66 protein-coding genes and 3 tRNA genes (2 of these 69 only partly in view) are annotated in these 56,908 nt (G+C 29.4%); 41 read left to right on the top strand and 28 right to left on the bottom strand.

Going from position 1 to position 56,908, the window contains the following annotated elements; translation table 11 throughout:
- The 4 genes in view from dapB to KMP69_RS00660 are tightly spaced (at most 9 nt apart) and all read right to left on the bottom strand, a layout consistent with a single transcriptional unit that may run on beyond the window.
- On the bottom strand, positions 1-145 hold the start of the coding sequence (dapB, locus tag KMP69_RS00675) for a 4-hydroxy-tetrahydrodipicolinate reductase (protein ID WP_214400066.1). The gene continues 680 nt to the left of window position 1, outside the view; the window shows 145 of its 825 coding nt (coding positions 1-145); the start codon lies at positions 143-145; the stop codon falls past the left edge of the window.
- A gap of 9 nt (positions 146-154) precedes the next feature.
- Positions 155-691: a hypothetical protein gene (locus KMP69_RS00670; protein ID WP_214400065.1), complete on the bottom strand. Its 537-nt coding sequence runs from the start codon at positions 689-691 to the stop codon at positions 155-157.
- 2 nt (positions 692-693) lie between these two features.
- Positions 694-1,164, bottom strand: coding sequence for a hypothetical protein (locus tag KMP69_RS00665; RefSeq protein ID WP_214400064.1), 471 nt, complete (start codon positions 1,162-1,164; stop codon positions 694-696).
- Complete coding sequence (locus tag KMP69_RS00660; protein ID WP_214400063.1) at positions 1,157-2,446, bottom strand: nucleotide sugar dehydrogenase; 1,290 nt, start codon at positions 2,444-2,446, stop codon at positions 1,157-1,159. The genes KMP69_RS00665 and KMP69_RS00660 overlap by 8 nt, the downstream gene beginning before the upstream one ends.
- A gap of 347 nt (positions 2,447-2,793) precedes the next feature.
- Here KMP69_RS00660 and rpoE point away from each other — a divergent pair, with 347 nt between their 5' ends.
- The 5 genes from rpoE (at position 2,794) to KMP69_RS00635 (ending at position 4,603) form a co-directional block, all read left to right on the top strand.
- Positions 2,794-3,363: a DNA-directed RNA polymerase gene (gene rpoE / locus KMP69_RS00655; RefSeq protein ID WP_214400062.1), complete on the top strand. Its 570-nt coding sequence runs from the start codon at positions 2,794-2,796 to the stop codon at positions 3,361-3,363.
- Positions 3,364-3,379: 16 nt separating this feature from the next.
- On the top strand, positions 3,380-3,559 hold the full coding sequence (gene spt4, locus KMP69_RS00650) for a transcription elongation factor subunit Spt4 (RefSeq protein WP_214400061.1): 180 nt from the start codon (positions 3,380-3,382) through the stop codon (positions 3,557-3,559).
- Positions 3,560-3,566: 7 nt separating this feature from the next.
- Positions 3,567-4,043: a GTP-dependent dephospho-CoA kinase family protein gene (locus KMP69_RS00645; protein WP_214400060.1), complete on the top strand. Its 477-nt coding sequence runs from the start codon at positions 3,567-3,569 to the stop codon at positions 4,041-4,043.
- 65 nt (positions 4,044-4,108) lie between these two features.
- The gene (locus tag KMP69_RS00640; protein ID WP_214400059.1) at positions 4,109-4,420 is read left to right on the top strand and encodes a 30S ribosomal protein S24e; all 312 of its coding nucleotides are present in this window, start codon (positions 4,109-4,111) and stop codon (positions 4,418-4,420) included.
- Positions 4,421-4,603 carry a 30S ribosomal protein S27ae gene (locus KMP69_RS00635; RefSeq protein ID WP_214400058.1) on the top strand — a complete coding sequence of 61 codons (183 nt, stop codon included), beginning with the start codon at positions 4,421-4,423 and terminating at the stop codon, positions 4,601-4,603. It begins immediately after the preceding gene.
- An 8-nt stretch (positions 4,604-4,611) separates the two neighbouring features.
- Here KMP69_RS00635 and KMP69_RS00630 read toward each other — a convergent pair whose 3' ends face one another.
- Complete coding sequence (locus tag KMP69_RS00630; protein ID WP_214400057.1) at positions 4,612-5,634, bottom strand: site-2 protease family protein; 1,023 nt, start codon at positions 5,632-5,634, stop codon at positions 4,612-4,614.
- 95 nt (positions 5,635-5,729) lie between these two features.
- Between KMP69_RS00630 and cbiT the strand changes: the two genes are divergently transcribed.
- Both cbiT and KMP69_RS00620 read left to right on the top strand, forming a co-directional pair.
- The gene (cbiT, locus tag KMP69_RS00625) at positions 5,730-6,272 is read left to right on the top strand and encodes a precorrin-6Y C5,15-methyltransferase (decarboxylating) subunit CbiT (protein WP_214400056.1); all 543 of its coding nucleotides are present in this window, start codon (positions 5,730-5,732) and stop codon (positions 6,270-6,272) included.
- 7 nt (positions 6,273-6,279) lie between these two features.
- Entirely contained in the window at positions 6,280-6,669 is a 390-nt protein-coding gene (locus KMP69_RS00620) for a hypothetical protein (protein WP_214400055.1), read from the top strand.
- Between the two features lies 1 nt (position 6,670).
- Here KMP69_RS00620 and KMP69_RS00615 read toward each other — a convergent pair whose 3' ends face one another.
- Positions 6,671-7,591 carry a tyrosine--tRNA ligase gene (locus KMP69_RS00615; RefSeq protein ID WP_214400054.1) on the bottom strand — a complete coding sequence of 307 codons (921 nt, stop codon included), beginning with the start codon at positions 7,589-7,591 and terminating at the stop codon, positions 6,671-6,673.
- Between the two features lie 106 nt (positions 7,592-7,697).
- Here KMP69_RS00615 and KMP69_RS00610 point away from each other — a divergent pair, with 106 nt between their 5' ends.
- The 7 genes from KMP69_RS00610 to hisH all read left to right on the top strand — a co-directional run bounded on the left by KMP69_RS00610 (position 7,698) and on the right by hisH (position 12,333).
- Positions 7,698-8,324: a DUF2067 family protein gene (locus tag KMP69_RS00610; RefSeq protein ID WP_214400053.1), complete on the top strand. Its 627-nt coding sequence runs from the start codon at positions 7,698-7,700 to the stop codon at positions 8,322-8,324.
- Positions 8,293-8,601: a DNA-directed RNA polymerase subunit L gene (locus KMP69_RS00605; RefSeq protein WP_214400052.1), complete on the top strand. Its 309-nt coding sequence runs from the start codon at positions 8,293-8,295 to the stop codon at positions 8,599-8,601. Before KMP69_RS00610 ends, KMP69_RS00605 begins: the two co-directional genes overlap by 32 nt.
- Positions 8,602-8,868: 267 nt before the next feature.
- Positions 8,869-9,528 carry a 50S ribosomal protein L1 gene (locus KMP69_RS00600; protein WP_214400051.1) on the top strand — a complete coding sequence of 220 codons (660 nt, stop codon included), beginning with the start codon at positions 8,869-8,871 and terminating at the stop codon, positions 9,526-9,528.
- A gap of 33 nt (positions 9,529-9,561) precedes the next feature.
- Positions 9,562-10,578 carry a 50S ribosomal protein L10 gene (locus KMP69_RS00595; protein ID WP_214400050.1) on the top strand — a complete coding sequence of 339 codons (1,017 nt, stop codon included), beginning with the start codon at positions 9,562-9,564 and terminating at the stop codon, positions 10,576-10,578.
- A gap of 145 nt (positions 10,579-10,723) precedes the next feature.
- Positions 10,724-11,032 carry a 50S ribosomal protein P1 gene (rpl12p, locus tag KMP69_RS00590; protein ID WP_214400049.1) on the top strand — a complete coding sequence of 103 codons (309 nt, stop codon included), beginning with the start codon at positions 10,724-10,726 and terminating at the stop codon, positions 11,030-11,032.
- A 149-nt stretch (positions 11,033-11,181) separates the two neighbouring features.
- A complete protein-coding gene (locus tag KMP69_RS00585; protein ID WP_214400048.1) occupies positions 11,182-11,724 on the top strand; it encodes a TATA-box-binding protein in 543 nt (180 codons plus the stop codon).
- Positions 11,725-11,739: 15 nt separating this feature from the next.
- The gene (gene hisH / locus KMP69_RS00580; protein WP_214400047.1) at positions 11,740-12,333 is read left to right on the top strand and encodes an imidazole glycerol phosphate synthase subunit HisH; all 594 of its coding nucleotides are present in this window, start codon (positions 11,740-11,742) and stop codon (positions 12,331-12,333) included.
- Between the two features lie 10 nt (positions 12,334-12,343).
- Here hisH and KMP69_RS00575 read toward each other — a convergent pair whose 3' ends face one another.
- From KMP69_RS00575 to aroA, 4 genes are read right to left on the bottom strand one after another with little or no spacing between them, the layout of a single operon-like run.
- Positions 12,344-13,087: a DUF2334 domain-containing protein gene (locus tag KMP69_RS00575; protein ID WP_214400046.1), complete on the bottom strand. Its 744-nt coding sequence runs from the start codon at positions 13,085-13,087 to the stop codon at positions 12,344-12,346.
- A 32-nt stretch (positions 13,088-13,119) separates the two neighbouring features.
- Complete coding sequence (locus KMP69_RS00570) at positions 13,120-13,698, bottom strand: pyruvate kinase alpha/beta domain-containing protein (RefSeq protein WP_214400045.1); 579 nt, start codon at positions 13,696-13,698, stop codon at positions 13,120-13,122.
- 1 nt (position 13,699) lies between these two features.
- Positions 13,700-14,896, bottom strand: a complete 1,197-nt coding sequence (locus tag KMP69_RS00565; protein ID WP_214400044.1) for a homocitrate synthase family protein — start codon at positions 14,894-14,896, stop codon at positions 13,700-13,702.
- Positions 14,897-14,922: 26 nt separating this feature from the next.
- On the bottom strand, positions 14,923-16,206 hold the full coding sequence (gene aroA, locus KMP69_RS00560; protein WP_214400043.1) for a 3-phosphoshikimate 1-carboxyvinyltransferase: 1,284 nt from the start codon (positions 16,204-16,206) through the stop codon (positions 14,923-14,925).
- A 261-nt stretch (positions 16,207-16,467) separates the two neighbouring features.
- On the opposite strand from aroA, the gene fbp reads away from it, so the two are divergent.
- Complete coding sequence (gene fbp, locus KMP69_RS00555) at positions 16,468-17,628, top strand: fructose-1,6-bisphosphate aldolase/phosphatase (RefSeq protein WP_214400042.1); 1,161 nt, start codon at positions 16,468-16,470, stop codon at positions 17,626-17,628.
- 2 nt (positions 17,629-17,630) lie between these two features.
- On the opposite strand, the gene KMP69_RS00550 is transcribed toward fbp, so the two are convergent.
- On the bottom strand, positions 17,631-18,188 hold the full coding sequence (locus KMP69_RS00550; RefSeq protein WP_214400041.1) for an MBL fold metallo-hydrolase: 558 nt from the start codon (positions 18,186-18,188) through the stop codon (positions 17,631-17,633).
- 147 nt (positions 18,189-18,335) lie between these two features.
- Entirely contained in the window at positions 18,336-19,307 is a 972-nt protein-coding gene (gene mch, locus KMP69_RS00545; protein ID WP_214400040.1) for a methenyltetrahydromethanopterin cyclohydrolase, read from the bottom strand.
- Between the two features lie 152 nt (positions 19,308-19,459).
- Here mch and KMP69_RS00540 point away from each other — a divergent pair, with 152 nt between their 5' ends.
- From KMP69_RS00540 to hemC, 15 genes are all read left to right on the top strand, one after another.
- Positions 19,460-20,176, top strand: a complete 717-nt coding sequence (locus KMP69_RS00540) for a 6-hydroxymethylpterin diphosphokinase MptE-like protein (RefSeq protein WP_214400039.1) — start codon at positions 19,460-19,462, stop codon at positions 20,174-20,176.
- Between the two features lie 205 nt (positions 20,177-20,381).
- On the top strand, positions 20,382-21,809 hold the full coding sequence (locus KMP69_RS00535; RefSeq protein ID WP_214400038.1) for a DHH family phosphoesterase: 1,428 nt from the start codon (positions 20,382-20,384) through the stop codon (positions 21,807-21,809).
- A 20-nt stretch (positions 21,810-21,829) separates the two neighbouring features.
- Positions 21,830-23,134, top strand: a complete 1,305-nt coding sequence (aspS, locus tag KMP69_RS00530; protein WP_214400037.1) for an aspartate--tRNA(Asn) ligase — start codon at positions 21,830-21,832, stop codon at positions 23,132-23,134.
- Between the two features lie 64 nt (positions 23,135-23,198).
- Positions 23,199-23,270, top strand: a tRNA-Arg gene (locus KMP69_RS00525).
- A 421-nt stretch (positions 23,271-23,691) separates the two neighbouring features.
- Positions 23,692-24,924 carry a DNA double-strand break repair nuclease NurA gene (locus KMP69_RS00520; protein ID WP_214400036.1) on the top strand — a complete coding sequence of 411 codons (1,233 nt, stop codon included), beginning with the start codon at positions 23,692-23,694 and terminating at the stop codon, positions 24,922-24,924.
- A 2-nt stretch (positions 24,925-24,926) separates the two neighbouring features.
- Positions 24,927-26,681, top strand: a complete 1,755-nt coding sequence (locus KMP69_RS00515) for an ATP-binding protein (protein ID WP_214400035.1) — start codon at positions 24,927-24,929, stop codon at positions 26,679-26,681.
- 22 nt (positions 26,682-26,703) lie between these two features.
- Positions 26,704-27,957, top strand: a complete 1,254-nt coding sequence (locus KMP69_RS00510) for a Druantia anti-phage system protein DruA (RefSeq protein ID WP_214400034.1) — start codon at positions 26,704-26,706, stop codon at positions 27,955-27,957.
- Positions 27,958-27,978: 21 nt separating this feature from the next.
- Positions 27,979-29,286 carry a diaminopimelate decarboxylase gene (lysA, locus tag KMP69_RS00505; protein ID WP_214400033.1) on the top strand — a complete coding sequence of 436 codons (1,308 nt, stop codon included), beginning with the start codon at positions 27,979-27,981 and terminating at the stop codon, positions 29,284-29,286.
- A gap of 187 nt (positions 29,287-29,473) precedes the next feature.
- Positions 29,474-29,761, top strand: coding sequence for a hypothetical protein (locus KMP69_RS00500; protein ID WP_214400032.1), 288 nt, complete (start codon positions 29,474-29,476; stop codon positions 29,759-29,761).
- 35 nt (positions 29,762-29,796) lie between these two features.
- Entirely contained in the window at positions 29,797-30,816 is a 1,020-nt protein-coding gene (locus tag KMP69_RS00495) for a cell wall-binding repeat-containing protein (protein ID WP_250543603.1), read from the top strand.
- A gap of 247 nt (positions 30,817-31,063) precedes the next feature.
- Positions 31,064-31,312, top strand: coding sequence for a hypothetical protein (locus KMP69_RS00490; protein ID WP_214400031.1), 249 nt, complete (start codon positions 31,064-31,066; stop codon positions 31,310-31,312).
- 4 nt (positions 31,313-31,316) lie between these two features.
- Positions 31,317-31,601 (top strand): ArsR/SmtB family transcription factor, encoded by a 285-nt coding sequence (locus KMP69_RS00485; RefSeq protein ID WP_214400030.1) that lies wholly within the window; start codon positions 31,317-31,319, stop codon positions 31,599-31,601.
- A 14-nt stretch (positions 31,602-31,615) separates the two neighbouring features.
- Positions 31,616-32,641, top strand: coding sequence for an N-acetyl-gamma-glutamyl-phosphate reductase (gene argC, locus KMP69_RS00480; protein WP_214400029.1), 1,026 nt, complete (start codon positions 31,616-31,618; stop codon positions 32,639-32,641).
- Between the two features lie 54 nt (positions 32,642-32,695).
- Positions 32,696-33,367 carry a diphthine--ammonia ligase gene (locus tag KMP69_RS00475; RefSeq protein ID WP_214400028.1) on the top strand — a complete coding sequence of 224 codons (672 nt, stop codon included), beginning with the start codon at positions 32,696-32,698 and terminating at the stop codon, positions 33,365-33,367.
- 23 nt (positions 33,368-33,390) lie between these two features.
- Positions 33,391-34,269: a hydroxymethylbilane synthase gene (hemC, locus tag KMP69_RS00470; RefSeq protein ID WP_214400027.1), complete on the top strand. Its 879-nt coding sequence runs from the start codon at positions 33,391-33,393 to the stop codon at positions 34,267-34,269.
- Positions 34,270-34,276: 7 nt separating this feature from the next.
- On the opposite strand, the gene KMP69_RS00465 is transcribed toward hemC, so the two are convergent.
- Positions 34,277-34,657: a metal-dependent transcriptional regulator gene (locus KMP69_RS00465; RefSeq protein ID WP_214400026.1), complete on the bottom strand. Its 381-nt coding sequence runs from the start codon at positions 34,655-34,657 to the stop codon at positions 34,277-34,279.
- A gap of 111 nt (positions 34,658-34,768) precedes the next feature.
- Here KMP69_RS00465 and KMP69_RS00460 point away from each other — a divergent pair, with 111 nt between their 5' ends.
- Genes KMP69_RS00460 through KMP69_RS00450 form a run of 3 tightly spaced genes read left to right on the top strand, consistent with a single transcriptional unit; the run spans position 34,769 to position 37,510 of the window.
- On the top strand, positions 34,769-34,990 hold the full coding sequence (locus KMP69_RS00460; protein ID WP_214400025.1) for a FeoA family protein: 222 nt from the start codon (positions 34,769-34,771) through the stop codon (positions 34,988-34,990).
- Positions 34,991-35,011: 21 nt separating this feature from the next.
- Positions 35,012-37,048: a ferrous iron transport protein B gene (gene feoB, locus KMP69_RS00455; RefSeq protein ID WP_214400024.1), complete on the top strand. Its 2,037-nt coding sequence runs from the start codon at positions 35,012-35,014 to the stop codon at positions 37,046-37,048.
- 21 nt (positions 37,049-37,069) lie between these two features.
- Complete coding sequence (locus KMP69_RS00450; protein ID WP_214400023.1) at positions 37,070-37,510, top strand: hypothetical protein; 441 nt, start codon at positions 37,070-37,072, stop codon at positions 37,508-37,510.
- A 7-nt stretch (positions 37,511-37,517) separates the two neighbouring features.
- Here KMP69_RS00450 and KMP69_RS00445 read toward each other — a convergent pair whose 3' ends face one another.
- Entirely contained in the window at positions 37,518-38,486 is a 969-nt protein-coding gene (locus tag KMP69_RS00445) for a respiratory chain complex I subunit 1 family protein (RefSeq protein WP_214400022.1), read from the bottom strand.
- A gap of 25 nt (positions 38,487-38,511) precedes the next feature.
- The gene (locus KMP69_RS00440) at positions 38,512-38,955 is read right to left on the bottom strand and encodes an NADH-quinone oxidoreductase subunit B family protein (protein ID WP_214400021.1); all 444 of its coding nucleotides are present in this window, start codon (positions 38,953-38,955) and stop codon (positions 38,512-38,514) included.
- Between the two features lie 688 nt (positions 38,956-39,643).
- Here KMP69_RS00440 and KMP69_RS00435 point away from each other — a divergent pair.
- On the top strand, positions 39,644-40,093 hold the full coding sequence (locus tag KMP69_RS00435; protein ID WP_214400020.1) for an acylphosphatase: 450 nt from the start codon (positions 39,644-39,646) through the stop codon (positions 40,091-40,093).
- Between the two features lie 20 nt (positions 40,094-40,113).
- Here the strand turns inward: KMP69_RS00435 and KMP69_RS00430 are convergent, their stop codons facing one another.
- Positions 40,114-41,220, bottom strand: coding sequence for a GTPase (locus KMP69_RS00430; RefSeq protein WP_214400019.1), 1,107 nt, complete (start codon positions 41,218-41,220; stop codon positions 40,114-40,116).
- Between the two features lie 188 nt (positions 41,221-41,408).
- Between KMP69_RS00430 and KMP69_RS00425 the strand changes: the two genes are divergently transcribed.
- A complete protein-coding gene (locus KMP69_RS00425; protein ID WP_214400018.1) occupies positions 41,409-42,110 on the top strand; it encodes a TIGR00703 family protein in 702 nt (233 codons plus the stop codon).
- A 33-nt stretch (positions 42,111-42,143) separates the two neighbouring features.
- Positions 42,144-42,392 carry a hypothetical protein gene (locus KMP69_RS00420; RefSeq protein WP_214400017.1) on the top strand — a complete coding sequence of 83 codons (249 nt, stop codon included), beginning with the start codon at positions 42,144-42,146 and terminating at the stop codon, positions 42,390-42,392.
- Positions 42,393-42,461: 69 nt separating this feature from the next.
- Here the strand turns inward: KMP69_RS00420 and glgP are convergent, their stop codons facing one another.
- The 3 genes from glgP to KMP69_RS00405 form a co-directional block, all read right to left on the bottom strand.
- Positions 42,462-44,021 carry an alpha-glucan family phosphorylase gene (gene glgP / locus KMP69_RS00415; RefSeq protein WP_214400016.1) on the bottom strand — a complete coding sequence of 520 codons (1,560 nt, stop codon included), beginning with the start codon at positions 44,019-44,021 and terminating at the stop codon, positions 42,462-42,464.
- A gap of 62 nt (positions 44,022-44,083) precedes the next feature.
- Positions 44,084-45,115 carry a FecCD family ABC transporter permease gene (locus KMP69_RS00410; RefSeq protein ID WP_214400015.1) on the bottom strand — a complete coding sequence of 344 codons (1,032 nt, stop codon included), beginning with the start codon at positions 45,113-45,115 and terminating at the stop codon, positions 44,084-44,086.
- Positions 45,116-46,141 (bottom strand): FecCD family ABC transporter permease, encoded by a 1,026-nt coding sequence (locus tag KMP69_RS00405; RefSeq protein WP_250543602.1) that lies wholly within the window; start codon positions 46,139-46,141, stop codon positions 45,116-45,118. It lies immediately after the preceding gene.
- 201 nt (positions 46,142-46,342) lie between these two features.
- Here KMP69_RS00405 and KMP69_RS00400 point away from each other — a divergent pair, with 201 nt between their 5' ends.
- Entirely contained in the window at positions 46,343-48,625 is a 2,283-nt protein-coding gene (locus KMP69_RS00400) for a DHH family phosphoesterase (protein WP_214400014.1), read from the top strand.
- A gap of 54 nt (positions 48,626-48,679) precedes the next feature.
- Here KMP69_RS00400 and KMP69_RS00395 read toward each other — a convergent pair whose 3' ends face one another.
- The 8 genes from KMP69_RS00395 to dnaG all read right to left on the bottom strand — a co-directional run bounded on the left by KMP69_RS00395 (position 48,680) and on the right by dnaG (position 53,926).
- A complete protein-coding gene (locus tag KMP69_RS00395) occupies positions 48,680-49,111 on the bottom strand; it encodes a RecB-family nuclease (RefSeq protein WP_214400013.1) in 432 nt (143 codons plus the stop codon).
- An 88-nt stretch (positions 49,112-49,199) separates the two neighbouring features.
- Complete coding sequence (locus KMP69_RS00390) at positions 49,200-50,285, bottom strand: DNA cytosine methyltransferase (protein WP_214400012.1); 1,086 nt, start codon at positions 50,283-50,285, stop codon at positions 49,200-49,202.
- Between the two features lie 162 nt (positions 50,286-50,447).
- Positions 50,448-50,663, bottom strand: coding sequence for a 50S ribosomal protein L24e (locus KMP69_RS00385; RefSeq protein ID WP_214400011.1), 216 nt, complete (start codon positions 50,661-50,663; stop codon positions 50,448-50,450).
- A gap of 33 nt (positions 50,664-50,696) precedes the next feature.
- Positions 50,697-50,924 (bottom strand): 30S ribosomal protein S28e, encoded by a 228-nt coding sequence (locus KMP69_RS00380; protein ID WP_214400010.1) that lies wholly within the window; start codon positions 50,922-50,924, stop codon positions 50,697-50,699.
- Positions 50,925-51,055: 131 nt separating this feature from the next.
- On the bottom strand, positions 51,056-51,409 hold the full coding sequence (gene rpl7ae / locus KMP69_RS00375; protein WP_214400701.1) for a 50S ribosomal protein L7Ae: 354 nt from the start codon (positions 51,407-51,409) through the stop codon (positions 51,056-51,058).
- Positions 51,410-51,499: 90 nt separating this feature from the next.
- Positions 51,500-52,366 carry an ATP phosphoribosyltransferase gene (hisG, locus tag KMP69_RS00370; protein ID WP_214400009.1) on the bottom strand — a complete coding sequence of 289 codons (867 nt, stop codon included), beginning with the start codon at positions 52,364-52,366 and terminating at the stop codon, positions 51,500-51,502.
- An 11-nt stretch (positions 52,367-52,377) separates the two neighbouring features.
- Positions 52,378-52,692: a UPF0058 family protein gene (locus KMP69_RS00365; RefSeq protein ID WP_214400008.1), complete on the bottom strand. Its 315-nt coding sequence runs from the start codon at positions 52,690-52,692 to the stop codon at positions 52,378-52,380.
- Entirely contained in the window at positions 52,685-53,926 is a 1,242-nt protein-coding gene (gene dnaG, locus KMP69_RS00360) for a DNA primase DnaG (protein WP_394357600.1), read from the bottom strand. Before dnaG ends, KMP69_RS00365 begins: the two co-directional genes overlap by 8 nt.
- 304 nt (positions 53,927-54,230) lie before the next feature.
- On the opposite strand from dnaG, the gene KMP69_RS00355 reads away from it, so the two are divergent.
- From KMP69_RS00355 to KMP69_RS00340, 4 genes are all read left to right on the top strand, one after another.
- Positions 54,231-54,306, top strand: a tRNA-Gly gene (locus KMP69_RS00355).
- Between the two features lie 25 nt (positions 54,307-54,331).
- A tRNA-Gly gene (locus KMP69_RS00350) sits at positions 54,332-54,407 on the top strand.
- 71 nt (positions 54,408-54,478) lie between these two features.
- Positions 54,479-55,174 (top strand): KEOPS complex subunit Pcc1, encoded by a 696-nt coding sequence (locus KMP69_RS00345; protein ID WP_214400006.1) that lies wholly within the window; start codon positions 54,479-54,481, stop codon positions 55,172-55,174.
- A gap of 83 nt (positions 55,175-55,257) precedes the next feature.
- Entirely contained in the window at positions 55,258-56,478 is a 1,221-nt protein-coding gene (locus tag KMP69_RS00340) for a methionine adenosyltransferase (protein WP_214400005.1), read from the top strand.
- Between the two features lie 39 nt (positions 56,479-56,517).
- Here the strand turns inward: KMP69_RS00340 and KMP69_RS00335 are convergent, their stop codons facing one another.
- Positions 56,518-56,908: the 3' portion of a proteasome assembly chaperone family protein gene (locus tag KMP69_RS00335; RefSeq protein ID WP_214400004.1), read on the bottom strand. The gene runs 377 nt beyond the window's last position; 391 of the gene's 768 nt are visible here — the last part of the coding sequence; its start codon lies off the right edge, out of view; its stop codon occupies positions 56,518-56,520.

The following is a 56,908-nucleotide window of genomic DNA, read 5'->3' as shown; positions in this document are numbered from 1 at the left end:
TTAATTCACCTACATCTTCTCCCTTTTTTGGATGATTTGGAATTTCAAATGCCGCAACTACTTTCATATCTTCTTGTTGAGTTATTGTTTTAATTATATTACTTCCCATTCTACCCAATGCTCCTGTAACAGCCACTTTAATCATTTTTATCACCTAATTTTCCATTAAACACCTTTTATGTTCTACACTTTCAAATTTTATTTTATAATATTTATAAATTTCAGATGCAAGATTTTCAGCAAATTTCTTTGCCTCTTCCCTACTCTTAAAACCTAAAACCCAAAGACCCCACGGAGTTTCCCAACTTGATGATAATTTACAACTTTCTGTTATAGGATTTTTGCCATTAAATTTATGAATTATTATTTTTTTATTTTTCCAGTCAATATATAAAGCATAATTTATTCCATCTATTTCAATGTTTTCAATGAAATTTCCATAAGTTTTATTTTTAAGATTCCTCTCTAAATATATTTTTATAAATCTGCTTAAAGGTAATTTTGAAATCTTAATTCTAACATTATCCATCTTTTTTTCTAAGATTTCTTCTATTTCCTCCAATTCTATCCAATCTAATGCATCTGGAATTAAAATAGTTATATATTTATCTCCTTCAACCTCTATATCTAATATTTTTAAATATTCACTAAAAATTCCAAATTCTTTTAATATTTTTATTATATCGTCCATAATTATTCCTCTAACATAATGTAGAGTTTTAATAACTTCTCAATAATGTCCAGTTTTTCAACGATAATGCATATAAGTTGATTATGCCTATAATTATACAGTTCCTGCTTCAATATGTGCAAATAGTGAAAAAATTTTAATTTTAAATAACTTTCTCTAAATTCTTCCCAATGTTCCTCATAAGATTTACCGTGCTCCAATCTTTTAGATAAGATATAATCTGATGCATGCCTATATAACTTTAAATCTATTAAAAAGTTCCTAATTTTTTTACTAAAATTAATATATCTCTCTTTATTGTGCCAGTCCTCTATATCTTCCCTAATATAAAATTCAAATGCATTTAATAAATATAGCATACCATAATAAAATCTTGATATAAATGTTCTTAAATCAAAATCTTTTAAAGCATTTATACAACTGTCAAAAAAATGAATACACTCCTTTAAGTATATCTCATTTAATTTATGCATTCTTCCCATCACCTAATATATATACTTTAAAACCTTCTTTTTTCCATAAATCTTTGTTTATTACATTTTTAGTGTCAAAGATTAATTTATTTTTTACTTTTGAGGATATATTTTTTATAGTTCCTTCTTCAAAGTTTTTATATTCATCGTGGTCAGCCAAAATAACTATTATATCTGCTCCATCAACAGTTTCCTCTAAACTATACAATGGAACTATAAAGTTTCTTGCATACTTATCGTAGCATTTTACTTCAAAGCCATCTTCTATTAACTTTCTAACAACTTTCTCTGCTGGACTTTCCCTTGTGTCATCAACATTTCCTTTATATGTTACTCCAAATATTGCTATTTTTCCACTATCCTTATTTAATATTTTTTTAATTCTTTCAACTACAAAAAAAGGCATAGAATCATTTAAAATTCTTGCAGTTTTTATAAGAACTGCATTTTTTGATTTCTCAACAATAAACCAAGGGTCTATGCTAATACAATGCCCACCCACTCCTGGGCCGGGTTTTAAAATATTAACTCTCGGATGTTTGTTAGCCAACTCTATAGCCTCCCATACATCTATTCCTAACTCTTCACAAATCTTCGCAAACTCATTAGCCAATGCAATATTAACATCCCTATAAGTGTTTTCCATTAATTTTATCATCTCTGCTGTTTTAGTATCTGTTAAATATATTTTTCCATCTACAAATGTCTCATAAATCTTTTTAGCCATTTCTTTTGATTTATCGTCTATTCCACCAATTATTCTATCATTTTTAACTAACTCCGCTAAAATATTCCCTGGCAGAACTCTCTCTGGACAATGGGCTAAATATATCTTCTTCTCCTTAGACAATTTTTTATAAATCTGTTCAGAAGTTCCTGGGGGAACTGTACTCTCAATAATAATTAAATTCCCATCTTCTATGTATGGTTTTATGTCTTCAATGGCCTTATTTAAGTAACTTAAATCACATTTTTTTTCTCCATCAATCTCAATACATGGTGTAGGCACGCAGATAATAAAAACATCAGCCTTTTCTGGCTTTGTTTGAACTTTTAAATTTCCTGAATTTATGGCTCCTCGGACTAAAGTCATTAAGTCCTTTTCTGTAGTTTTAAAATTTAATTTTTTAATCTCCTCTACTCTTTTTTTGTCTATATCTACTCCTATAACTTCATATCCATATATTGCTAACATTGATGCTGTTGGTAGTCCAATATATCCTAAACCAACTACACATATCTTTTTTTTATCGTTGTTATCGTTATTTGATGTTTCTGTCATCGCTATCCCCAAAATTTTTTGTTATTGAAAGACAAACTTTGTGTCCAAATAATATAAAAACTTTGTTTATACTATTTAAAATTAATAAATTCTTTTAGGTTAGTTTTAAATATTCATTTTAAAATAGTTTCGTTAAGAATATAAACATAATAAACATAAATACAACCCATTATGAATAGCTATGGTTAATTATAAATACAACTTCGTAATAAAAGTATTATCAATATTATTTTTTCTAAGTCTTATTTTTGAGATAATTTGCTTTTTATTTTTAATATCTTCTAATTATATTTTTATTTACTTCTATATTTAACAAAATAAACTCAAAATAAGAGGTGAATTTAATTATGTATAAAATATTAGAAATTGCTGATGTTGTTAGAGTTCCCCCAGAAGAGTTTGGAAATGATTTAAAAGAAACCATAAAGAAAATTCTTATAGAAAAATATGAAGGAAGATTAGATAAAGATGTAGGTTTTATTTTGTCAATAGTTGATGTAAAAGAGATAGGAGATGGAAAAGTAGTTCATGGTGATGGTTCAGCCTATCACCCAGTTGTATTTGAAACTCTTGTTTATGTTCCAGAAATGTATGAACTTATTGAAGGAGAAATAGTAGATGTCGTAGAATTTGGAAGCTTTGTAAGGTTAGGGCCTTTGGATGGATTAATACACATCTCGCAAATTATGGATGATTATGTATCATATGACCCTAAGAGAGAGGCGATTATTGGAAAAGAGACTGGAAAAGTTTTAGAAATTGGTGATTATGTTAGAGCAAGAATTGTCGCTATTAGTTTAAAAGCTGAAAGAAAGAGAGGAAGTAAAATAGCTTTAACGATGAGACAGCCATATCTTGGAAAATTAGAGTGGATTGAAGAAGAAAAAAAGAAAAATAAAAAAGAGGAAGAAGAATAACTAAAAAGGTGAGGTTATGAGAGCCTGCTTAAAATGTAAATATTTAACTAACGACGAAATATGCCCTATATGTCACTCTCCAACAAGCGAAAATTGGATTGGGTTATTGATTGTTTTAAATCCAGAAAAATCAGAAATTGCTAAGAAGGCAAATATTAAAATTAAAGGTAAATATGCATTAAGTGTAAAGGAGTAGATTAAGCATGTTAATACTCCCAGAAAATTTAAGAGAAAAATTAAAAAAACCCTTTGGAAAAGTATATAAAACATTACCAAATATAGATGGTGATATAGTAACTGTTGGAGATATAGTAACTAAAACAGTAATTGAAAACAACATAATTCCTAAATTATCCATTTTTGATTTAAAAACTCAAAGAACAATCCCTATAAAAATAAATCACAATTTTAAAAAAATTATTAAGATAAAAAATCCTCCTGGTTGTATATCTGATGAGGCAATAGAAAGTATTAAATACCTCTCTACCATAAATGATAAAGACATCGCTCTATTGGTAGATGGAGAAGAAGATTTGCTCGCTCTAATTGTTATCAAATACTTCCCAATTGGTACTTATGTTTTATATGGATTGCCAAATAAAGGAATGGTTGTTATAAAAATAAATGAAAAAATAAAAAAAGAAATTGAAAATTTATTAAAACAATTTATAAAAATATAAAAATTTAATATTAACAAAAACAAAAAGCTAATAAAAATTTAAAAAATTATAAAGAGGGATAAAGTATGGAGATAAAGATATTGTCAGAAAGGTATAACCCATTATTAAAGAGAAAAGAATACAGATTTATTGTAGATTATGAAGGAGCAACACCTACATTCAAAGATGTTAAATTAAAACTTGCGGCAATCTTAAACGCAAATAAGGATTTATTAATCGTTGAAAAAATTGTTGGAGAATCTGGAATGCAGAGAGTTAGAGGTTATGCTAAATTATATGACAATGAGGAAATGTTAAAGTTAATTGAAAGAGAACACATTTTAAGAAAGAATAAAATTGATGAAGAAGAGGAAACAACTGCTGAGGGGGGAGAATAAATGACAAAAGGTAAAAAAACAGCAAAATACAAATATTACAAAATTGAAGGAGATAAAGTTGTTAGATTAAAGAAGTTTTGCCCAAGATGTGGGCCGGGAGTTTTTATGGCTGAGCACTTAAACAGATACTCCTGTGGAAGATGTGGATATATGGAATGGAAACAGCCTCAAAAGAAAGAATAAAATTTAATTTAATGTTCTAATTCCTCTTTTAATTCCAATATATTCATAGCTCTCAATATGTCTGTTTTTGATATTATCCCTTTTAATTTGTTATTTTCATCTACAACAAAAACCCTATCAGCATAAACCATCTTTTTTAAAATGTCAGTTATATCAGTATTTTCATCAACTATTACTGGTTTTTCCATATAATCTCTTACAGTCCCTTCTTTACTGTGTATATTACTTATCCCTATACAACCAATTAATTTTCCATTTTCAACTACTGGATATCCAAAATATTTGTGTTTGAGCATAAAATTTAAAAATTCTTCAATGCTCATATTTGGATCTACGCATACTGGATTTGGGGTCATAATGTCTTTTGCCCTAATATTTTTAAAGATTGTTTCAACTTCCACCATTCTACTCTCTTGTTCAGCACCAAAATACACAAACAAACTCACTAAAATTAATATAATATTCATTGATAGTAGCCCAAAAATTAACATAGCCAAAGCTAAACTTTTTCCAATATTTGCCGCTATTTTTGTAGATTTTAAATAGCCATATTTTTTTGATAATATAGCCCTTAAAACTCTACCTCCATCCATAGGAAAGGCAGGAATTAAGTTAAAACTACCAAGCATTAAATTTAATAATCCAACTGTATATATTAAAGGATAACCACCTATATTTATATCAAAAAATTGAGATATAATTAACAAAGAGATTCCAATGATAAAGCTAACTATTGGTCCAGCCAATCCTATCTTTAGCTCTCCTTCTCTTGGAATTTTGTCCATCATCGCTACTCCGCCAATTGGTAGAAGTAAAATTTTCTCAATTTTAACCCCATACTTTTTAGCCACATAACTATGCCCTAATTCATGTAAAACGACAGAGACAAACAATAAAATGAATAAAATAGCCCAAAATATATTTTTATTAATCACAGATAGCCCAATTATAATTATCAAAAACAAGATAAATGTTATATGCAATTCTATTGGAATTCCCATAACTTTAAATAGTCTAATTGAATAGTTCATAACTTCCCCCTATTGCAATTTTTTAATTATTAAATCTTCAAATTCAATTATGTTATTACCTACTTAATATACTTACTAAAATTGGTGACATTATTATGATTCCAGACAGTGAATTTATAAGAAAAGATAAAGTTCCAATAACAAAAGAAGAAATTAGGGCTGTAAGCATTGGGAAATTAAATTTAAATAAAGATGATGTTGTTGTTGATATTGGCTGTGGAAGTGGAGGAATGACAGTTGAGATGGCTAAAAGATGTAAGTTTGTATATGCAATAGATTATGTAGATGATGCTATTGAATTAACTAAACAAAATTTAGCCAAATTTAATATTAAAAACTGTGAAGTTATAAAAGGTAGGGCAGAGGAAGTTTTGGAAAAATTAGAGTTTAACAAAGCTTTTATAGGAGGAACTAAAAATATTGAAAAGATAATTGAAATTTTAGATAAAAAAAATATTAATCATATTGTCGCCAATACAATTGTTTTAGAGAATGCAGTTAAAATAATGAACGAATTAGAAAATAAGGGCTATAATGTTGAAGCTGTTAATGTTTTCATTTCTTATAGCAAAAAAATTCCATCTGGACACATGTTTTTAGCAAAAAATCCAATAATCATAATAAAAGCTGTCAGGTAGATAAAGTATGGAGGAGAAAATAACTCTCTCAATACAAAATCCAGAAAGCGTTTTAATTTCCTATGTTGATATTTATTTAGGGGATAAAAATGTTTCATTGGAAGTTTTATCTAAAGATACTGCTAAAATAAATCTACCATTTGATAAAGATGAAGGAGAAGGAGAGATTATTGTTAAAATTAGATATAAAACTCTCCCTCATCCAAAAAATAATAAGGATAAAAAGGATATCAAAAAACAAAATTATAATATGATGCAAAATCTTAATAAAATTACTAAAAAAACTAATGATAGAAAAAATGATAACATCATAATAGCAGATTCTAAACCAATTTCATTAGAGGATCATAAAAAAGAAGAGAATAAGAGAAAATTAAGTGATATAATAATTGTCTAACCTATAGCTTTTTTCTAATTGACTCTAAAATCTTTATAAGTTCCTCAGCTACAGCATTTTTTAAATCCATTGGATGTAATTTTTTACTTATAAATAACTCTTCTAATTCTTCATAACTATTTACAGTTATATCTCCTCCAAATTTTTCTGGTCTCTTTATAGTTAAAGGATATTCAAGGAAATATTTGGCTATCTCCATTATTGGATTTTTTTCAACAACTCCAGCAGGACAGTATGCTTTTCTAATTTTTTCTCTAATCTCTTCTGGAGAATCATCAACAGCAATAAAGTTTCCTTTTGAAGAACTCATCTTACCTTCTCCATCTAATCCAGTTAAAACAGGATTATGAATACAAACTACTTTTTTAGGCAACAATTCTCTTGCTAACATATGGATTTTTCTCTGCTCCATTCCTCCTACTGCAACATCTACATCCAAGTAATAAATATCATTAACTTGCATTATTGGATAAATAACTTCAGCAACCTTTGGATTTTCATCTTCCCTCGCTATAAGTTCCATACTTCTTCTTGCTCTTTTTAAAGTTGTTTTTAGGGCTAATTTATATACATTTAGTGTATAATCTTTCTCTAATTGAAACTCACTACCATAAATATATTTAGCCTTTAAACCCATAGCCTCAAAAACTTTCTTGTTGTATTCTCCTATTTCTCTAATCTCATCTAACTCTCCTTTTTGATTTAGATAGGCATGCAAATCAGCCAATAATATTATAATATCAAATCCAGCATTTTGTAAGTCAATCATCTTTTTAATTTGTAAGTAATGTCCTAAATGTATTTTACCACTTGGTTCAAATCCAATGTATGCCTTCTTATATGTTTTATTTAAAACTTCTTTAAGTTCTTCTTCACTAACTATTTCAGAAGTGTTTTTCTTTATCATCTCGAATGTATCCATCATTACCACCAGAAAATATTCTAATGCAAAACTTTATTATATAGGCAGTTATATTTTATAAACACTTTATACTAATTAAATGTTATTCCATCGTTGGTGACAATATATGAGAAAAATAATTTCATTTAAGGTTAGTAGTGACCAAGAACTTTTAGATCTTTGTGAAAGATTATCAAGGCTAAAGGTTGATTGCACAATAGAATCAAAAGGAAATCATGTAAAGATCTTTGTATTCGGATTTGATAAAGATTCCTTAAATGAAAATTATAGGACTATAGTGAATTTAATAGAAAAAGTAAAGAGAATGTATAGAAAAGACAAAGAAGGCTTATATAAATATGTTTTATCAGAACTTAAATATCCAGTTAATAAAGATTTGATAATAGATACTCTTAAGACTTTAGGATATAGAGTTATATACTTAGAAGATGAAAATGCAATAAAAACAGACATTGACATTAATAAATTTAATGATATTCTAAAAAATCTCTTTGAACTTTATCAAGAGTTGAGATTTTCAAATCTTGGATCAAAACCTGTAAAAAATTTAGTAGTTTTAGTATCTTTTATAAAAAACAAACCTATTGAAGAGGTAATTAAAGAGGCCTTAGAAAAAGAATTCCTTAGAGAAGAGGAAGATGGTAGAATAGTATTAAACAAAGATATAAACTTAGCTAAAAAAGTTCTATTGGAGGGAGAATATGGAGATAAAGATATTGGAAAGGAAGAATAATTTAGTTGAAATTGAGTTAATAAATGAAGATCACTCTCTACCAAATTTATTGAAAGATATTCTATTAACAAAAGAAGGCGTAAAGATGGCTTCATACTCTATAGACCATCCATTGTTACATCCAGAAACTGGAAGATATATATCAAATCCAAAGATAACTGTAATAACTGAAGATGGTGTAGATCCAATAGAAGTTTTAAAAGAATGTTTGAGAGATATTATAAATATGTGCGATACTTTACTCAATGAATTAAAAGAAAAAATGAATAAACAATAATCTATTAAAATTTTCAATGTTTTCTTTTCAAATCCAGTATACCGAAAATTTTATATACTGTGTATAGTATTTTCTATATACAAATTTTTAATTTTTGTCTTAGAAATTTAGTGAATCTCTCTCTTTTAACTTAAATGTAAAGTAATTTCAACTGTAAAATATTTATATAAGATGTCATATAATATTGGTGATTTTCATCAAATTTAAATAATTAAACAAGAATTAAACAAGCTTAAACATCAATAAAGTTATAAGGAGGAGTGAAATATGGACAGAGAAGCGCTGTTGCAAGCGGTGAAGGAGGCTCGCGAACTCGCGAAGCCGAGAAACTTCACACAGTCCTTTGAATTTATAGGAATATTAAAAGAAATTGACATGAGGAAGCCAGAGAACAGAATAAAGGCTGAAGTGGTGCTTCCTCATGGAAGAGGTAAAGAGGCAAAGATAGCAGTTATAGGAACTGGTGATTTAATTAAACAGGCTGAAGAGTTAGGATTAACTGCTATTAGAAAAGAAGAAATTGAAGAGTTAGGTAAAGACAAAAGGAAGTTAAGAAAAATTGCTAAGGCACACGACTTCTTTATTGCTCAAGCCGATTTAATGCCTTTGATTGGTAGATATATGGGTATGATATTAGGTCCAAGAGGTAAAATGCCAAAACCAGTTCCTGCTAACGCAAACATAGCCCCATTAGTTGAAAGATTGAAAAAAACAGTTGTCATAAACACAAGAGATAAACCTTACTTCCAAGTATTAGTCGGTAATGAAAAAATGACTGATGAACAAATAGTTGATAATATAGAGGCAGTTCTAAACGTTATAGCTAAGAAATATGAAAAAGGTTTATATCACTTAAAAGATGCTTATGTTAAATTAACCATGGGTCCAGCTGTAAAAGTTAAAAAAGAGAAAGCTAAGAAAAGATAAAAACTCTAAATAATAAAAGTGAAGGGGATAAAAATGGAAACAAAAGTGAAAGCACACGTAGCCCCGTGGAAAATAGAGGAAGTTAAAACACTAAAGGGGCTAATTAAAAGTAAGCCAGTAGTTGCTATAGTAGATATGATGGATGTCCCTGCCCCTCAATTACAAGAAATTAGAGACAAAATTAGAGATAAAGTCAAATTGAGAATGTCAAGAAACACCTTAATCATAAGAGCCTTAAAAGAAGCATCTGAAGAATTGAATAATCCAAAGTTAGCTGAATTGGCAAACTATGTAGAGAGAGGGGCGGCAATATTAGTTACAGATATGAATCCATTTAAACTTTATAAGATGTTGGAAGAGAACAAAAGTCCTGCTCCTGTAAAAGGAGGGCAAATTGCCCCATGTGACATTAAAGTTGAGAAAGGTTCTACTGGAATGCCTCCAGGACCATTCTTAGGAGAACTCAAAAGTGTAGGTATTCCAGCGGCTATTGAAAAAGGTAAAATTGTAATTAAAGAGGACAAAGTAGTTGTTAAAAAGGGAGAAGTAGTTTCACCAAAATTAGCAGCAGTATTGGACAGATTAGGAATAAAACCAATAAAAGTTGGTTTAAACATTTTGGCAGTTTATGAAGATGGAATTATATATACTCCAGATGTATTAAAAGTAGATGAAGAAAAATTATTGGCAGATATTCAAACTGCCTACCAAAATGCATTTAACTTAGCATTTAATATAGCATATCCTACAAAAGAAGTGTTACCATACTTGATACAGAAAGCATTTATTAATGCTAAGGCATTGGCAATTGAAACAGCATTTATAACAAAAGAAACTGCTGGAGATATATTGGCAAAGGCTCAAGCACAAGCATTGGCATTGGCATCCAAACTACCTGAAGATGCTTTAGATGAAGACATTAAAGCTAAACTGTCATCAGTAGAAGTTTCAGCTGCTCCAGTAGCTGAAGAGGAAAAAGAAGAGGAGAAAAAAGAGGAAGAGAAGAAAGAAGAGGATACAGGAGCCGCAGGATTGGCTTTATTATTCTAACCGAAAAATATAAATAATTAATAATAAATAGTGAATTGCAAATTAATTATAATATTTGTAGTAGAGATAAAACACAATACTAATTAAACAAATATAAAAACAAAATCTAATATAAACAAATTGAATGAAAATGGAGGTGTAAAATATGGAATATATTTATGCGGCATTACTATTGCACAGTGCAGGAAAAGAGATAACAGAAGACGCTATTAAGGCAGTTTTAACTGCTGCAGGCGTAGAAGTTGATGAAGCAAGAGTTAAGGCATTAGTTGCTGGATTAGAAGGAGTTGATATTGAAGAGGCTATAGCAAACGCTGCTATGCCAGTTGCAGCTGCTCCTGCACCTGCAACAACTGCAGCTGCTGAGGAGAAAAAAGAAGAAGAGAAAAAAGAAGAAAAGAAAGAAGAAGACACTGGAGCAGCTGTTGCTGGATTAGCCGCTTTATTCGGATAAATTCCTTAAACTATCTTTATTTTTTATTTTTTTAACAATATATTTATTAATTTAAATATATAAATATTATGTTTGTATTTTTAAATAATCTATATATATGTGGATATTTACTATAATATTTAAGCTATCTACTAAAAAGGTGAAAAAATATGGAGCCTGATATAAAGATAGTAAATGTTGTAGTTTCAACAAAAATTGGAGATAATATTGATTTAGAAGAAGTAGCAATGATTTTAGATAATGCTGAATATGAGCCAGAACAATTTCCTGGGTTGGTTTGTAGATTGTCAGTTCCAAAGGTAGCGTTGTTAATATTCAGAAGTGGAAAAATAAACTGTACAGGGGCTAAGAGCAAAGAAGAGGCAGAGATTGCAATTAAAAAAATTATAAAGGAATTAAAAGATGCTGGATTCGATGTCATTGAAAATCCTGAAATCAAAGTTCAAAATATGGTTGCTACTGCAGACTTGGGAATTGAGCCAAACTTAGATGAAATCGCCTTAATGGTCGAAGGTACTGAGTATGAGCCTGAACAGTTTCCTGGATTAGTTTATAGGTTAGACGACCCAAAAGTTGTTGTCTTAATTTTTGGTAGCGGTAAGGTTGTTATTACTGGATTAAAGAGTGAGGAAGATGCTAAAAGAGCTCTAAATAAAATCTTAGAGACAATAAAAGAAGTTCAAGAACTTTAAATTTTAGTGATGAAAATGATTGGGATAATTGACTACAATGCAGGGAACTTGAGAAGTATTCAGAAGGCAGTTGAACTTTATGACAAGGCTATAATAACAAAAGATAGTGAAGAGTTATTAGCGTGTGATAAAGTAATCTTACCAGGAGTTGGGAATTTTGGCAGTGCTATGAAAAATCTATCAAAGATAAAAGAAACATTATATAAAATATTTGATGATAATATTCCTTTCTTAGGAATATGTTTGGGTATGCAGGTGTTATTTGAGGAAAGTGAAGAGAAGAAAGGAGTTAATGGCTTAGGAGTAATAAAAGGTAATGTAATTAAATTTAGAAATGTTGAAAAACTACCTCACATGGGTTGGAATAATGTAAAAATAGTTAAAGACAATCCATTATTTGAAGGTATAAAGGATAATAGTTACTTTTATTTTGTTCATTCCTACTATGTAAATCCTTTAAATAAAGAGTATATTATAGGCAAAACTGAATATGGAATAGAATTTCCAAGTGCTATAAACAAAGACAATATTTATGCAACACAGTTCCATCCAGAAAAAAGTGGTAAGGTTGGATTAAAAATTATAGAGAACTTTGTTGAACTATTATAAAACTCTTTTATTAATTTCTTAAAGTTTCGTTTAAAAAATCGTTTAAGAATAATAATCCACCACCATAATTTACTGCCTTGGGATGAATTGATAAAAAATAAGGCTTGTTTTCAATTTTACTTAATTTGTAATCAATTAATGCAATTATTTCAGCATCTTTTACAAATATTTTTGGAAGATACCAAGTATATTCTCTATTTATAATGCTAATTACATAAATTTTTCCATTATTCTTTGTAATAATTTTGTTATTTAGAATTATTGATATATTCCTCTCTAAGAATAATTTTTCTGCATCTTTTGATATTCTATATCTTGGCGGAATAAAATACTTAATTTTTTTAGGGTTAAAGCCACATTCTTTTAATATTTTAAAGGATTTATTTAGTTTTTCCTCTGCAACTGTTTTATTACAGTTAAATTCATCTCCTATATGATTGTAGGCATGATATTCAATGTGATAGCCCTCTTTTTCTAATTGATGCAGATATTTAACAAATTCAGGATAGTTTTTTAAATTATGCTCATTTGCATGATTGACAATCAAAAAAAGATAAGTTCTATTTTGATAGTGATATTTATTTATTATTTTTACAATTTTTTTTAAATCTTTAAAATAAACTGGACTAACATCGTGAATTAATATTATTGGCTTATTTTGTTTACTTAGAGTATAATTATAATTTGTATTAGTTGGAAAAGATGGCAATAAAACTATAAACAGGATTATAATTAATTGAAATAAAATTCTCATATTTTCCCAATTTTATTAAAAATAAAAATTTTTTATTCTTTTTTCTTTTTAAATCTTGGCATACATAAAATTTCTCTCGCCTCAATATTAAAGAATGTGTTCATATTTGCAGGTTTTATAACCATTGCGGTATCTGCTCCTCTACCAGTCCCTCCTATAGCGATAACCTCTTCTTTAGCTTTTATTAATCCAGCATCACAAGCCATAATAGTAATTTCATAACAAACTTTAACACCTTGTCCAAAAGTTCTTAATGTCTCGGCAATAACTTGAACAGGACCATAGCCACCTAATTTATTTGATATTCCTCTCTCAACTCCACTCAATGCATGAGTTCCTCTAAATACCTTAGCTCCTCTCTTTTTTAATTCCTCCTCAACTTCTTCACTCATTGAAATTATATCTTCCCCATAAAATCCTTGGTGATATGTTACAACAACCACATTTAAATTTAAATTTTCTTTCTTTAGCAAATCAAGTAATTTTTTAGCAGTTTCTCCAGTAGATGATGCTATTACAATACTTTTTATATCTCCTTTTTTAGCTCTTTCAACTGCTATTTTTAAAGTTTCATCTGTATTCTCTTTTCCAGGATATTCAAAAAGTCTCATATTATCTACCTTTTCTCTTTTTTAAAACTTCATCAACAATTTCTTTAAATACCTCATCACTTATAAATATTCCCTCTTCTCTCTTTTCTTTAACTTTTTTAACTATTTCACATAGCATATCTTTATCATATTCTATACCCATAAGTTTCAATTTATATGCCACTGCCCTACAACCAGAATGCTTACCTAATACAATATTTCTCTTAATTCCAATTTTTTCTGGAAGAAATGGCTCGTAAGTTAATGGATTCTCTATGACGGCATCTACGTGAATCCCACTTTCGTGAGAAAATACAAGTTCTCCAACTATTGGCTTATTCTTTGGTAACTTTATTCCAGAGTATTCTTCAACCATCTTACATAATTCTGGCAGAACTTCCAAATTCAACCTTAAATCAACATCATATAATACAGTTAAAGCCATTACTAACTCTTCTAATGCGGCATTTCCTGCCCTCTCTCCAATCCCATTAACTGTTGTTGAAACTGCCTTAGCTCCTCCAATTAAACCATATATAGAATTTATAACTGCAAATCCAAAGTCATTATGGCAATGAACTCCAATATGAGCCTTTTTTAAATTTTCTTTTAACTTTTTACATATGAACTCCATACTTTGGGGAGTAGCACACCCTGCAGTGTCTGCAATATGAACTCTATCCGCCCCAGATTCTTCAGCAGCTCTATGAACTTTAATTAAATCTTCTATAGGAGTTCTTGTAGCATCTTCTGCTGAAAAAGCAACAAATAATCCATGTTCTTTTGCATACTCAACTGCTTCAACTCCCATCTTTAAAATGTCGTCTAAACTTTTACCATTGAATTTATATTTTAAGTGCAATGGAGAAGTGGCTATAAAGGTTATTATTCCATCAACATCACAGTCAATTGCCTTATCTATATCTTTTTTTAATGTTCTACATAATGCTAAAATATCTGCATTCAATCCTTCATTTGCAATTGCTTTAACAATTTCCGCCTCTCTTTCAGAGACAATTGGAAATCCTGCTTCAATTTGGTTTATTCCAAGTTCATCTAATTTTCTGGCTATATTCAGTTTCTGCTCCTTAGTAAAACAAACCCCAGGGGTTTGCTCTCCATCCCTAAGAGTTGTGTCATATATGTAAATATCCTTCAAATCTAACTTTGGATTGTAAGGACAAACAGCCTTCCAATTATTTTCAAATAAAAAGTCCATATATCCCACCATACTATTAAGTTTTTCTATTTCACTTCTATATTTGCTCCTATACTTTTCATCACCTCAACGAAGTTTGGGAATGATATTTTTACAGATTCCTCATTGTCAATTATTGTCACTCCCTCTGCCTTTAAACCAGCAACTGTAAATGCCATAACCAACCTATGGTCATTGTATGTATTTAATTTACATCCTTTTAATTTTTTTACTCCTCTTATTATTAATCCATCTGGTTTTTCTTTAATATCTGCTCCCATCTTTCTCAATTCTACGGCACATGCTCTTAATCTATCACATTCTTTCAATCTTACATGTTCTCCATTGAATATTTCTGTTTTCCCTTCTGCAAAGCATCCAAGAACTGCTATGGTAGGAACTAAATCAGGAATGTCTTTAACATCTATATCAATACCTTCTAAGTTATACTTTCCATTAATAATAACCTTATCTTTTTTGACTTTAATATCTGCCCCCATTTCTTTGACAATTTTAACTATTGCCTTATCTCCCTGTTTTGAATCAGAAAATAAATTTTCTATTGTTAAATCTGAATTTATTAAGACACCTGCGGCAATTAAATAAGAGGCAGAGGAATAATCTCCCTCAACTATGTAATTTATAGGTTTATATTTTTGATTTCCATAAACTAAAAAGCCATTTTCTGTTTTATCAATTTTTATTCCAAATTTATTTAATATGTCTATTGTTACATCAATATAGGGCTTTGATTTTAATGGAGAAGTTAAAATTATTTCAGTGTCTTCATTATTAAATGGAAGTAGCATCATTAATGAAGTTATAAACTGAGAACTTACATCACCTCTAATCTTTACAACATTTCCTGAAATTTTAGAACTTTTAACTATTACAGGGGCAGTTCCGTCCATTTTTGATGAAAATGCCTCTATATTGAGTTGTTTTAATGCATCTAACAATGGTTGCATTGGTCTTCTCCTAATTGAATCATCTCCAGTCAAAATTGCATATCCTTTTGGTATTTGTGAAGATATAGAGGTTAAAATCCTTAATGTAGTTCCACTATTTCCAACATCTATTACATTATCTGGTGTCTTTAACTTTCCGCCTTCAACAATCCACTCATCTTTTTCTTTATCTAATATTATATTGGCTCCAAGCATTTTACAACCGTGAACTGATGATAAGCAATCTTCCCCCCAGAGAGGATTTTTTATTATACTTTTACCCTCTGCTAAAGAAGCTCCAATAACTGCTCTATGTGTATATGACTTTGAGGGAGGAGATTTAATAGTTCCTTCCAATCTCTCAGTTTTTTTTACTATTAACAAAATATCACCATATAACGATTTATTAATTAGTTTTTTTATAATTAATATTAACTTTAACTATTTAATATTTAATTTAATATTTAATTTGGTTTTTCAAAGCTTTACAGAAATAACTTAAATAATTAAAAAATGATTAGATAAAAATAGAAAGTTAAATGTCTTAACAACTATATTGGCAATAAGTTAAATTTATATACTATTTGTGAATAAATATCTAAAAATATCTAATTAATAATACAAAATACAGCAAAAGGTGATTTTATGGAGAACAATAAAGTAACTGTAAGTGTTATAAAGGCAGATGTTGGAGGGTTGTGTGGACATACTTTAGCACCAGATGAGTTATTAGAAACTTGTGAAGGTGTTTTAGAAGAGGCTGTTGATGAGATAATCTTAGATTATTATGTTACAAGATGTGGAGATGACATTGATTTAATTATGACTCACAGATTAGGTTGTGACAATGAAAAAGTTCATGGATTGGCTTGGAAGGCATTTGAAGAAGCTACAAAAGTTGCTAAGGAGTTAAAACTTTATGGTGCTGGACAAGATTTATTATCTGACAGTTTTTCAGGGAATGTTAGAGGTATGGGTCCAGGATGTGCTGAAATGGAATTTGTTGAAAGAAAGAGCGAGCCAATAGTAGTTTTCTGTTGTGATAAAACAGATCCAACAGCATTTAACTATCCATTATTTAAAATGTTTGCTGATCCATTCAATACCGCTGGTTTAGTTTTCGATCCTTCAATGATCTCTGGATTCAGATTTGAGGTTCATGATGTTGTAGGACATAAAAAAGTGTTCTTAGAAACCCCAGAAGAAATGTATATGCTCTTAGCTTTAATTGGGGACTATGAAAAATATGCTATTAAGAGAATTTATAGAAGAAAAGATAATGAAATTGCAGCAGTTGTTAGTACTGAAAAGTTAAATTATATAGCAGGAGAGTATGTTGGTAAAGACGATCCAGTAGCAATTGTTAGAGCTCAAAGTGGATTTCCAGCAGTAGGGGAGGTTTTAGAACCATTTGCCAATCCACACTTTGTTCCAGGATGGATGAGAGGTAGCCATTGGGGTCCATTAATGCCAGTTGGAGAAGAAGATGCCACTCCAACAAGATTTGACGGACCTGCAAGAATTATTGCATTAGGGTTCCAAATATGCGATGGAATGTTAATTGGACCAAATGATTTATTCGCAGATAAAGGATTTGATAAGGCAAGAGAAAAAGCCTTAGAAATGGCAGATATAATAAGAAGAATGGGTCCATTCCAACCACATAGATTACCAGCAACTATGATGGAATACACAACAGTTCCAAAAGTTTTAGAGGCATTAAAAGATAGATTTGTACCATTAGAAGGTTTAGAGTTAATTGAAGAAGGAGGAGTTAAAAGAGAAGATAGAAGAGATGTAGAATAAATTTAAATTATCTCTTCCTTATATACAATTCCTTCATGTCCAGTAATTACATTCTTTTTTAAACTTCTAATATATTTTAAAGTTTTTAGGGCTAATTTTTCATCTACATTTAACCTTGGTGGAATTAATTTTATCACATTATTTTTTAAAGGAGAGGCATCTCCAACAACGATATAATCTTTATAAATAACTGAAATACTACCATAAGTGTGCCCTGGAGTTTCAACTATCTCAATCTCTTTATCTTTAAATTTTTTAAAATCTTCAAAATATTCATTAAATCCAAATTCTTTTGGAGAGGCATAAAATGTGGCATTTTTAAATATTGAATTGTTCTCAATGTGGTCGTAATGTAAATGAGTATTTATAGTAATCTCAATATCTTTTGGAGATAAATTTAATTTTTCCAATTCTTTAATAATTAGTTCTCTCTTATCCTTTGTTGAAGTATCTACAATTATATTGTGGTTTTTTGTTTGGATTAAAGTTACTGATGAAGATGCTTTTTTTATTATTCCATTTTCTCTTATAAGTTCTCCATCATATAGGAGTTTTATCATGTTCTTTCCCCATTTTATGAATTTAAAAGAAAAATTTATTATAAAAAATAAAATTTAACCTTTATACTTAAAATAATACTTAAAAATATTAGTAGATGACATAGAAAGAAGATAAAAAAGTAAATCTTTATTATTATATTTAATATTTTACAATTCTGTCCAGCCTAATGATTTTTTAAGTACTTCAACATTAATTTTTCCAGATTTGTATACCTTACCGTTTGTTATATCATTAATTATTACAACTGCTGGAGCAAACATACCTTTATCTATTTTATAAAAGTCATAATCAGCTGATTTAAAAACTTCCATAAATGGTTTTCCATAATCTTTTGATGTGCATGAAGGTAATGCCTTACAAAGAGATTCAATATCATCATTTTCATCACTTTTAATGTAATAATAGGTTATTCCTCCATATAACACCATATCGTTTGTAGCACCCATCATAGCAAAATCATCTCCAATTATTGGGGCAATTGGAGCTAAACCAGCGGCATATTTAACCTTTGTAACATCAAACTCTAAACACTCTAACATTTTATATGTTCCATTCTCTACAACTCTACCACTGATTTGTATAGAACCTACCAATGAAGATGTAGGAGCCACTAATAAATAAACATTTTCTGGCTCAACATTACATTCTTTTGCTACATAGTCAGCAACTTCTTCATTAGGTAATTTTGATGCCTCTAAACATAAAACAGCAACATCTGCATCATCTTCATATCCAATTTCTTCGTAAGTTTTCTTAGGTTTTTTAGCCAATGCTCTTGCTGGTCCTGAACCCATTGCAAAGTATTTGCCAACTTTTACTGCCCAACCTGCCTTTTGAGAACCTAATGTAGCAATGGCTGGATGAGATGTTTTTACTTTAACAAATGGAAGGTTTATATCTTCAAAACCTGATGGAGATAAGGATATACCAACATGAGCTAAACCTCCTAAGCAAACCTTTGTAAATAACTTTCCTGCTTCCCAACTTCCAGGAACATTAACTCCACAATCTAAAACAGTTGCTCCATTTTCTAATTTTATAACTTCTATATTTAACTCCTCTTTTTTTGAAATCATATTATTTACGATTTCCAAGGCTTTTTTATTTACACTTAACATATATACCACCAACAAAACCTATAACTTTTTATATAGAATAGAATTTATTAAGGAGACATAATCTATTATTAAAGTCAATATTGTTTTTATAATTTATGATTTAGTTTTGAATAGGACTTTAATATAAATAATAATTACTCAAATGTGATAATATGGATATGAAAGAATGGGAAAAATTTTATAATAAAATTATTGAAGATTTTGGATTTGATAAAAATAAAGATATCAAAAGTGCAATAATATTAAACAATATCTTAGAGAATGCTGATAAAATTCCTATAAAAAACCTTAAAAATATCATTGAAGGGAAAGAAGTTTTTATATTTGGTGCAGGTCCTTCATTAAAAAAACATATAAAAATTATAAAAAATTTAAATAAAGATATTCCAATAATTGTTGCTGATGGGGCATCAAAGGCTTTTTTAGAAGAGGGAATTATTCCAGATATTATCGTTTCAGATTTAGACGGGGATTTAAATGCTATATTTGAATGTAATAAAAGAGGATCTATAATAGTGGTTCATGCACATGGAGATAATATTGATAAAATTAAAAAGTATGTTCCAAAGTTAAAAAATGTTGTAGGTAGTTGCCAAATTCCAAATTATATGGAGTTAAATCTAAAAAATTTAGTTAATTTTGGAGGATTTACAGATGGAGATAGATGTTGCTTTTTAGCATATCACTTTAAAGCTAAGAAGTTAATATTAGGAGGAATGGATTTTGGAATTTATATAACAAAGTATTCAAGACCCAATATAAAGAGTGAGATAGAAATTGGTGATGAAATAAAAATAAAAAAATTAAAATATGCTGAAAAATTAATAAATTACTTAAAAAATAGGATAGACATTGAATTTTTAAAATGAATAAACATATTTAAATTTATAGGTGAATATAGTTATATATTGCAAAATTTCTATTTCGATAAATTATATATAGCCCCATAGTAAAAGTAAGTAAAATTAATTATAGAGTCTATTCTAAGGATTGTAAGAAATTTTATATTATCTAAATTTCTTTTTCCTAATAATAATATAGGATAAAATTAAAATTTAAATTTTTGTGATAACTATGATAACCGTAATAGGATATGGAACTTTTGGTAAAAAAGTTGTAAATTTAATAAAAAATAAAGAACCTATAACCATAATCGACATAAAAATTGATGATATAGATGATTTATTAAAAGAAGGTATAAAGGCAATTGTTGGAGATGCTACTGATGAAAATGTATTAAAAAAAGCAGAAATAGATAAAGCAGATATTGTATTAATATTAACAAACAATCCAGATATTAATAGAAAAATAGCAGAAAAAGTTTGTGAATTAAGTCCTAAATCTTATAAAATTGCTCGTGCTATACCTGGCTATCATGAACTTTATATGGGTTTAAATATAGATAAGGTTATAAACATCTTAGAAAGTGGTGCTAAAGACATTGCAAAAGAGGTTGAGGGTGCAAAATTAAAAAGAAAATTAATGAGGTTGAAATATTTACTATTAGAAGGTAAGAAAAAATGTATTAATGAAAAAGAAAATGAAGAAGAAAGTAAAAGACCATTATTAATATTAACCCATACAAATCCAGATCCAGATGCAATTGCCAGTGCAATGGCTTTAAAAACAATATCTGAAAAATGGGGAGTTGAGGCAGAAATAGCATATGGAGGAAGTATTGGATATGATGAAAATAAGGCAATGATAAATTTGTTAGGTATTAATCTTTTAAATATTGAGAATGTTAATTTAAACGATTACTGCATAATTGCTGTTGTAGACACATCTACATCAAAACAGTTACCAATATTGCCTCCTAAAATAGATATAATTATAGATCATCATAATAATTCTGATTTAACTGCTGAATATGTTGATATAAGGCCAAAGGTAGGTGCGACATCTACTATTTTAACTCAATATCTTATGGAGTTAAATATTGAACCTTCAAGAAACTTAGCAACCGCTTTATTTTATGGAATACAGTCAGATACTGACTATTTTAAAAGAGAGACATCAAAATTAGATTTTGAAGCTGCTGCTTATTTACAAGGTTATATAGATGCTACATTACTAAATATGATTGAAAATCCAGAAATATCAACTGAAGTTATGGAAGTATTAGCCAGAGCTATAATGAACAGAAAAGTAGTTAAAGGTAACATAGCCTTAGCCTATGTAGGAGAGATTAGTAATAGAGATGCCCTACCAAAAGCCGCTGATTTCTTACTAAAAATGGAAGGAATATCTACAACATTCGTCTTTGGTATAGTTGGTGATGAAATACACATATCTGCAAGAACTAAGGATTTGAGGTTAAACTTAGGAGAAATATTAAATAAGGCATTTGGTGGGGGAGGGCATCAAACAGCTGCAGCAGCTAAAATTCCTTTAGGTATATTTAAAGCAGTATCTGACAAAGAGGCTCTAAGAAAGTTAGTTGAAGAAGCTATTAGAACTAAGATATTAGAGGTTATTGGAATTAAAGAAGAGGAAAAATAAAATTAATAAATGGTGAGATTATGAAATGGAAAAGAACACACTATTCAGCAGATATTAAGCCAGAAATGGATGGAGAAGAAGTAATTGTAATGGGCTGGGTGCATTCAATTAGAGCGTTAGGTAAAATTATATTTGTTATTTTGAGAGATAGAGAAGGATTTTTACAAATAGTAGCACCAAAACAAAAGATTGGAGAGGAGTTATTTAAAAGAATAAAAAAACTTGGAGCTGAGGATGTTATTGCAATTAAAGGAAAGGTTATTGCAAATGAAAAAGCACCAAATGGATTTGAAATATTACCATTAGATTTAGAAGTTTTAAATACCGCTCAAAGACCTCTTCCTTTAGATCCTTCTGAAAAAGTTCCAGCAGAGTTAGATACAAGGTTAGAAAACAGATTTTTAGATTTGAGAAGACCTAAAATCCAAGCAATATTTAAAATAAGAAATGAAATGTTAAAATCCGTTAGAAAAACGCTATATAATGAAGGATTTATTGAAGTAAATACTCCAAAGTTAGTTGCATCATGCACTGAGGGAGGAACTGAACTATTCCCAATATCTTACTTTGAGAGAGAGGCTTTTTTAGGGCAGAGTCCTCAACTCTATAAACAGATGTTAATGGCTACAGGTTTGGATAGAGTGTTTGAAATAGCCCCTATATTTAGAGCTGAGGAACATAACACAAGAAGGCATTTAAATGAAGCTACATCTATAGATATTGAAATGGCATTTGCTGATGATAATGATGCTATGGAAATGTTAGAGAAGGTTGTATATAATGCATTTGTAGATGTTTATGAAAATAGAAGCAAGGAGATTGAGACATTAGGAATTAAATTTGAAATACCTCCAAAAAAATTTGATAGAATTACATATGATGAAGCTATTGATATTGCGAACTCTAAGGGCGTTGAAATTGTTTGGGGGCAAGATTTAAGTAGAGAGGCAGAGAAAGCTATTGGAGAGGAGATGGGAGGATTATACTTTATAACTGACTGGCCATCTGAGACAAGACCATTCTATACTATGCCAAAAGAAGATAATCCAGAAGTTTGTAAGGCATTTGATTTAATGTATAAAGATTTAGAAATCTCTTCTGGAGCTCAAAGAATTCATCAATATGATTTATTAGTAGAAAATATTAAGAAAAAAGGACTAAATCCAGATGGATTTACTTATTACTTAGAGGCATTTAAGTATGGAATGCCTCCACACGCTGGATGGGGTTTAGGAGCAGATAGATTCACTATGGTTTTAACACAGCAAGAAAACATTAGAGAGTGTGTCCTATTCCCAAGAGATAGACAGAGATTAACTCCATAATTTTATTTAGTAATTTTATTTAGGTTATGATATTTATTTTAACAATTCATTTTATTATTTTTTAGCCCCGGTGGGGTAGCGGATATCCTTTGACACTGCGGATGTCAAGACCCGGGTTCGAATCCCGGCCGGGGCGTATTTTTTATTCCATAGGGGGAAACCCCCTATTGATATACACCGCATAGAGGGAGACCCTCTATTGCTATACTCCCTAACACCTCTGCCAAAGGCAGAGGTGTAAATTTTGGGTATCCCAATAGGGCGAAGCCCTATGGTTCGGGATACCCCACATCCATTAAGTTGCCCCTTTCAGGGGCAATTAATGTCATTATGAGGCATTGCTTCCTTTAGGAAGCAATGCATCCGTTTTGATGAAACTTTTTCTAAATGGTCCGTTTGATTCCCGGCTGGGGCGTATTTTTTTATTCTTTATTATTAATTATAAAAGTAAAATTCTTAATTTAGTAAATTAATTTATATATTGAAATCAAAAAGTTTTTATAATATTTATTTTTTTATTTTGTTATTGACGTATGTAGAAATATTAGGTGGGGAATATGCAAATTAATGACGATAAAGAATTATATGTTCCTGAAAGTTTAATTGATAAGTTAATAGAAAAAGACCTCCCAAAAATGAAAGATAAAATGATCTCTGAATTTAATGAACTTTTAAAAATAAAGGATAAAATAAGAGATTGTTTAGAATCAAAGAATAAAATTAAACCTGTTTTTCCAGATACTACATCGATTCCTACATCTTGTGGAGTAGATGGAGCATATACATTGAGGCAATTGTTAGGTTGGGATTTAGTTCAAGTATCTTCAATTATTGTTGAGGGAGTTACCCCACCAAAAGAAGAGAATAAATGGAAAGAACCAAAATTTTTTTACTATTCTTCTTTTGTAGATAGAAAAGAAAGGAATAGTAGTGTTTTGAGAGGAATTATGGTAAAATTAGAGTTACATCTAATAAATAACGCTCCACACATGTTAAAATTTATTGATGGCTCTATCAAAACTCCATATATTCATCTTCACCAAGCATATAAGAGCAAACAATCTGGAGTTAGTGAAGAATTATGGGATGTTTTTATTAATAAAAAAAATGAGGTTATTGAAGGTTATAGTGAAAATGATGATGTCTTAGAATTTCCAACATTAAATGATGCATTAAATGATTATTTAGAAATATTAAGTAATAAGAGATCAGATATGTACTATGTAGCAGTCCCAAAAGCAATAACTACATCATATGTTAAAGAAGAAATTGAAGATGAAATGGAATTAGAATTAAAAATTGATGATAGGGGCTTATTAAATTTGATATTAAAACCTGGAGAGTTGTTAGGACCTTTTAATATATTACTTGAAGAAGAGTTTCATTTTAAAATCAACGAAGAAGATAAGGAATTAATAAACGAAGAAATTATTGATGATATAACTGATGAATTAAAAAATTGGCAAGTATTTTATTATGCACTTCCTGATGAAAGTGGATGTAAGAATAGAGGAGTAATAAGGTTTGAAATTAATAGTTATATATCCAAAAATGATAAGATATTAAAAAACGTGATTACAGGAATTATTCATAATACAAAGTTTTATCCCAACATTATGGAGCCCTATCCGTTGTATATTGCAGATAAAATGGTAAAAAGCACTACATACACGCTAAATATCTCTCAAGAAAATTTATCATACGAAGCAATAAAAAATTTCATTGATAAAGGTATCGATCCCTATCACATCTTAATGTTATTTAACAGTTATAGAACTGCGGAGGGGTAAATATGAAATTAATTAAAATGATAGATAATAATGAATTAGAAGAAATTGGGGTTGTAAGTTCTCCATCTAACCTCACTGAGTTAAAAGTTGATATTAAAGAAGAAGTTATTGGAAAAAACTTACTTGGGAATCTCTGTGTAATTAAAAGTAGTCAGGATGGGAAAGACCTCTTAATATTTGGTCAAATCACTGATATTGAGCTTAAAAATGTTTGGCTTGAGCAATCACAAATAAGAGGCATTATTAAACAAAAAGGACCCATTTCACCAATAAGTGGAGATCATGATTTGCATATTGGAAGATTATCTATAATTTCGGTATTTTCAGTAGATGGCAACGAAATTAAGGTGGAAAGGTTAGGAACAGTTCCATCTACCAATTCAAAAGTATATTTAGTTAATAAAAAGTTTATGGATGAGTTTAATAAAATTTTTTCAAAGGATAGAAAGCTATCGTTTATTGGTAAATATTATGGAACAGATGTCTTAATACCTTTCGAATTTAGGGATTTTAGTAAAGGAGAAGGAGGCTTTGGAGAAGCGATACACTTAGGAATCTTTGGTAAAACAGGTTCTGGGAAAAGTTGGTTAGCAAAGATGATAATTACTTGTTATGCAAAGAATGCTGGGATGAGTATATTTATTTTTGATCCACAAGGGGAGTTTAGTAATGACGTTAAGGATAAAAAAGATGATAAAAAAATAAAATGGGGGGATTTACTAAAATCTTGTGGAAAAGATGTGGAAGTAGTTAGTATTGGTGATATAAGGCTTATTTTTGATGATAAGGATAAAACATTAGATGTTTTAGAGAGATTGTTAAATAATATCGGAATTGAAGATTTTTGGAAATATTTTGGTGTTTTTAGCGATAAGAAGAGATTACTCATTAGAGTAATTATTCAATCAATAAAGTATCTCACGTCAAAAAAATGTGTAGTCCCATATAACCTTGAAGATTTATTATCTAAAGATTTTAGAGAAGTGTTAAAAGAAGTAAAAAATAGAAGTAATGAAGTATATAAAGATGATAAATATCAGAAAGAATTAAAAAGAAGCATTGAACAAAATAAAAATATAATTCTAAAAAAATGGGATGAAATTTCAAAATGGTTTTTAAAAACGGAGAATTGTAAAACTATTGCTGAAATTGTAGAAGAAATGAAAGGAAAAGATAAAATAATTATTATTAATTTAGCAGATGAAGAAGCGAGAAAATCAGGAATGTTTTGGAATATATCTATTAAATACTTTATATTAGCAGAATTAGTTAATTATATTAAAAAAGCTGGGGAAGAAGAATATCTCAAAGATAGAATACTAAACACGTTAGTTGTTATAGATGAAGCTCATAGATTTGCACCTAAAGAAAAACCTGATGATGAGGAGTTAGATAGATTAAAATCATTATTAATAGATGCTGTTAGAACTACAAGAAAATATGGAATTGGATGGATGTTTATTAGCCAAACATTTTCAAGTATTGACAAGGGAATTTTAGACCAGTTAAGGGTTTTCTTTGTAGGTTATGGATTAAATTATGGAAGTGAATGGAGACGTTTGGATGAAATTATGGGTGGGGAAGAGGCTTTGAATATATATAAAACATTTGGAGATCCTTTAGTAAGTTGTGGAGAGAGAAAGCCATCTTTCATAGTAAAAGGACCAATAATACCATTTATTCCTACAAGTAAAGCTATAGCAATAGATGCTTTAAACTTTCCAGAAGAATTTAAAAAATGCAATAATCTTGATTAAATTTTAATTTTTGGGGTTAGACATGAGAAAACAAAAGACGAGAAAAACACATAGCAAAAGTATAAAAAAAATAGAAATTTTAGAAACTTTAGAAAAACAATTAAGAGAAGAAATTATATTTACACTTACAAAACAGGGATTTAAAATTACAAAAAATTATGAGATAGTTCCAAATGGATTTTCTAAAGAAGACCTTAAAAAAGTTCATTATATAAGAAAATTAGAATTGTTAAAGAAAAATAAACAATTTTTAGAGAAAAATATTGACATTATTGAAAAATATGCTATAAGTGGTTCTGAATTGGATGTGGAAAATATCGATATAGAGTTAAGAGTAGTAAAAACAAAAAAAGAGACTATATTATTTCGATGGTGGAATTTGTCTTGGTGGTCTCTTCCTTATGAAAGACCTATTGGGAGACAGATTAGATATTTATTATGGGATAGATATCATAACACAGTTTTTGGATTAGTTCAATTACAAAGTCCTGTTTTACATTCGTCAATTAGAGATGAATACTTAGAATTAAAAAAAGAAGATAAAGATTATTGGTTAAATCAGTCAATGTATGCTCAGAGAGTTGGGGCTATTCCACCATATAACTATTTATTAGGAGGAAAATTAGTTGCAATGTCTTTAGCAAGTAAGGATATAAGAGAAATTTATGAAAATAAATACAAAGATAGAGTAACATTCATCAGGAACAGAAAACTTCCTGCAAGATTATTATTTATAACTACTACTTCTGCTTATGGAAAAGGAACTATATATGAGAGGTTAAAATATAATGGAAAAAACTTGAGTATTTTTATTGGATATACAAAAGGTTCAGGGACTTTTCATATACCTGATGAACTATATGAAAAATTACTAAAATATCTTAGACTTCTTGGTATTAATACTAAAAGAGGTTATGGTACAGGACCTTCACGAAAGTTAAGGCTTATTTCACGAGCTTTCTATGAATTAGGATTTAAAAGTAATAATGGAAAGACATTTATTTACCACAATATAAAAAGAGGATGTTACTTATTCCCCCATGCTAAAAATCTCAAAGAAGTCATTAAAAATAATGTTGAACCAGAATATTACAATTACACATTTAGAGAGTTCTATGAATATTGGTATAAACGATGGTTAATTCCAAGATCTGAAAGAAATTTAGAGTGGAAGAAGTTTAATCTTAACGATTATATAAATGATGTGTTAAATCAAATAAATGATGCCAAGAAAGAGATTTATACATCTTTAGATAAAGTATCTGAACTAACTTAGAATATGTATTAAGGTGAAAAGATGTTTTTAGGTAATGATACAGTAGAGATAAAAGAAGGGAAATTTTTTATAGATGGCTATGATGCTATAGAATTGGCTGAGAAGTTTGGGACTCCTTTGTATGTTATGTCAGAGGAGCAAATTAAAATAAATGTAAATAGATATTTTGAAGCATTTAAAAGATGGGAAGAAGAGACTGGAAAAGATTTTATTCTTGCCTACGCATACAAAGCAAATGCTAACTTGGCTATTACAAGATTATTAACTAAATTAGGATGTGGGGCTGATGTAGTCAGTGGAGGAGAACTATATATAGCAAAGTTATCAAATGTTCCTTCAAAAAAAATTGTTTTTAATGGAAACTGTAAAACAAAAGAAGAAATTATAATGGGAATTGAGGCAAAGATTAGAGCTTTTAATGTAGATAGCATAAGTGAATTAATTTTAATAAATGAAACTGCAAAAGAGTTGGGAGAAGTAGCAAATGTAGCTTTTAGAATAAATCCAAATGTAGATCCAAAAACACATCCAAAGATTTCAACAGGGTTAAAGAAGAATAAGTTTGGTTTAGATGTTGAAAGTGGTTTGGCTTTGAAGGCTATAAAAATGGCTATGGAAATGGAAAATGTTAATGTGGTTGGAGTTCATTGTCATATTGGCTCCCAATTGACAGATATTAGTCCATTTATTGAAGAAACAAGAAAAGTTATGGATTTTGTCGTAGAATTAAAAAATGAGGGTATAGAAATAGAAGATGTTAATTTGGGAGGAGGTTTAGGAATTCCTTATGAAAAAGATAAAAAAATACCCACTCCAAAAGATTTGGCAGACGCAATAATAGATACAATGTTGGAATATAGTGATAAAGTAGAGATTCCAAACCTAATATTAGAGCCAGGAAGAAGCATAGTTTCCACTGCTGGCTATCTATTAGGAAAAGTTCATCATATAAAAGAAACTCCATTAACAAAGTGGGTTATGATTGATGCTGGAATGAATGATATGATGAGACCAGCTATGTATGATGCCTATCATCACATAATAAACTGTAAAGTTAAAGATGAAAAAGAAATTGTTAGTATAGCAGGAGGGCTTTGTGAAAGTAGTGATGTTTTTGGTAGAGATAGAGAGTTGGACAAAGTTGATATAGGGGATGTATTGGCTATATTTGATGTTGGTGCTTATGGAATAAGTATGGCTAACAACTACAATGCAAGAGGAAGACCAAGAATGATTTTAACAAGTAAAAAGGGAGTATTTATAATTAGAGAAAGAGAAACTTATGCAGATTTGATTTATAAAGATATTGTTCCCCCTCATTTATTGTAATTTTCCATTTCTATTTTTAATTTGATTTAATTTGTTTTAAATTTACCTTAATTTTTTATTTTTACAGTTGTGATTAATATTTGAACAACTCCGTAATATATAAATATATGTTGCATAACATAATAATGTGTAGTAAAAATACTACATATTGTTAAATAATAAAACAGATATTAATAGGGGGAATAAAATGACACTTTTTAAAAGTAAAATGCTAAAAGGTATCGTTGCTTTGGGGGTTCTTTGTTTGATAGGCGTTGTATTTGCATGGGTTCCTTATGGATATTGGGGCTATCATGCCTATCCTCCAAATTATTACTATCCTTCTCATTATTACCCTTACCCAAATGATAATTCAATTAATGATAACATTAGCGACTACTACCATTCACCTTTTGATAATTACCATCCTCCATATGGTTATTGTCCTTGCTGTGGTTATTGTAGATGTGGATGTTGTTGGGGATGGTATAGATAAAAATAAAATATAAACAATAATCAGGTGATAAGCCTATGATAATAAAGAAAATGGTAGTTCTATTATTATCATTAGTAGCTCTGCCAATAGTATCGACAAATACTGTTGTTTTAGTAAGTGATAATTGTGCAGATCAGGCAACTGCTCTTGAATTAGCAAAGGCGTTAAATGCTACAGTTGTAACAACAACTTGGGGAGTTTATGACGAAAATGTAGTAAATGAAATATTAGCATTAAATCCTGATAAGGTTATAATAATTGGAGGCCCATTAGCAGTTGTTGAAAACTATACAACAGCCTTGGAAAATGCTGGAATTACTGTTGAAAGAGTAGGAGGACAAACAAGATATGAAACTAATGCTAATGTAACTTTAAGATTCCAAAATCAATTTAAAAACGCTTTTGGAAATAATGTATCAGCATGTGTTTGCTATGGATTAGATGACATAGCATTAAATGAAAGTATGGAAAAAATTAGAGATGGACATTGCTTACTATTATTAACAAATGGAACAAACTTATCAGTTGAACCAACAAGATTACAGTTAAGAATACAAAATATTGAAGTTATTGAAAATCCAATTTGTCCATTTTGTAATTATTCAAGAATCACAAATATGTTAATGCATAGAGGATTTAAGGTTAATGTAACTAAAATTTCTGATGAGAGAGTAAAATTAATGTTACAAAATAGAATTAGATTAATGGAAATGAAAATTGAAAGATTAAAAAATCTTGGCGTAAATACTACGGACTTAGAAAACAAATTGAATGAAGTTATACAACTAATGAATCAAAACAGATACCAAGAAGCATACAGAATTATGGTTCAACTTCAAGAAATGCATATGGTAATGGTTAGATTGCATTTACATCCAATGTGGCATGGCGGAATGGCAAATGGTACGAGAGGATTTAACAATCAAATAAATAAAATGAATGAAACTGTATCACATATAAACTATCATATAATTAACGCTTCAAAAGGTTATGAAAAAGCTCCTCACATTTATTACAAAAATATAAATAATAACAACACCATAAATATTCAATAAATTAAAATTCTTTTTTATTTTCTTATTTTAAATTTTATTTAAATTTTATGTTATTTTTTAGTAATATTAATAATATTACATTTTATATACGGTGGTCTATTTTATTGCAGAAGAAAACTATAAAATTTAAATAAAATTTAAAATTAAAACTACGATAAGATTTTTTAATACTGATGATATATTTAAATATATATTTAACCAGTTCTTTATAATAATAAAATTTATTTATTTCTCTGAGGTGAAGATAATGCCTTATGGTGCAGGAATGAGCCATTTTGTTGTAGAAGATACTACTACGCATACAACAATTGGTCATATATTTGTAGGATACGAATATATTGTAATAATTCTTTTAGTAATTATCATAATAATGTTGGCATATTTGATATTCAAAAAACCCAATAGTGAAGTAGAATTAGCAAAAATAGAGAAAGATGTAGAAGAAATAAAAGAGATTGTTAAAGATTTAAAGAAAAAATGGGAAGAAATTGAGTGATTTTATGGATTTAGAAAAAACTGTTAAGATAGGAACAGCATTATCTAATCCCGTAAGGATTAAAATATTATATCTTTTGAATAAAAAACCGATGAGTATTTATGAATTAGCTAAAGCTCTAAATCTATCGAGGCCTGTGTTATATACTCATTTAAAAAAACTGGAAGAGGCTGATTTAGTGGAAAGTTATTTAGTATTAGATGACGCAAGGGCTAAGAGAATGTATAGAGCAAAGAAATTTAAATTTTATATAGACAATGATAAAATAGATGAATTCTTTGAGAAATAAATTTTGGTGATATTATGATTGAAGTATCTATAATTGGAGCTACTGGATATACAGGGGCAGAACTCTTAAGATTGTTGTCAAACCATAAGGAGGTTGAGGTAAAGTATATAACTTCAAGAAAAGAAGAGGGAAAACATGTTTTTAAAGTTCATCCTCATTTAAAGGGTATTAAAAAGTATGAAAATTTATATTTTACTAATGATTTAGATAAAATTGACGCAGATTTAATATTTACTGCAACACCACACGGAGCTTCAATGGAAATAGTTCCAGATTTTATTGAGAGAGGAATTAAAGTAATAGATTTAAGTGGAGATTACAGATTTGAAGATATATCATTGTATGAAAAGTATTATAAAATAAAGCATAAGGGTCTTGTAGATGCAAAAATTGCCTATGGATTGCCTGAATTACATAGAAAAGAAATAAAAGAGGCTCAATTAGTAGCAAATCCCGGATGTTTTCCTACTGGATGTATTTTAGCAGTAGCCCCATTAGTAAAAGAAAAAATTATTGAGGAGAGAATTATATTTGATTCAAAAACTGGAGTCAGTGGAGCAGGAATAAATCCAACAGAAACTACCCATTTCCCTAATGTAAATGAAAATATAAACCCATATAAAATAACAACTCATAGGCATACACCAGAAATAGAAAAAGAATTAAAAAAACTTGGAAATGTTAAAGTTTCATTTACTCCTCACTTAGCTCCAATCACAAGGGGTATTTTAACAACGGCACACACATTTTTAGTTGAAAATTTGGATAGAGAAGGTATAATTAAGATTTATGAGAAATTTTATAAAGATGAAATTTTTATTAGAATATTTTCAGAAGAGATTCCTAAATTAACTTGGGTTAGAGGAACGAATTTCTGCGATATTGGTGGGTTTGAGATAGATGAACACAATAGATTGGTTATTATTTCAGCAATAGATAACTTAGTTAAAGGAGCCAGTGGGCAAGCAATACAGAATATGAATATAATGTTTGGATTTGATGAAAAAGAAGGGTTGTTTAATGTTGGGTTACATCCTTAAATTTTGATTCTTATTTTTAAATTTTTATTTTTTAATATTTTTAGGTGATTATAAATGGATGTTGCTGTTCTATATTCAGGTGGAAAAGATTCAAATTATGCATTATATTGGGCATTAAAAGAAGGTTTTAATGTCAAGTATCTTATAAATGTAGAGAGCGAGAATAAAGAAAGTTATATGTTCCACATACCAAATGTGCATTTAACTGAACTCAGTTCTAAGGCTGTTGGAATTCCTCTTGTAAAGATTTATACAAAGGGAGAGAAGGAGAAAGAAGTTGAAGATTTAAAAAAAGGATTGGAAAAGTTAGATGTTGAGGGAATTGTTACTGGGGCTGTGGCAAGTGTCTATCAAAAATCAAGAATTGATAGAGTTTGTGAAGAACTCGGATTAAAATCTTTTTCTCCATTGTGGCATAAAGATCCTGAGTGGATTTTAAGAACTGTAAGTGACCTTTTCGATGTGAGAATTGTTGGAGTTTATGCCTATGGATTAGGCAAAGAATGGTTAGGAAAGAGAATAACAAAGGATAATATTGATAGATTATTACAGATATGTGAAAAGTATGGGATACATAAGGCATTTGAAGGAGGAGAGGCAGAAACATTTGTATTTGATTCTCCTGTTTTTAAAAAGAGAATTGAAGTTGTTGAAGCAGAGATAGAATGGCATGAAACATGGGGAATATACAATATAAAAAAAGCTAAATTGGTTGATAAGGAATAATTAATAATTAGAAATGGGAAACTATGATAAGAATAGGGACAAGGGGGAGTAAGTTAGCATTATATCAAGCAAATAAAGTATCTGAAAAGCTTAAAAATATAGGTTATGATGTTGAAATAAAAATAATAAAAACTACTGGAGATAAAATTTTAGATAAAAAACTTTCTGATATTGGTATTGGTGTCTTTACAAAAGAATTGGACTTGGCATTATTAAACAATGAGATAGACATTGCCGTTCATAGTTTAAAAGATATTCCAACTGTGTGGAATGAAAACTTAATAATTGGGGCAGTTTTAGAGAGAGATAGTTACTATGATTTGTTAATATGGAATAAAGATAAAGATTTTGATGAAGATAGTGAAATAGTTATAGGAACTTCAAGTTTAAGAAGGAGATCTTTTTTAAAGTTTATATTTAAGAATGCAAAATTTAAACTCCTTAGAGGTAATGTAGATACAAGATTAAGAAAACTAAAAGAAGGTTTATATGATGCTATTGTCTTATCTGAGGCAGGAATAATAAGATTGGGAATTGATTTGAGTGATTTCAAATATAAAAGGCTAAATATTCTCCCAGCCCCTGCACAGGGAATAATTGCCGTTGCATGTAAAAAAGATGACAAAAATTTAAGAAAAATATTAGAAAAAATAAATGATGAAAAAACTTATTTAGAATCAACTTGTGAAAGAACTGCATTAAATGAATTTGGAGGCGGATGTAGCGTTCCGATGGGTGCATTAGCAATTTACGATGAAAAAGATGAGTTATTAAAATTAGATGCAGGGGTTATTATTAACGATAAAATAAAAAAAGCCTGTGGGGAAATAAAATGTAAAGTAAAAGATATTAATAAGGCAGTTGAATTAGGAAAAAAAATTGGTAAAAAATTGAAAGAGTAATTATTTATTATTCAACTAAATCCTTATGTTCCTCCATAAATATCTTTAATTTTTTCAAAACTTCATCAGACATTGCATGTTCTAATTTACACGCCTCTTTTGACGCCATTTCTTTATCTATTCCTAAATATTTCTCTAAAAATGTCTGTAAAGTTTGATGTTTATCTAAAACTTTTTTGGCAAGATCTAATCCTTTTTTTGTTAATGTTATTCCAATATATGGCTCATACTCAACATATCCTAACTTACTTAATTTTTGTGCCATACTTGTAACTGCTGATGGTTTTATATTTAACAACTTTGCTAATTCCGTAGTTTTTATAGGTCTCTTATTTTCTTTTGTAAAAATATATATTTTTTCTAAGTAATCTTCAATACTTTGAGACATAGTATCACAGAAAGGTATTTATACCCCTATATAGTTACTTAATATTTAACCATATTTAAAAAATTTAATTATAATTAAAAATTTTAATCATATATAAATGTTGTGGTAACTATGTATCCGTTAGCGTTTGCTAAAGAAGGGGAAACAGTTATTGTAAAGAGTATTAATGCAGGATTTGGCGTAATTCAAAGATTAAGTAGTATGGGATTGAATATTGGGAGTAAATTAAAGGTTATCAGAAATCAGAATGGTCCAGTAATTGTCTCAGTGAGAGGCTGTAATATAGCCATTGGAAAGGGTTTGGCTATGAAAATAATTGTTGAGAGAGTTTAGTTTAAAAAATGGTGAAAATGTATGCCTAATAATGAAGATAAATATGAAATTGCCTTAATTGGAAACCCAAATGTAGGTAAATCTACATTATTTAACGCCTTAACTGGAGAGAATGTATATATAGGAAATTGGCCCGGAGTAACTGTTGAAAAAAAAGAAGGAGAATTTACATACAATGGAAAAAAATTTAAAGTTGTAGATTTACCCGGAGTTTATAGTTTAACTGCCAACTCTATTGATGAGGTCGTTGCAAGGGATTACATATTAAATGAAAAACCTGATTTAGTAGTTAATATAGTTGATGCTACATCTTTAGAGAGAAATCTGTATTTAACTTTACAGTTAATGGAAATAGGTACTAATCTATTGTTAGCATTAAATAAAATGGATTTAGCAGAAAAGTCTGGAATAAATATCGATATAAATAAATTAGAGAAGCTATTAGGGGTTAGAGTTGTTCCAATATCCGCCGCAAAGAAGATGGGAATTGAAGAGTTAAAAAAGGTTATTTCAGAGGAGGTAAAAAATAAAAAATTTACTAAAATTGAATATCCTAAATTAGAGCCATACATAAAAAAAATTGTCTCTATCTTGCAAAAGGATGAAAATTTAAAAAAATACAATTTAAAGTATCTTGCTATAAAATTACTTGAAAGAGATAAATATATAGAAGAACTAATAAAAAATAGCAAAGTTTGGAATGAATTAAACTCAGTTTTAAATAAAATAATGGAAGAATTAGCTAAAAAATATGGAGAGTCAGAGTTGGGAATAGTTGAGGAAAGATATAAGATTATTGATAAAATCGTCAGTGAGGTTGTTAGGAAAACTTCTGGAAAATTAACAACTACTCAGATGCTTGACGATGTTTTAACTGACGAAAAAGTGGGAATTTTATTGTTAATTCCAATGTTATGGATGTTGTTTAAATTTGCCTTTGATGTTTCAGCTCCATTTTCTGCAATGATTAATTATGGATTTGGAGTTTTAGCAGACATTGTTAAATCATCTATACCAAACAAATTTATTGCCTCCTTATTATCTGATGGAATTATTTCAGGAGTTGGGGCAGTTTTAACATTTTTCCCAATATTGGCATTTTTGTTCTTTGCTCTCTCTCTATTGGAGGAAAGTGGATATATGGCGAGAATTCCATTTATTGCAGATAGGATTATGAACAAATTTGGTTTGCCCGGAAAGGCAATAATTCCATTAGTTATGGGTTTTGGATGTAATGTCCCAGCAATTATGGCTACGAGAACTATAGAAAACGAGAAAGATAGAATTTTAACCATTATAATAAATCCTTTGATGTCTTGCTCTGCAAGATTGCCAATTTATGCCTTCTTTGCAGGGGCATTGTTTCAAAAGTATCAGGGTTTGGTTGTTATAAGTATGTATGCTCTTGGATTGTGTTTAGCGTTAATTTTAGCAATTTTATTTAGAAAGTTTATTTTTAAATCTTCTCCTATGCCTTTAATTGTAGAACTTCCTCCCTATCATCTCCCAAATTTAAATGTAGTTTTAATGAACACGTGGGATAGAGTTTATGACTTTTTAAAGAAGGCAGGAACTATTATAGTATTTGGAGTTATGTTAGTTTGGTTTTTATCTGTATATGGTCCTTCAGGATTCTTAGGAGTTGATGCATTACATAATTCACAACTTATTGAAAAATCTTATGTAGCAATTATTGGAAAAACTTTAACTCCAATATTTAGTCCGATGGGTTGGGATTGGAGAGCGTGTTCAGCATTAGTATTTGGATTCATAGCAAAAGAAGTAGTTGTAGGTTCTATGGCTGTCTTATATGGAGTAGGAGAAGAAAATTTAGTAAGTATTTTAGCGAAAGTATTCACTCCAGTATCAGCCTACGCATATATGGCATTCTGTTTAATATATACCCCTTGTTTGGCGACATTGGCAGTAATAAAACAGGAAATCGGCTGGAAGTGGGCAGTATTTACTTTAATCTATGAACTTGTATTGGCTTATATTGTGGCATTAATAATAACAGTAGTAGGCTCAGGAATTTTGCATCTCTTTTCAGTTATTTAATAATTTCAAAGGTGTTAAAATATGGAACTAAAAAATATTAAAGAGGTTAAAAATACTTTACTGGCATTATCTTTAATATTTGGAGCATTGTTTTCAACTTCAGGATTTATAGAAATTTTGATAGGTTTTTCTAATTCAATACTTAATATGAATATAGAATTTCCATTATTTGTAGGAGATGTATTTGGAGGATTTGCATTATTGGCAATAGGAGTAACTTATTTTTTAGGAGTAAAAAAAGCAGTTATTGGAGATATAAAGGCAGTTTCTTATTTATTTACTGCTTCAATCATTGGTTTGGGTATAGGAATAATTGCTTTTTTATTTTTAGTATCTAATGCTATTGGATTTTTGTTAGGTTTTGAAGATTGGAAAAATTGGAGTTTATTTAAAAATATAACTATATATTTAATTTTAGGAGTCTTATCAATAATTCCATATAAAATTGCTAAGTCTTTATAAAATTAAATTACCATCCTAACAATGCAAATATAAATCCAATAACTCCAAATAGAGTGGCTATAAATGAAATAGGATATATTTGTTTAAATAACAATAGAGGAGAAAATGCTCTAACAATTGCCGCCAATATTGGGAATATTAATGCAATTGCAAAGTTTTCAATTATAGTTATTGGATTACTAACATCTGGGGCTATTCCTAAATATAAAGTGGCGAATAAACTACCCAATGTTATTAAAAGAAGTTCATAACTTGCCAAATATAATGCCCTATACTTAGCCATTAACTCCATTGTTGGACCCTCAATAACATCTGCCTTAGTGTGAGTTATTGAGAAAGGATATTCTTTAACCATAATAATATACCCAATGAAATAGCATATAGCCCCAAATATTCCTCCCAATGAAAATAAAAATGGCTCTCCAACAATATCTTTTAAAAATATACTATGCTTATTTATAAATGGTAAAAATGTTGCTAAGTAAAATGGAAATGAACCTATAGTTATCATTTTAAAACATCTTACAGCCCCTAACTGCTCTAATGATATTTTTAAAGTTTTTATAAATGGAGTTCCTTTACATTCATCTATGTAAGGCATTCTCCAACCCATAATTGAAAATGATAGAGAGCCGAGAATTATATACATCATTTCCTCTAACTTTAAAAGTCCTACAATCCCTATTTCATTTGAAAGAATATGAAAACTTGTAAGTGAAGTTATAGCCAATATAGTCCATAAAACAACTATTGATAGTAATGGTAATCTATTATACAAATTTGGTAAATTGGCATCTGGATTATCAACTTTTTTAAATAAAAACTTAAAAAATGCCCAAAATCCAGGGGCTAATATACTTGGTCCTATTCTTTGTTGAATTCTTGCCTCTATCTTTCTCTGAATTCCAGGAATGTATGTTGATATAACAAACGCCAATGAAGGAATTCCTAAAATTGAAATAACTTCTTCAATCATAATATTTCCCCCAAAATATTTTATTTCATCCTTCAACAACTTTATGAATTGCCTTGGCAATTCCAGCAATAATGTCTTCAGGTCTTGGAGCACAGCCAGGCACTTTAACATCAACTGGAATTATATTTTCAACAGGTCCAGCAACAAAGTCAGAAACTCCCAAATCTCCTCCTATATTTTTATAAACTCCACCCATTAACGCACAGGAACCAACAGCAACAACTGCCTTAGGCTCAGGAATTTTTTCATAAATCTTTCTTAAGGATTCTTCAACAAATTTAGTTACACATCCAGAAACTACTAAAATATCTGCCTCTCTTGGATTAAAAGTTAAAAAAACATTATATTGTTCAGCATCGTAAAATGGAGAAAATACTGCATTAACTACTTCAATATCACAACCATTGCATCCGCCAGTATAAACGAGCATAATATGAATACATTTTTTTCTTGCTATTTTTTTAATCATAATGCCACCAGTAATTTATCATTATCTTTAATGATAAATTATAATTTAAATATAAATAAGTTATGCTTCTTTAAATTTTATTAACTTTTTTAATATGCATATTAATAATATTAATTTTACTTTCTTGCTTTTATAAAGGGGTTGTTTGGATTTGGTACTAGAAAATTAGTAAAAAGTATTACTAATTTTTTCTGATTAAAATTTAGATTTTTGAAAGATTTTAGTTATTTGTTTTTATTTTTATAATTTTAAGTTTGATTTTATTTTTAAAGATATGAAATAACTTTTAATTATTGAGATTTTTGTTTATGGTTGTGCATTTTATTTATAAATAGTTAGCACAACCTTTCTTACTCTTATAAATACTTTGATAATCAGGCAGTCAGAAAAATCGAGTGTTAAAAGAAAGATTTATATAGGAGTTCGAGTATAAAATAAGCAATAGTTGGTAGGGTTTGAATCGATAGTCCATTAAAATAAGGATGGAAACGCTATTCTTTCCTTTAAATTACTGTTTTCCTCCAACAGTTTTAGCGTTTGAATCGTTAGTCCATTAAAACAGTTTGAATTGGTTGTCCATTCAAACAAGGATAATAACTAAAAATAAATGGGGTATACCAATAGGGGCGAAGCCCCTATGGGTTTATTAAAACAAGGATGGAAACATGTTATATAGAGAGGTAAAAATATGGCAACGACTTATGAGTTAAAAATATGTGGCAAAGTTCAACATGTTGGATTTAGGGATAGGATAGAAAACTTAGGGCGTGCATTAGGTATTAGTGGCATAGTATATAACTATAAGGATGGGACAGTTAGGATATTGGCAAACTTTGATGATGAAGAAATAAAGGATGTCTTTAAAAAGTATATCGAATTACTGTCTAAAAAAGATAACCTTATAAAAATAGAGAAGATTGAGGAAAGGGCATTGAATACCTACATTGAGTTCCCAGAGGGGATTAATAGAATATCGGCAGATGATTTAATAGAGTTGAATAAAAAGTTGGATGAAGGAGTGAAGTATATTAAGTTTATATTTGATGAATTAGGGGAACATAAAAAGATTTTAATTGAGATGAAAGATACGCTATATGAAATAAAGGAAATTCTTAAAAATAATAAAAACACCCAATAATTTATCTAAATATACCCAACCTATTTTTTAACTTTTTTCCCAACAGCCACATATATATTATTATTACCAATTTTATCTCCAAACTTTGAAATAATCTCAATATTTTTACTTTTACAAAAATCTTCTACTTTTTTCCTTCCAGTATCTTTAGTTTTTTCTCCAAAGGATATAACAACAATATTCCCATCTATTTCTTCAAAACCTAAAACAGGTTTTTTTATTCTCTTATATAGTTCTTCAAAGTCTTTTAAATGAGTGATAATCATTTTAGCATCTTCAATAAATGGAAAATCTTTTAAATACTTTGTTATAAATGAAATATCCTTATTTCTATCTTGTCCATACTTCTTCAAATCTACTTTGTAATAGTTGAGCTTTCCATCTTGGTATTCTTTAATAATTGTTCTGGCTGTTCTAACTAAATCTACTTCCCCTCCTTTTATTAAATAACCTCTTTTTTCACCAATTTTTTTTAGTGTTTCTTCATCAATCTCTTTATAGTTAATATTGAAATATTCTCTAACTATTGACTTATCAAAATTATCTATTCTTTTTAAGATTTTTAAGGCAGGAGGAATTGGATTTTCTACCTTTTCTAATCTTAATGCTCCACTTATAACTAAGTCATCCTCGTCCTTCAATTCTAAGACTCCGGGAGTGTCCATAAGTTTAATATTTTTTGTTAATCTAACCCACTGCTCTCCTTTTGTTAAACCAGCAATTGAACCAGTTAATGCCTTTCTCTTTCCAGTTAATGCGTTAATTATAGATGACTTTCCGACATTAGGATAGCCAACAATTCCAACTTTTCCCTCTTTTTTGTTCATCTCTCTTAGAGATTTTTTTATCATGTCTCTCAATATTTTAGTTCCCAATCTTCTTTTAGCAGAGATAAATACAGTATTTTCTCCAAATACATTTTTCCATTTTTCTAAAATCTCCTTAGGTACTAAATCTGATTTATTTAATACATAAATTAATTTTTTTCCCTTACTTTTTATTTTATTTTCTAATTCCCTATTCCTTGTCATCTCTGGGTCTCTCGCATCTAAGACCAATAAAATTACATCACACTCATCAATTATTTTATTAACAATCTTTTTAACTGGAACTTTCTTGTATCTCATAATTATCACCTATTTTTAGTTCTATTTTTAATAATTCTCTATTTTTACTATTTTAAACCTTTTAGCATTTAATATAAATATATAAATTAACAAATTATAGAAAAGTATTTATAGAACTTCAAAGACATATACATTTTGTAAATATATAAATGAAATTTACTTAATAAAATTCAATAAAAGGTGATATATTGGTTGTTGATGCAAAAGAAGTCGAAGTTGTAAATACTTTAGTTTTTGAAACTCTTGGAAATCCAGAAAGAGAAAGAGAGTTCAAATTAAAGTCATTGAAAAAATGGGGATTTGATTTAATATTTGGTAGGATTGATGGTAAAGAGACATACTTTACTGTAGAATTAGATGAAAGAAAGGCTGGAGATAAATTTACAAAGGATGGAAAGGAGTATGAAGTTATTGAAGTTCTTGAAGAGTTACCAAAGAATAGGGAATTATATGCACATATTGAGATGGAAATGGGTAGAGCATATATAGTTTGTCAGTTGAGAGATGAAGATAACCAAAATATAGAAGTTTTAAAAGTTCCAGCGGCTTCTTTATTGTTGGCATTCTTTAAAAAGAATAAATTAGGAAACTTAATAAAAGCTATAAAAAATGTTGGAATTAGTTCAGAACTATATATGCAGAATGGTGTTGGAGGTAAGCCATACAGTTATGAAGAACTTCCAAACATTGCAAGGAGATTTTTAAGAAGTGCGAGAAAAGTTGAAAAAGAAACAGGATTTGGTAGATTGTCATTTGCATACTACGGAGAAACTAAGGATGGAGAGCCAAGATTTTGGTTCTCTTGGTTATTGCCAACAATCGCACTGTTTGACTTAGACATTGCAAAAAAGACAAATGACACCTTAGGAATATTAAAAACTTCAGAATAAAATAAATATAAAATATTATGATGAGGTGATATTATGATTTATGGAATCTTACTAAATATTCCTGAAAAGCATGCTACTAAATATGAAGATTTAATTAGAAGAATTATTGGAGAAGGTATTGCAAGAGGAGATATATTGTCATTTACGGAAGCAAGATATCAAGGAGATATTGCTTTTGTCATGCTTGCAAGATCCAGAAGAGCCGCTCAAAAAGTTTATGAGCAATTAAAAGAGCATCCAATATATGTAAAAGTCATAGAAATTGAAGGTAAAGGTGACTAATTTTTTATTAATATTTTTTTAAATATTATTTTTAATTAAATTATTATTTAAAAACTCCCCATAATAAAGTTATTTATAAAGCTTTTCAGCGTATTCTTTTGCCATTCTTTCAGCATCAAAGTATTCAACAATATGATTAACACAGTTACATGCCTTCATCCACCATTTTTCAGTGTCATACATATCAGCAACTTCTTCCAATAAATTATAAATGCAGTTAGCCACATAAGGATCATCATCTCTAACTCCATCTCCAATTGTAAAACTATCATCTGGATACATCTTAGCCCATTCTACATGCCAACCGTCTAAAGTACTCATATGTATAGATGCATTCATTGATGCAGTCATTCCAGAAGTTCCTGAAGCTTCGTGATTTAATTTTGGAGTATTAAGCCATATATCTGAACCTTGTTTTAGTAATTTACTTAATTTTAACTCATATCCAGTTAATATTGTAGCCCCTTTCATATCTCTCGTCTTTGATACTATCCAGTTGAATGTGGCTATCATATTATGGTCATTAGGATGTGGCTTCCCAGCCCAGATAACCTGTATCTTCTTCTTTTTTAATAATTCAAGTAATCTCATTTCATCATACAGTAAAATATATGGTCTTTTGTAAGCTACAAATCTTCTTGCCCAAACTACGGTTAATCTATCTTTTTTAAATATCTTACCTGTTTGATCAGCTACTTCTTCAAATAATATCTCCTTTAGCTCTATTTTTCTCTCTCTCAACATATCAATATCATATTTTTTTGCCGCCTCTCTTATTATAGGATCTTGCCAATAGTGTCTATCTTGAGCATTCGTTATTGCAACTATCTCACATTTGTCTTTAACCCAACTCCACATTTTATCGCAAACTTCTTTATGTTTCTTAGATACTGCATTAGCCCTCTTACATGTTCTTAAAGCACATACGGTATAGTTAAATGGATTACCTCCTAATTTTTCAGCTAATTTTATATCCACATTTCCAAAGAAACCCATAGATTTTAATAAATTAATATCCTGAGTTTCATTTCCCTCTGGTAATGGAGTGTGAGTAGTAAATACTACATGATTTTTAGTGTATTCAAGCCCATAATCCTCTATAAGTTTAAAAACAAGCGGTAGAGGATGAGGTTCGTTCATATGATAGAGTTTTACATTTTCACACTCTTTTATAACCTTATAACCTCCAACTCCTAAAACTATCTGTTGAGCAATGTGTAATATATTGTTAGCATCATACAACCTATGTGTTATTGTTCTTGAAAAGTCATCGTTTTCTGGAATGTCAGTGGTTAAGAAATATATTGGACATGTTCCAAAGACATCCTCTTCCAATTTATATGCCTTAACCCACACTGTATTATTGTTTATAGTAACTGGAACTTTTAGATTAATATCCTCTAAGAAATCATAATACTTCCTTATGTATTCAACTTTCATATTACCTTCTCTATCTCTCAACTGATCATAGTATCCATAACTCCACAATATTGAAACTCCTACAAGAGGTTGATTTAATCTTTTAGCCGCTCTGAAATGAGAACCTGCTAAGAAACCTAAGCCCCCTGCGTAAGTTTTTAAAGGTTGATGAATAGCAAACTCCATACAAAAATAAGCTGTTGGTTTCATAAATATCCCCACAATTTTTATTATATAATAAACACTATTTGCCTGTAACTATATATAATAATTTACTCAAATCTATATTTTTTCTCTGAGCTATATATTAAATAAACAACTAACGCTCCACCTAACAAATCTAAAATTGATTTTACAGGAACTACTTTTGGAGCAAATATCTTTATAGATACTAAATAACATAGTAGTGAGATACACATTCCTATAAGCATTGACGCAGGAATTGTCCACCTATGGTCAGATGTTCTCATAATAATTCTGGCTATATATGGAGAGGCGATTCCAATAAATGGAATTAAACCTACAAATGGAATTGTAGATCCTACAATAAAGCCAGAAAGTAATAGAATTAATATTCTAACCCTTTTAATATTTAAACCAAAACTTTTTGCATAAGATTCTCCAAACAGTAGGGCATTTAAGTGTTTTGATAATAAATATGATGAAATTAAAAAAATTAAGGAACATATGACCATTAATTTTATATCATTCCATCTAACACCAGTAAAACTTCCCTGTAGAAACATCCAAAATTCTTGAATTTGCACATTTTCAGCAAATGTTATAAGATAACTCTCAACACCATAGTAGAAGTATGAAAATAGTAAAGCACAAACTAACACTCCAGTAACTTCTCTAACTTTTGAAGCAAGTAATAATAAAACAACCAATGCCAAAGCTGCTCCTACCCAACCACCAACTACATAGTTAGACTTAGAAATATCTAAAAGAAAACTTAAAGATGTAAATGAAAATCCAAGAAATATGGCAATTGCTACACCAAGCACTGCCCCACTCGATATTCCTGTCGTATATGGTGATGCTAAAAGATTCCTAAATAAGGTTTGAAGTTTTAAACCTGAAACTGCCAAAACTGCACCAACTATTAAGGCAGTTATTAGTGGAGGGATTCTAACTTTCCAGATTAACATATCTTTAAAATCATTTTTAGTAGTTCCATATAGTAAAAAATTTTTTACATCTTCAATACTTATAGATTTTGCATTTCCTCCTTTAAAAATTCCATAGAGAAATAGTGAGGAAGTTAATAATATTAATATCAGAATAATAAGGATTTTTCTCATCTATATCCCCATTCTTTTTCTTTTTATGTAAATTATTATAGCAATTGGAGCTCCAATTATCGATAAAGGACACATTAAAGGTAATTCAGTACTCGTTGTAGGAATTACTACACCTGGCCTTACGAGAATGTCTGCTATAATTAAAAAAACTGCTCCAATTAACATAGCACTTGGAATTACATAGATGTGTTTTGAAGTTCCGCACAACAATCTCGCAACTATTGGACACACCAACCCAATAAATCCAATTGGTCCAGCAAATGCTACAACAGTTGCTGTAATCATACAAGATATTAAAATAATAAAAATTCTCAATTTTTTTATATCAACCCCAACACTTTTTGCATACATTTCCCCAAGTAAGTAAGAATCAAGGTATTTTGACAAAAGGTAAGTTATAGAGCAACATATAACTACAAAAATACTCATAATTATTGATTCCTTCATAGTTAATGGGCTTAAAGAACCATATCCCCACATTATAAAACTTGCTAAGACTTCATTATTAACTCCAACAAAATCACTAAATGCAATGACAATTGTAATTAACCCAGATGATATATAACCAAGCATAAGACCTACAATTAAAAGCGTGGTAATTTGTTTAACTTTCCTTGCTAAACTTAATACTACAAACATAGACAGTAATGAACCTAAATATGCAGATATTATAAACCCCCATATAGATTGCGGTATCCCAAACTTAAATAGTAAAGAGGTAAAAACATAAATAGCCACTCCTAGTGATGCTCCACTTGATACACCTATTAAATAGGGATCTGCAAGTGGATTTCTAAATAAACTTTGCATTAACAAACCAGCAACAGCCAATCCCATTCCTGCAAATATAGCTCCAAGGGTTCTTGGCATTCTACACTTTTCAATAATTTTATCATAAATAGGATTTCCAGTCGTTCTCTTTAATAAATAATTATAAAATTTTTTTGGTTCTATTTTAATAGTTCCTGTTATTATACTTAGTATTGATAAAGAAAATATTGATAATATAAGAAACGATAAAAGCAAAGTTATTCTAATTTTTGAAATGTTATCACCCTACATTCTCTGTAATTTTATATTTGATCTTTTAGTTATTTTCAACTTCGATAATTATATTAATGACTTCCAAGTTATTAGCGATAGTAATACTTACTATTCTACCATATTATTAATTAAAATTAATATTAATAAATAACCTTTAAAGTTTATTAAATTAAGAGGGATAATATGATAGTTAAATGCCCTATTTGTGATGGAACTGGTAAAAAAATAGTTAAATATAGAACATGTCCTGTATGTGAGGGAACTGGATACATAGATGAATTTTCACCAAAACAACACATAAAAAGAGTTTCTAAGAGAGCAAACTATGACTTAGATTATGGAGAAATAGAGTGTCCAAAGTGTAAAGGAACGGGAAAAGTTCCAATTTATGCAAAATGTGATTTCTGTGGAGGTAGTGGGAAGGTAGTTAAATGTGACAGATGTGGAGCAATAATTGGAAAGTATCCTGACTTTAAAGATAGGACTTTATGTGATAAATGTTTAAAAGAGGAGGAAGAGAGAAAGAAAGGACTAAGAAATGTTTATGTGTTTGATGAGTTAGCTACATTTTACGATGTAGAGCCGGGTAAATTTTACAAAGGTGTTGTAACAAGAATTGAAAAGTATGGGGCGTTTATTAACTTAAACGATCAAGTTAGAGGACTTTTAAGGCCAAGAGACATGATAAGTTTAAAATTAGAGGACTTAAATATTGGCGATGAGATTATTGTGCAAGCAATAGATGTTAGACCAGAAAAAAGAGAAATTGACTTTAAATATATCCCACTAACAACTTATGACTTAGTTAAATATGAAAAAGAAATTCCTATCTCCCAAATAAAAGATATAACCAAAAATTTAGTTGAAATGAGAGATCAAGTAGTTCATATAAGAGGAGAAGTAGTCCAAATAGTTCAAACTCCTGGACCAACTGTATTTACCATAACTGATGGAACTGACTTTACATGGGTGGCGGCATTAGAGATTGCTGGTTTAAGGGCTCATCCAGAAGTTAAAGTTGGAGATATAGTTGATGTTATAGGTAGAGTTACAATAAGGGAAGGAAGATTACAAATTGAAAGAATAAAACTTGTAAAATTAGAAGGTAAAGAGGCAGAAGAAATTAAGAAAAAAATAGAGGAAGAAATAGATAAAAGAGCAGAGCCAGCAAGAGATATAGAATTCTTAGTTAAAAGTGAGGTTTTAGAAAAATTAAGACCAAAAATGGCTGATGTTGCTAAGAGAATTAGAAAGGCAGTTTTAGATGGAAGACCAATAATTATTAGACATCACGCTGATACAGATGGTTACTGTGGAGGAATTGCCTTAGAGAAGGCAATACTGCCAATAATTGACCAGTTTGCTATAGATGTCGATGCAATATGGCACTTCTTCAAAAGAAGACCTTCAAAAGCTCCATTCTATGAGTTAGAAGATGTTACCAAAGACCTTGTATTTTCCATAGAGGACTCTTTAAAATTTGGGCAAAAACTACCTTTGATTGTGTTAATTGATAACGGTAGTACTGATGAGGATATTCCCGCTATATCAAAGGCAAAGGCTTATGGTATTGAAGTGATAGTTATTGATCACCACTTCCCTGGAGAGGTTGTTGATGGTAGAGTAGAAGTTGATGACTATGTCGATGCTCATGTAAATCCTTACTTAGTTGGTGGAGATAGCAATTTAACGGCAGGAGTTTTAGGAACTGAGATAGCAAGGATGATTAATCCAGATGTTGAAGATGAAATAAAACATATTCCTGGAATAGCTGTTGTTGGGGATCACGCTAAAGGGGAAGAGGCAGAGCAGTATGTAAAAATAGCAATTGAGAGATTGACTGAACTAAGTAAAAAGTATGGTAAAGGAAGAGAATATAATAGAGAATATTTAGAAAAAATATCCTTATGTATGGATTTTGAAGCATTCTACTTAAGATTTATGGATGGAAAGGGAATTGTTGATGATATATTGGCAACAAACATAAAAGAATTTAAGAGACACGAGGATTTAATTGAGATATTATATGAACAGGCAATGAAAATGGTTGATAGACAGATGAAGTCAGTAATTCCTGCATTAAAAACAGAGTTCTTAGAAAATGGAATTATATTGAATACTTTAGATGTAGAGAAGTATGCTCATAAATTTACCTTCCCACCACCTGGAAAGACAACAGGGTTTGCTCATGACTACATAGTTCAAAAGTATGGTGAAGACAAGCCAATTATAACATTATCCTATGGTCCTGACTTTGGAGTTGTTAGAGCAACAGACGCAGTTCATGAAAAATACAACTTTAATTTAAACTTAATAGTTGAGCAGTTAATGGAAGAGATTCCTGAAGCATCTTTAGATGGAGGAGGGCATGAGTGTGCAGGTAGTTTAAAATTTGTGGAAGGATTGAGAGATAAAGTAATTAATAGGTTTATAGAGATTATTAGAAATATGAAGCCAAAAGAGTAAATTAAAAACTTTTTTATTTAGTTCTATTTATTGATTTAATTAAATATTCAGTTTTTAAATTCTTTTACTCATTTCATATAAAAAGATTGATAAATTCCCCAAAGCTCCAATTTCATTTTCTACAATGTATCTTCCTAATCCTTTTTCTAACTCTAATTTAGTAAATCCTGTTGATGCTCCACAGAAAACAATTAAATCATTTTTTCCAACTTCGTCAAAATTTAGTTTTTCTTCACAAATATTTTTATTTCCTATTAAAAATACTTTTTCTGGTCTTAAAACTTCTATAGCGTCATCCAACTCCTCAAAGAATAAAACATTTTTACCTAATTTATATGCCATCTTGTGCAATGTAGGAACTCCACTTTGTGCTGCTGAAGCAGTAGCCTTCGTTATAACTATTGTGTTTATGTCAAACCCATATGCAATTCTACCAAACTCCTCTACTTGCTTAGCACTGTATGTATTATGTAAGCAGATAAACATTTTTTCACCCAGTTAATTTTTAATTATTTTTTATTTTGTTCTTTTAATTTTCTATATGTTTTTTGATAATTTATTTTTATTACTTTATTTATAAATTTTCCTTAACTACTTGGGCAATTGCTCTACTCAAAGCTACAGGAACACTTTCTCCAATCTGATTATAGGAACTTCTTATACCTCCTGCAAATAGATGATAATCAGGATAACTCATTAATCTTGCCTGTTCTCTTGGTGTTAATAACCTATCTTCATAAGGATGGATAAAGAATCTCTTACCCATAACAGTTTCAGACAATTTAAGAGGATGCAATCTTATATAATTACCTAACCTTCTATTAGCCCCTTTGAAATATATAAAAGCATCTCCCCAACTTAATTTATGAACTCTCTTTCTAAACCTTGCTGGTAAAGCTGCAAATTCGTGATTTGGGATGTCTCTACCTTTATACATTAAATCTCCTATTGCCTCAATAACTGTCTTTGGTTCTTTCTTTTCAGGATTAATTTCTATATTTGATACAAAAACTCTTCTTCTAACAGAAGGATTTCCATAATCTTCTGCTCTTAAGATATTGAAATATACATCCTCATAACCTACATTTCTAAACTCCTTTATTATTTCCCCTCTAACTTCTTTAATTCCAGGAACATTTTCCATAACAAATATTTTTGGTTGTAAATCTCCCACTATCCTTATAAATTCTAAAACTAACCTTCCAGTTTCATCTTTATACAATCTATCATAGGGATTTTTTTCTCTCTTTGGATTAGCCCCAGTATATCCTTCACAAGGAGGACCTCCAATAATAACATCTACTTTTTTATTCTTGCAGAATTTTTTTATATCTAAGGAATGTATCTCCCTAATGTCATCGTTAATAACTATTGGCTTTAATTTTTCAGTTTTCTCATTTAATGTTCCCAATCTTCTTAACCACTTTATATCTTTATCTTCAAAAGGAAATTTGAATGGGTAACTTCCTACATAACCTTTTAATTCCTTTAATCTATATTCTCCATCTCTCACTTTTTCATATATCTCTCCATTAAAGTTTAATGCATAGGAAAAAGCGGCATCTTCATCTAATTCAATAGCCACCAATGGTTCAAAACCTTCCTCTACAAAACCTCTTGAAAATCCCCCACATCCACAAAATAAGTCTATAAATCTCAACCTTATCACCAAAATAAATATTTTCCAATTCAAAAATATAAAATTAATTAGATAAAAATTAACACTAAATAAATAAAATATCATATCAAAAATATATCTTAAGTTTAAATTAATTTTAAAATAAAATAGGAAAAAATTTTATAATTTGGTTGTTATAGTTTTTTACTCTTTTGCGGCTTGAGCTTTCTTTAACTCAGCTTTCATATCTTGATATACTTTAGTCCACTTTAATTTTCTTGGGTTTCTTCCCATTCTATAACTTTTCTCACACTTTGATGAGCAGAAATATAATACTGTTCCATCTTTCTCTACAACCATTTTTCCTTTTCCAGGCTCAATTTCATATCCACAGAAACTGCAAACTCTCCACTCTGGCATAGTTCTTCACCTTAAAATTAATTTTTTAATGTTTTATCTTTTTCTGTCTAAGGGTCTTGCTTCTCTTTCTGTTTCTCTTAACATAATTATATCTCCAACTTTTACTGGCCCTTTAACGTTTCTAACTAAAACTCTACCAGCGTCTTTGCCCCCTAAAATTTTACATCTAACTTGGATAATCCCTCCAGTAACTCCTGTTCTACCAATTACTTCAATAACTTCAGCTGCTACTGCCTCTTTATATACAAATTCGTCTTCCATCCTCATCACCTAATAATAAAAATGTTAGTATATTTATATCTTAAAAGAAAATTTAAAGGTTTAATATAAAAAATCTATAAAAAAAGTGATAATTCATACTTTTTATTTTTTAACTTTATATCATCGTGTTTTTATTGTTTTAAAGCATTTATTTTTTCAATTAGCGCTTTAAATTCTTCTGGATCTCCTTCGTTGATAATAGCCACTGACGAAGCTGCAACTTCCAATCCAGCAGCTTTACCTAAATCTTGTTTTGATGCCACATAAGCATAAGGAATTCCTTTTTCTTCACATAAGTATGGTAAATGAGCAACAACTTCTTCTGGTTTAACATCTTCAGCGATTATAACTAATTTTGCAATTCCTCTCTCTACTGCTTTTGTTACTTCATTTGCTCCTTTTTTGATTTTTTGAGCTTTTGCTACAGCGTCTAATAATTCTTTTTGAATTTCTTCTGGAACTTTAAACTTTACATAAACTGCCATATTTTCGACCTCCTTCATCTTTTTATTTTTCAGTCATTGGTGAAGAAGGTATAACAACTTAATTATTTTTAGTATATAAAACTTTTGGATTTATAAAATTCTTTCAATTGGCACTATTAATATATCTCTTGCTCCTAAGGCGTTAAGTTTAGGAACTAAATTAAATATTTCATCTTCATTAACAACTGCGTGAATAGCCACCATATTATCGTCAGATAAAACTTTTGCAACAGTAGGGCCACTCATTCCAGGAATTAACTTTTTTATTTCTTCAACTTTATCCTTAGGAGCGTTCATCATAATTAATCTCTTAGTCTCTGCAAATAATGCACTTTTTATCGCTAATACAATTTTATTTATTTTATCTCTCTTTTCTTTATCTTTTAGACTATTTTTATTTGCTATTAACCTTGTAGTTGATGATACAATTTCTTCAATAACCTTTAATCTATTTAACTTTAACGTGGTTCCTGTAGATGTTAAATCACTTATTATATCCGCTACTCCTATAAATGGGGCTATCTCTGTGGCTCCGCTAAGTTCAATAATTTCAACTTTTTTATTTAATTTTTCAAAAAATTTTCTTGTTAAATTTGGAAATTCTGTTGCCACTCTCATACCATCCTTTATATCATCAACACTATTAATATTTGAGTCTTCTGGAGCGGCTAAAACTAATTTTGCAAATCCAAAACCAAAATCTAATAAAAACTCAACTTTATCCTCTACATTTCTCTCTAAGACTAAGTCATATCCTGTAACTCCTATATCAGCAACACCATCAGCTACAAATTCTGGAATATCTCTTGCTCTTGCAAACATTACCTTAATATCCTCATCTACTGTATTTGCAAATAAACTTCTACCTTGGACAGTAATTTTTAAACCTGCCTTTTCTAAGACCTTCATAACTGGTTCTGAAATCCTTCCCTTATTTGGTAAAGCAAACATTATCATTCTATCCCATTTTACTTTTTAAATTTATTTTTTATTTTTAATCTTTTTCTCTGGATTTCTTTTTTTACTTCTTCTCCACTTATTCTAAGCAAGTTTGAAACACTTCTTGGAATTTTCCCATTATTTGATAATATTTTTGCGATTATTGTAGAGAGTAAAAATATCGCATATATATGCTCTGCTTTAGTCCTATGAATGTGATGGGGATAAATATTTAAGTCATCATACTCTTTAAATTCATCATTACTACAGTTATATTTTTTTTCAATGTATTTTCTTAAATAAACAAGTAGTTGATGTAACTGAATAAGTTCATCTTTATGCATTTAAATCACCAAAAGAGATAATTCTCAAGTTTGCTGGCTTTTTTATTATTTTGGCATCATTACAAAAAATTAAGTTAGTTTTTTCATATAAAATATCTACTAACTTTTGATTTACAGTTCCTTTAATTATAATGGCATCAAATAGGTCATAGTGAGATATATTAGATATCAATTCATTAAGATTTACAACTTTTTCTTCACCATTATAAATTACTAAAACTTCAGAATATTTTAAATTAACAAATTTCTCATAATATTTTTTATATTTTATATGTTTTAATGTTTGTGGATATTTTTCTATATCAGAATCTGTTTTTACTGTTGAAATAATATCAACATTGGTATTATTGTTATTATTTTCAGCAACATATAAAAATTTTTCATATTCAAGTTTATCCCTATTTTTCTCACTACATAATTGTTGGGTTAAAAAATGTTCTACTGGAATTTTACTTCTTAAACATTTTATTATCTCCTTTTTAGAAAGTTCTTCAACTTCTTTTCCAGGAGGAGCTCTTGCTATAAAATCAACATCACAAACTTGTAGTAATTCTTTTAAAATAAGTTCTCCCCCTCTATCTCCATCTGTAAAGATGGTTACTATCTTTTTTTTACTAAGCTCTATTATGGTTTTAGGAACTGAAGTTCCCTCAACTGCTATGACATTTTTAAAACCACATCTTAATAAATTTAAAACATCCGCCCTTCCTTCAACTACAATAATATCGTCAGATATATCAACTGCTGGTCCAGCAGGTAGTTTTTCAGGACCATATTCAATAATTTCTCCCATTCTTACGCTTTCTTTAACCTCCTCAATTATTGTATTTATATCTATATTACTCATTAACTGCTTTAATATTTCCTTAGCTCTTTCAATAATATATTCTCTCTTTTTCTTTCTAATATCTTCAATATCTACTACTTTAACAGTAGCTACACATGGCCCTACCCTATCTATTGTCTCCAAGGTAGCCGCCAGTATAGAAGTTTCTATTCTATCTAAACTTGAAGGAACAGTAATTTTAGCAATAGACTTTCCGTTTATATTAGTTAATTCTACATCAATCCTACCTATTCTCCCAGACTTTTGTAATTCTTTTAAATCTAATTCATCTCCTAAAAGTCCCTCTGTTTGTCCAAATATTGCTCCAATAACGTCATGTTTCTCAACATAACCATCAGCAATAAGTTCAGCATGAATTATATACTTAGTAGTCCCCAAATTATTCATAATCATCACCAGTAATAATTTTGAATCTCACCAATGAATAGTAATCTCTCAATGATATTAATAAAACAAATCAAAGTATAAAAAATTATTTTTATGTGTATAAGTGTTACTAAATTTAAGAAAATTAAATAAGTTTTATAAGATGTTTTAGGACACTATTATAGTCTATTATGCTAATAAACGACTAAAAATATTTTAATATTACATTACATTTTTAAAAACTTTTATATATTTCAATCTTATGACCGAAAATTATATATATAAGTTTTGAGTATGTTATTCTTGCTTACAACCGCTCAAATGAGCGGCCTTGGTGTAGCCTGGTAACACACGGGCCTGCCACGCCCGGACCCCGGGTTCAAATCCCGGAGGCCGCACCACTGAATTTGAGTATCTGTTAAATAAGCGCCGGTGGTGTAGCCTGGTATCACTCTGGCCTTCCAAGCCAGCAACCCGGGTTCAAATCCCGGCCGGCGCACCATTTTTTATTTTTGAACAATATATTTATAGAATTAAATCAATAAATTAACTTTTTTAATTCTTTGTGAGATTATGAGGGTCAATTTAAAACTTAAATTAGACATTCCAAAAGAAGTTTGTAAAAGTTTAGAGGTTGATAACTATATTAAAGATGATATTACGATTAAATTACAATGTGAAAAAGAGCCAATATTATATGTTAAAACCCATTCTATCGGTTCTTTAAAGTCAATTTTAGATGATTTTTTCAGATGTTTAGATGCCAGTATAAAAATTTATGATTTAACAAAAAAGGATAAAGATGAAAAACTTGTAATAAGAAATGTAACTAAGGATGACTTAGATAGTTTTTTAAATTTATATTTTAAAGCATATAGAGGTTTTGATAAATACTATTACAAGACAAGAAGATGGGCTAAGTGGTATTTTAAGTGGTTAATGAAAAGAGATAAGGATGGATTTTTTGTCTGTGAAATTAACAATAAACCAGTTGGATTTATAGGTTGTGATTGTAATTGGATTAGTAATATAGAGAAAAGAGATGTTGCTGAAATCCACGAGATATTTGTAGATCCAGATTATAGGGGTAGAGGAATAGGTAAATTGTTAATGAACAAGGCAATAGATTATGCTAAAAAAAGAGGAAAAGATTTAGTTGAACTATGGGTTGGAGTAGAAAATAAAAATGCAAGAGAATTTTACAAAAAATTAGGATTTGAAGAAAAAGAAGTGGTTAAAGAATGGCTAAGAATGATAAAAAGGCTATAAATAATTGTAATAATTATGAGGATTAACTTTAAATATAAAAATTTAATCTTATCTTTTTTATCTATTGTTTAAGGTGATACATAATGAGAAACATAATTGTAAAAAAATTAGATATTGAGCCAATAGAAGAAAGAGAAGTTGAGATCGTTGAAAGAAAAGGGTTGGGACATCCGGATTCAATTTGTGACGGTATAGCAGAAAGCGTTAGTAGGGCATTGTGTAAAATGTATATTGAAAAATTTGGAACTATTTTGCATCACAATACTGATCAAGTAGAACTTGTTGGTGGGCATGCTTATCCAAAGTTTGGTGGAGGAGAACTTGTAAGTCCAATATATATTTTATTATCTGGTAGAGCCACAATGGAAATCTATGATAGAGAAAAGAATGAAATTATTAAATTGCCTGTTGGAACTACAGCAGTTAAAGCCGCCAAAGAATACTTAAAAAAGGTTCTAAGAAATATTGATATTGATAAAGATGTAATTATTGACTGTAGAATTGGACAGGGTAGTATGGATTTAATAGATGTTTTTGAAAGGCAAAAAAATAAAGTTCCTTTGGCAAATGATACATCATTTGGTGTTGGCTACGCTCCATTATCAACTACTGAAAAATTAGTTTTAGAAACTGAAAGATTTTTAAATAGTGATGAATTAAAAAAAGAAATTCCAGCAGTAGGAGAGGATATAAAAGTTATGGGTTTAAGAGAAGGGAATAAGATAACTTTAACTATTGCTATGGCTGTTGTTGATAAGTATGTTAAAAATATTGAAGAGTATAAAGAAGTTATTAGAAAAGTAAAAGAAAAAGTTGAAGATTTGGCTAAAAAAATAGCAAATGGATATGAAGTAGAAGTAAATATAAATACTGCAGATGATTACGAAAGAGGAAGTGTCTATTTAACTGTTACAGGAACTTCTTCAGAAATGGGAGATGATGGTTCTGTTGGTAGAGGGAATAGGGTTAATGGATTAATAACACCATTTAGACCTATGAGTATGGAAGCGGCGAGCGGTAAAAACCCAGTAAATCATGTTGGAAAGATTTATAATATCTTAGCTAACTTAATAGCAAATGATATAGCAAAATTAGAAGGAGTTAAGGAGTGTTATGTAAGAATATTGAGTCAAATTGGTAAGCCAATAAATGAACCAAAGGCATTAGATATTGAGATAATTACAGAAAATGGCTATGATATAAAAGAAATAGAACCAAAAGCAAAAGAAATTGCAAATAAGTGGTTAGATAATATTATGGAAGTTCAAAAAATGATAGTTGAAGGCAAAGTAAATACATTCTAAATCTAAAAATACAAAAAAAATAATTTTTTAATTTTTATTTTATCCAATGTATCTTAAATCTTCATCACTTGGTGGTTTTGCTTGAGCTGCCTTTAACATCTCTTCTTCAAACTTCTTAATCTTTTCAATAAACTGCTCCATACCCTTAGCCCTCTTCTCTAACTCTGTCATATCAACTTCTATATTTTCAAGTTTGCAAAATTTTTCTAAAACAGCCTTTGCCGCATTTGGATCAATTAAATAACCAGGAGTTTCTCCCATTAAGCAAATTCCTGGAATTCCATTTAAATCTGCAAACATTAGCATTAAACCTGCAGCTCCAACAATCCCCCCTCCATCTGTTCTGAATAAAATTCCATGCTCTTTAAGTTTTTCAGCAAGTTCTTTTGATGTTGTGGCTCCATAAACCTTAATTTCTTCACATAACTTT

Origin of the sequence: Methanocaldococcus lauensis (assembly GCF_902827225.1) — an archaeon.
Taxonomy (GTDB): Archaea; AGJL01; Methanococci; order Methanococcales; family Methanocaldococcaceae; genus Methanocaldococcus; species Methanocaldococcus lauensis.
The sequence above is the reverse complement of the archived record's forward strand: the minus strand, read 5'-3'. Positions and strand labels throughout refer to the sequence as shown.

Excerpts from the sequence above, each read along its gene's own strand:
- KMP69_RS00670 (WP_214400065.1), bottom strand. The coding sequence starts at position 691 with ATGGACGATATAATAAAAATATTAAAAGAATTTGGAATTTTTAGTGAA.
- KMP69_RS00665 (WP_214400064.1), bottom strand. The coding sequence starts at position 1,164 with ATGCATAAATTAAATGAGATATACTTAAAGGAGTGTATTCATTTTTTT.
- KMP69_RS00660 (WP_214400063.1), bottom strand. The coding sequence starts at position 2,446 with ATGACAGAAACATCAAATAACGATAACAACGATAAAAAAAAGATATGT.
- rpoE (WP_214400062.1), top strand. The coding sequence starts at position 2,794 with ATGTATAAAATATTAGAAATTGCTGATGTTGTTAGAGTTCCCCCAGAA.
- spt4 (WP_214400061.1), top strand. The coding sequence starts at position 3,380 with ATGAGAGCCTGCTTAAAATGTAAATATTTAACTAACGACGAAATATGC.
- KMP69_RS00645 (WP_214400060.1), top strand. The coding sequence starts at position 3,567 with ATGTTAATACTCCCAGAAAATTTAAGAGAAAAATTAAAAAAACCCTTT.
- KMP69_RS00640 (WP_214400059.1), top strand. The coding sequence starts at position 4,109 with ATGGAGATAAAGATATTGTCAGAAAGGTATAACCCATTATTAAAGAGA.
- KMP69_RS00635 (WP_214400058.1), top strand. The coding sequence starts at position 4,421 with ATGACAAAAGGTAAAAAAACAGCAAAATACAAATATTACAAAATTGAA.
- KMP69_RS00630 (WP_214400057.1), bottom strand. The coding sequence starts at position 5,634 with ATGAACTATTCAATTAGACTATTTAAAGTTATGGGAATTCCAATAGAA.
- cbiT (WP_214400056.1), top strand. The coding sequence starts at position 5,730 with ATGATTCCAGACAGTGAATTTATAAGAAAAGATAAAGTTCCAATAACA.
- KMP69_RS00620 (WP_214400055.1), top strand. The coding sequence starts at position 6,280 with ATGGAGGAGAAAATAACTCTCTCAATACAAAATCCAGAAAGCGTTTTA.
- KMP69_RS00615 (WP_214400054.1), bottom strand. The coding sequence starts at position 7,591 with ATGGATACATTCGAGATGATAAAGAAAAACACTTCTGAAATAGTTAGT.
- KMP69_RS00610 (WP_214400053.1), top strand. The coding sequence starts at position 7,698 with ATGAGAAAAATAATTTCATTTAAGGTTAGTAGTGACCAAGAACTTTTA.
- KMP69_RS00605 (WP_214400052.1), top strand. The coding sequence starts at position 8,293 with ATGGAGATAAAGATATTGGAAAGGAAGAATAATTTAGTTGAAATTGAG.
- KMP69_RS00600 (WP_214400051.1), top strand. The coding sequence starts at position 8,869 with ATGGACAGAGAAGCGCTGTTGCAAGCGGTGAAGGAGGCTCGCGAACTC.
- KMP69_RS00595 (WP_214400050.1), top strand. The coding sequence starts at position 9,562 with ATGGAAACAAAAGTGAAAGCACACGTAGCCCCGTGGAAAATAGAGGAA.
- rpl12p (WP_214400049.1), top strand. The coding sequence starts at position 10,724 with ATGGAATATATTTATGCGGCATTACTATTGCACAGTGCAGGAAAAGAG.
- KMP69_RS00585 (WP_214400048.1), top strand. The coding sequence starts at position 11,182 with ATGGAGCCTGATATAAAGATAGTAAATGTTGTAGTTTCAACAAAAATT.
- hisH (WP_214400047.1), top strand. The coding sequence starts at position 11,740 with ATGATTGGGATAATTGACTACAATGCAGGGAACTTGAGAAGTATTCAG.
- KMP69_RS00575 (WP_214400046.1), bottom strand. The coding sequence starts at position 13,087 with ATGAGAATTTTATTTCAATTAATTATAATCCTGTTTATAGTTTTATTG.
- KMP69_RS00570 (WP_214400045.1), bottom strand. The coding sequence starts at position 13,698 with ATGAGACTTTTTGAATATCCTGGAAAAGAGAATACAGATGAAACTTTA.
- KMP69_RS00565 (WP_214400044.1), bottom strand. The coding sequence starts at position 14,896 with ATGGACTTTTTATTTGAAAATAATTGGAAGGCTGTTTGTCCTTACAAT.
- fbp (WP_214400042.1), top strand. The coding sequence starts at position 16,468 with ATGGAGAACAATAAAGTAACTGTAAGTGTTATAAAGGCAGATGTTGGA.
- KMP69_RS00550 (WP_214400041.1), bottom strand. The coding sequence starts at position 18,188 with ATGATAAAACTCCTATATGATGGAGAACTTATAAGAGAAAATGGAATA.
- mch (WP_214400040.1), bottom strand. The coding sequence starts at position 19,307 with ATGTTAAGTGTAAATAAAAAAGCCTTGGAAATCGTAAATAATATGATT.
- KMP69_RS00540 (WP_214400039.1), top strand. The coding sequence starts at position 19,460 with ATGGATATGAAAGAATGGGAAAAATTTTATAATAAAATTATTGAAGAT.
- KMP69_RS00535 (WP_214400038.1), top strand. The coding sequence starts at position 20,382 with ATGATAACCGTAATAGGATATGGAACTTTTGGTAAAAAAGTTGTAAAT.
- aspS (WP_214400037.1), top strand. The coding sequence starts at position 21,830 with ATGAAATGGAAAAGAACACACTATTCAGCAGATATTAAGCCAGAAATG.
- KMP69_RS00520 (WP_214400036.1), top strand. The coding sequence starts at position 23,692 with ATGCAAATTAATGACGATAAAGAATTATATGTTCCTGAAAGTTTAATT.
- KMP69_RS00515 (WP_214400035.1), top strand. The coding sequence starts at position 24,927 with ATGAAATTAATTAAAATGATAGATAATAATGAATTAGAAGAAATTGGG.
- KMP69_RS00510 (WP_214400034.1), top strand. The coding sequence starts at position 26,704 with ATGAGAAAACAAAAGACGAGAAAAACACATAGCAAAAGTATAAAAAAA.
- lysA (WP_214400033.1), top strand. The coding sequence starts at position 27,979 with ATGTTTTTAGGTAATGATACAGTAGAGATAAAAGAAGGGAAATTTTTT.
- KMP69_RS00500 (WP_214400032.1), top strand. The coding sequence starts at position 29,474 with ATGACACTTTTTAAAAGTAAAATGCTAAAAGGTATCGTTGCTTTGGGG.
- KMP69_RS00495 (WP_250543603.1), top strand. The coding sequence starts at position 29,797 with ATGATAATAAAGAAAATGGTAGTTCTATTATTATCATTAGTAGCTCTG.
- KMP69_RS00490 (WP_214400031.1), top strand. The coding sequence starts at position 31,064 with ATGCCTTATGGTGCAGGAATGAGCCATTTTGTTGTAGAAGATACTACT.
- KMP69_RS00485 (WP_214400030.1), top strand. The coding sequence starts at position 31,317 with ATGGATTTAGAAAAAACTGTTAAGATAGGAACAGCATTATCTAATCCC.
- argC (WP_214400029.1), top strand. The coding sequence starts at position 31,616 with ATGATTGAAGTATCTATAATTGGAGCTACTGGATATACAGGGGCAGAA.
- KMP69_RS00475 (WP_214400028.1), top strand. The coding sequence starts at position 32,696 with ATGGATGTTGCTGTTCTATATTCAGGTGGAAAAGATTCAAATTATGCA.
- hemC (WP_214400027.1), top strand. The coding sequence starts at position 33,391 with ATGATAAGAATAGGGACAAGGGGGAGTAAGTTAGCATTATATCAAGCA.
- KMP69_RS00465 (WP_214400026.1), bottom strand. The coding sequence starts at position 34,657 with ATGTCTCAAAGTATTGAAGATTACTTAGAAAAAATATATATTTTTACA.
- KMP69_RS00460 (WP_214400025.1), top strand. The coding sequence starts at position 34,769 with ATGTATCCGTTAGCGTTTGCTAAAGAAGGGGAAACAGTTATTGTAAAG.
- feoB (WP_214400024.1), top strand. The coding sequence starts at position 35,012 with ATGCCTAATAATGAAGATAAATATGAAATTGCCTTAATTGGAAACCCA.
- KMP69_RS00450 (WP_214400023.1), top strand. The coding sequence starts at position 37,070 with ATGGAACTAAAAAATATTAAAGAGGTTAAAAATACTTTACTGGCATTA.
- KMP69_RS00445 (WP_214400022.1), bottom strand. The coding sequence starts at position 38,486 with ATGATTGAAGAAGTTATTTCAATTTTAGGAATTCCTTCATTGGCGTTT.
- KMP69_RS00440 (WP_214400021.1), bottom strand. The coding sequence starts at position 38,955 with ATGATTAAAAAAATAGCAAGAAAAAAATGTATTCATATTATGCTCGTT.
- KMP69_RS00435 (WP_214400020.1), top strand. The coding sequence starts at position 39,644 with ATGGCAACGACTTATGAGTTAAAAATATGTGGCAAAGTTCAACATGTT.
- KMP69_RS00430 (WP_214400019.1), bottom strand. The coding sequence starts at position 41,220 with ATGAGATACAAGAAAGTTCCAGTTAAAAAGATTGTTAATAAAATAATT.
- KMP69_RS00420 (WP_214400017.1), top strand. The coding sequence starts at position 42,144 with ATGATTTATGGAATCTTACTAAATATTCCTGAAAAGCATGCTACTAAA.
- glgP (WP_214400016.1), bottom strand. The coding sequence starts at position 44,021 with ATGAAACCAACAGCTTATTTTTGTATGGAGTTTGCTATTCATCAACCT.
- KMP69_RS00410 (WP_214400015.1), bottom strand. The coding sequence starts at position 45,115 with ATGAGAAAAATCCTTATTATTCTGATATTAATATTATTAACTTCCTCA.
- KMP69_RS00400 (WP_214400014.1), top strand. The coding sequence starts at position 46,343 with ATGATAGTTAAATGCCCTATTTGTGATGGAACTGGTAAAAAAATAGTT.
- KMP69_RS00395 (WP_214400013.1), bottom strand. The coding sequence starts at position 49,111 with ATGTTTATCTGCTTACATAATACATACAGTGCTAAGCAAGTAGAGGAG.
- KMP69_RS00385 (WP_214400011.1), bottom strand. The coding sequence starts at position 50,663 with ATGCCAGAGTGGAGAGTTTGCAGTTTCTGTGGATATGAAATTGAGCCT.
- KMP69_RS00380 (WP_214400010.1), bottom strand. The coding sequence starts at position 50,924 with ATGGAAGACGAATTTGTATATAAAGAGGCAGTAGCAGCTGAAGTTATT.
- rpl7ae (WP_214400701.1), bottom strand. The coding sequence starts at position 51,409 with ATGGCAGTTTATGTAAAGTTTAAAGTTCCAGAAGAAATTCAAAAAGAA.
- hisG (WP_214400009.1), bottom strand. The coding sequence starts at position 52,366 with ATGATAATGTTTGCTTTACCAAATAAGGGAAGGATTTCAGAACCAGTT.
- KMP69_RS00365 (WP_214400008.1), bottom strand. The coding sequence starts at position 52,692 with ATGCATAAAGATGAACTTATTCAGTTACATCAACTACTTGTTTATTTA.
- dnaG (WP_394357600.1), bottom strand. The coding sequence starts at position 53,926 with ATGAATAATTTGGGGACTACTAAGTATATAATTCATGCTGAACTTATT.
- KMP69_RS00345 (WP_214400006.1), top strand. The coding sequence starts at position 54,479 with ATGAGGGTCAATTTAAAACTTAAATTAGACATTCCAAAAGAAGTTTGT.
- KMP69_RS00340 (WP_214400005.1), top strand. The coding sequence starts at position 55,258 with ATGAGAAACATAATTGTAAAAAAATTAGATATTGAGCCAATAGAAGAA.